Raw genomic sequence first — 57,671 nt, 5'->3', positions numbered from 1 at the left:
TACCTCGATCAATTGATGTTCTGTCATAACGCCCTGCGACAACAGAATATCACCGAGCTTCTTGCGGGAATGCCGTTGTTCCTCCAGTGCAGCTTGCAACTCCGCATCCGTTATAATCCCAGATTCTAAGAGAAGCTCGCCAAGCCTTTTTTTGAACATCTGCATCATTCACCTCTGAATCGAACGACAGATTTGCTAGATTTACGTTGAATGGAAAGTAGAATAGTAGGTCTAAAATACTATGCAAGGTAAGAAAAATGTAAAAACGAGGATGTTTGTGGAAGTTATGTTATACATTATATACCTTTTTTAGAAAAGATGCTATTATAAATGGTATATTGTTCCTATTCACTCCTCCTAGAGTCCTATTGGTGTGAAAATGGTATCTAGCAAAATCATTTCTCGCCATAAAATATCTTCCCCGTAGAAAGGGAGTAAGTAGTATGGGTATTGCCCGCAAATGCTTCATGTCTTGTCGCCGCGCACTCGTGCGCGAGGATGGACTGACTCTGGTTGAGATAGCAGCTGCACTGGTCATCCTCTCACTGATCAGCCTATACTTCCTGTCTTACTTCACGAACAGCGCCGCCCAGAGCAAGCTCAGCAACCAACAGCTGTCGGCCACTCACCTCGCTAATGCCAAGCTGCATGAAATTCAGTCCGTGGCCTTTGACCAGCTGCAGCAATATGCTAACTCCGGCAGTTCTCTGCCCGAGCAAGCTGAGGATATCTATTCCATTCAAGCCGTTGTAAGCTCTTCCCACCCTGATTATCCATTCAATCCCGACTTCCTGTACATCACAGTCACCGTATATTGGTCCAAAGATCCGGAGCATCCGGAGCAATACAGGCATCAACTCTCGCTGGTTGGCGCCGCCAGACGGGATTACCCGCAGAACGGAGGTGCCCGGACATGAGAAATCTGGCGCAACGATTCAGGGATGAGGAAGGTCTGACCCTGGTCGAACTGCTCGCCGCAATCGCCTTATCCGCACTGCTGCTCATGCTTGTCTCTACCGTGCTGACTACCTCCTTGATGGCTTATGGACGCATCAATGATGAGACCGAGCTGCGCAACCAGGCCATTACGCTAAGCTCCAGCCTCCAGGCCAAGCTGAAAAACGCAACCAGGATCATCGATGGGGACGCAGTCGGGCCGCTGGGCCAGTTTCAGGCCGAAGTGCTGACGGATGTGCTCAGCGGAAGCACTCAGCCCGTTGCCGTAAGGCTAGACGATGGAAATCTGTATGTAAATGGTTCCCGGATGAACGAGGATGGCTTATCCCTGGCCGGTTCCTTTTTTGTAAAGGATGGCTCCGGACTCCAGCTCCATTTGAAATTTCGGCATATCAACAAAGCTGATGTTGAACCCCTTTATTTATTCGTCTCGATCAAATTCATATCATGAGGTGAATGAGAACATGGATAGATTCCCACGTTCCACTGAACGCGGCTACGCTCTCGTCTCTGTGCTGCTTCTCACCGTCCTGCTGTTCCTCCTCGGAACGCTTGTCTTGAGAAGTATTGTCAATTCACAAGGCATGGTGAATATATCAGGAGATATCGTAACCGCACAGGCTGACGGAGAGACGAAGCTGATGCTGAAGCTGTCCGATCTCCGTGTACAAATTATGAATTTGCAGGATCAGGAGAATCGGGTCACTCTGGAGCATGTCCGCGAGGCGGCTGATTCCTATGTGGACTCTGACAGCGTAATGATGGACGAAGAGAGCCAGCGTTATACTGCAGTAGTGTCCGCTCAAGGCAGATCGGGCAAAATCACCCAAACTGTACAGAGAAGAGTAGAAATCACGCTAGACTACGATCCGACAGGCCCGTCAGAGGGTGAGGATAACAACGGGTATGCCGTTGTAAGTCAAGGCTCCATGGATATGAACGGCACAGTTATTGAGGGAAGTGTATATGCTGGCGGAGCCCTTGCCAACAACCAATCCACCGTTAATGGCCAGAAAGTCACGCCCGTCACTCCGCCTATGGATGGTCTGAGCTTGCCGGCGAGAATGGAGGTCGCTTCGTTAGTCTCAGAGCTTGATAAGCAATTATCCCAATCATTATCTGACTTGCTCCACCATTCCCCCACTCAACCGGTGAATTTCGAAGTCTCCCGCAATGAGCATTATCCCGGGTCAACCACCCTCAGAAGCTTGAAGCTCATGGACGGAAAGTCCCTCGAAGTCGACGGCGACTTAGTTATTCAAGGCGAATTAACGATGCAGCCCGGATCAAGCCTCTCCGCCAGCGGTCATATTTACATTAACGGGAATCTGATGCTTAATGGCAGCGCCGAAATTCATTCCGGAGCATCCATCCGCGTCAACGGATCTATAAACATGAACGGGAATGGCAGCACTCCAAATAAAGCAGTTATTGAGGGAGATCTTTATACAAATCAAATCAATATTAACGGTACACTCACAGCAGGGCGCATCTATGTGAAATCCGAGGTCAACGGCACTTTATATAACCGCAGCCAGTTCAGAATTTACGCCGCAGGCTCTGTCGCATTAAATGCCGGATCATTCAATTCCTCTTCCCTGCTCGGTTATATATACTCGAACGGCTCGATCCATCTTAATGGCAACGGAAAATTAACCATCGAAGGAACGGAGATCAACAAGCAGTCGCCGAAGCAACCCGCCGATATTGTATTTATTGAAGGGAGCTTATGATAAGCAGATAGACTAGTCTACATTACATTTATATAAAAAAGGCGGCAGCCTCTCTCATCTTTGCAAGATGATCCGAGGCTGCCGCCTTATCCTTCTATGATATTATGCTTGCACAGCATCCAATTCAACATTTTGATTGAATACGTCTTTATCGTTCTCGCCCAATACCTTACCGGTTACAACCCCGGCTACGATCGAATCGTTAACGTTCAGAGCGGTACGGCCCATGTCGATCAACGGTTCAACGGAGATCAGCAGACCCGCCAACCCTACAGGCAAGTTCATCGTTGACAATACGATCAGTGAAGCAAAGGTAGCCCCACCGCCAACGCCAGCAACACCAAACGAACTGATCACTACGACAAGAATCAAGGTAATGATGAAATCCCAGCTCATTGGGTTAATGCCTACCGTCGGTGCGATCATTACCGCCAGCATTGCCGGATAGATCCCGGCGCATCCGTTCTGCCCGATCATCGATCCGAACGAAGCCGACAAGTTGGCAACGCCCTCAGGCACGCCCAGACGCTTCGTCTGAGTCTCCACATTCAGCGGAATGGTTGCCACGCTGGAACGTGATGTGAACGCGAAGATCAGTGTCGGGAATACCTTTCTTACATACTGAATCGGATTGTATCCGAAGAAGGCCAGTATAACAAGATGGATAATGAACATGACGATCAACGCTACATAAGAAGCGCCAACGAACTTGATCAGCTTGAGAATTTCCTGCGGGTTCGTCGTCGCCACCACATTGGTGATAAGCGCCAGAATCCCGTAAGGCGTCAGCCTCAACACCAAGGTTACGATTCGCATAACGACAGCATATACAGCTTCAACGATTTTACGGAAGGTCTCCGCCTGCTCCGGCTTCTTCCGGTCTATTCCAAGTACAGCAATACCGATAAATGCCGAGAATACAACGACAGCCATCGTTGAGGAACTGCGTGAACCCGCCATATCCGCAAACGGATTTGTTGGGATGAAATCCAGGACATACTGCGGAATCGTCTTATCGGCTACATCGCCGACACGCTCTTCAAGCTTCGCTCCACGCTCCTGTTCCTTCTGACCCGCTTCAATTTGAATGGCTTTCAGATCGAAGCTCAGGCTGGTAACGATACTTACCGTCGCAGCGATCGCTGTAGTTATCAGCAATGTAGCGATGATCAGAGCAGTCATCTTGCCTAAGTTCTGCTTGCCCTTCAATTTCATAATCGCTGAAATAATCGATACCATAATCAGCGGGATAACGACCATTTGCAATAAGCCGACATAACCCCGTCCGACAAGATTGAACCAATCCGATGATTTGGCCAGCACATCAGAGCTGGACGTATAGATGGCTTGTAGTACAACCCCAAATACGAGCCCCAATCCAAGACCGGTAAATACACGCTTTGTAAAAGAAATATGCTTCTTCTGCATCCAGAGCAACAGCCCAATTAATGCAAGCATAACAACAACATTCAGAATGACTTGAATGGTTTCCACTTCTGTCTCTCCCCCTCAACTGTCATCTCATAATGACCTTGCTGAATTATTAATGTCGATATAATATCACAATCTCGACTAAATGGGTAGGATTAATTTAAGATTATTTTTGGGAACTTTGGGAACAGCCCTCTTCTTCTTTATCATCCACAAATTTCATCTCAACCATACTGTGTTAAAATGGAAATCGATATAGAACATCTTCTTTCCTAACTATATTATATTCGAATAACGGGAGAACCTTATGTTAGAAATTTATATGACTCCGCTACAGCATAATATGAATCCCCTTCACTTTGAAAACCTGCTTCGCCTGCTTCCCTTGTCCAGGCAGGACAAAATACGCAAGTTTACTCGCCGAGAGGATGCGTATCGCTCACTGACCGCGGACATTCTATCCAGGTGGCTGATATGCGATTATCTTGGATTAGCTAATGAAGAACTGCGGATTATGCAAAATGCCTATGGCAAGCCGATGCTTCCGGGGAACGAAGGGCTGTTTTTCAACCACTCCCATTCCGGACAGTGGATTGTCAGCGCCCTTTCCGATGCCCCTGTCGGTATTGATATCGAGCAGAGAAGCGACATCGATCTCAGGATTGCAGATCGCTTCTTCTCCGCACAAGAAGTTATGGATTTACGCGAGATACCGGCGGAAGTCAGATCCGACTATTTCTTTGAGCTATGGACTTTAAAGGAGAGCTATATCAAGGCGGACGGCCGCGGCCTCTCCTTGCCCTTATCCTCATTTACCATCCGCAAGCAGCGCGGCCATATTCAGCTTGATACAGAGAACAGCTTCCGATCCTGTTTTTTCAAGCAATACACTCCCGATCCGCTGTATAAAATGGCGGTTTGCGCTCTAACCTCCGATTTCCCCGAACGGCCTCGGATCATCGATTTCGATGAGCTGTACAAGCAATTTATGTGCGTTAACAAAATGGAACATGACAGAGCCTGAGCACTTTCACAAAAAACAGCCGATAAACGCTTCCCGCGCTTATCGGCTGTTCTCTTTTTTACTTGCTCATCTCAGTTACTTCGCCGAGAATTTTCTCTCCGCCCTGCTTGTTCCACTTGCTTACGAAATCGTCGAAGGAATCGATCGGAGCCGAACCCATAATAATCTTGGCAAAGGTCTCCTTCTCCAGCTTCTGCAGGTTCGCCCAGCGGGATGACATCGTATCCGTCTGGCCATAGTACAGGCTGTATACCTCTTTAATATTCGTATCGGTTGCCAGCGGTCTGTCGCCAACCATAATCGAGATCAGGCGAGGCAAGTTCGTCGTTATTAGGTCGCCGCTATCCTTCAAATCCCAATTGTTAATCGAGAAATTATCGAGCGGCTCCTTCTTCAGTTTCTTGATCGCATTCATATCGTCCTTAAGCAGCTTGTGCGTACTGAAATCGATGCTGTCGATATCCACTTCTCCCTTCAAATACTTCGAGAGAATATCATAGGACACTTCAATCTCATCCACATTATCAAATACGGTAAAGAGCGGGTATCCGCCAGATGGCCCCGGATTTTTGCCCAGGCCTGATTCTACCCATTTCGACTCATCACGCAGAAGCAGATTGATCAGCTTCAGTACAGCCTCCGGATTCTTGGCATTCTTATTGACAACCACAAACGCATTCGCTGGAGCGGCCATATGAGCATAATAATTGCCGTCATCTGCCTGCGGGTAAGCATAAGCCTGCCAGTCAGGAGTCGGGTCTTTCTTATAGGCGTCAGCAATCGTATATCCTGTCCACCAAGGTCCAAAGAAAATGCCGGCCTTGCCATCCAGAATCGGCTGCAGACTATCGTCACGAACAAGCAATTCTTTATCGATCAGCCCTTCTTTATACATATCGGCCAAGGTTTGCAGCGCTTGCTTCGTCTCCGGCTGTGTCGAGCCGTATACAACCTCGCCCTGCTCGTTCTGGAGCCAGTAGAGCGGGAAGGATTTATGGGCTGCAAATATTGGGTCCAGACCATATAAGTTGCCGTCTGTGCCGCTCAGAAAGCCGGATTTTGACGGTCCCACGATCCCCATCGTATCATTCTTGCCATTGCCATCAGGATCTTGTTCAATGAAAGCACGCGCTACCTTCTTCAGTTCCTCCAGATTCTTCGGAGGCTCCAGCCCCAGCTTATCAAGCCAGTCCTGGCGAATCCACATCTGACTCATTCCGGACGCCTTTGGCACGGTCGCAGGGATAGCCATAATCTTGCCGTCGCTCTCTACCAATTGCTTCAAGGCGTCGCCGCCGCTTTCATAGAAGCCCTTCAGCATATCGCTGGCTGTAGAGTTGAACGCATCCGTTAAATCGGCCAATTGGTCAAACTTCTGCATCGATTTGAACTGGGTCAAGTTGACAATTGCCGCATCAGGAATATTGTTGGATGAAATCGCCAGGCTAATCTTCTGATCCCAGTCCGCTGGAGCGCTGATCCAGTCATACACAATTTCAATATTCAGCTGCTTCTTGATCTCATCCAGGTACTGGTTGTCTTCGACAGATTTGCCTTCATCAAACTTCAGATTCGGGTCAAGGGAACGAACAAGGTGAAGAGTTACCGGTTCTTCATACTTCCCGAAGGGATCGAGTGCCGCCGAGGAAGCCTCGTTGTTGGCGTTCGCCGTATTTTCGGCCTTATTGCCAGCAGTATCATCGGATGGGCTATTCGCGCCTGTGTTCGCTTTATTGCCACCGCAGGCTGTCAGTGCAGCCATTAGCATGACCGTAATCAACCCGGTTAGTAGCCATCTGCGCTTTTTCATTGATTTTCCCCCTAGAAATGAATTAGATAATTTATTTCAATTGCACCCCAGGCACAATTAAAATCACTCTTTCACAGATCCAAGCGTTATCCCCGTAATGAAGTACTTCTGCAGGAACGGATAGATGACAAGGACCGGGATCATGGCGATAAATATTTTTGCAGCATTTAGCGAGCGGTTGTTCAGCTGAGAGATTTGCTTAATCTGCTCCGTATCCATCGTCGATAGATTCAAATTCACCACCAGCTGCTGGATATAGGTTTGCAGCGGATAATTGGACTGCTTGGTACTCAGCACTAATCCCGCGAAGAATTCATTCCAATAACCTACGATGGTAAAGAGAGCTATCGTCGCCACGACCGGAGCCGAGATAGGAATGAAAATCTGAATGAATGTGCGCCAAGGTCCGGCGCCATCTACATAAGCTGCCTCCTCCAAAGCCGCCGGAATATTCCTGAAGAAGTTGACGACGAGAATCACATTGAAGATCGGCAGGCTTCCTGCCAATACTAGGCCCCAGATCGAATCAATCAGACCGTAACCGCGCATAACGAGGTACCAAGGAATGGTTCCGCCATTGAACAACATGCAGAAGACGAGCACCCACATATAGATATTGCGATGGGGCAGCTGCTTCGAAGTCTTCGACAGCGGGTAGGCCATCATCAGGATCGCGGCCAGGCTCACCGCGGTACCAATCACTACCCGCTTGACCGATACCCAGAAGGAATTGAAGAAAGCCGCCTCTGACACGATCTTTTGGTAGGACAGCAGATTGAATCCGATGGGCCAGAAGGTCACCGAACCGGCATTAACGGCCGCTTTATCGCTGAGCGAGATCATCAGGATGTACCACAGCGGAGTCAGACATAGCAGAGTAATTAATATAAGCAAGGTAGCATTAATGCCATTAAACAATCTGGAACCAAACGTTTTTTGCTCGACCAAGGTTTCTCCCCCCACACATGAAGTCTTAGAATGAATGCACGATTATTAAAAGATTTTGTATCCTGTAAATTTGTCCGCTAAGGCGTAGCTGGTTACGATAAGAACAAAGCTGACAACGGACTTCAGCAATCCCACCGCAGTAGCCAGACTAAATTGCAGCTCTACTAGACCCGCGCGGTACACCCATGTATCGATGATGTCCCCGGTGGAGTATACCAGCGGATTGTACAGGTTATAAATCTGATCAAAACCTGCATTCAGTACATTCCCGAGCGAGAGAATCGCCAGGAGAATTACGGTGGTCTTAATTCCCGGCAGCGTTATATGAATCAGCCTTTTAAAGCGGCCAGCTCCATCGATAGCGGCAGCCTCATGCAAGGAGGGATCAATCGAAGTCAAGGCGGCCAAATAAATAACGGCGTTATAACCGAAGCCCTTCCAGATGTCTGATCCAATGACCAGCGGTCTGAACATATCCGCACGGCCAAAAAATACGATCGGCTCTACGCCAAATATGCCCAGCAGACTATTGATAGGTCCATCGACACCGAAAATGTTCAGCACGATGCTGCCGAGAATAACCCAGGACAAGAAGTACGGCAGATACACTAAGGTCTGAATCGGCCTGACAAGCTTCTTGATCGTCAATTCATGGAGCATGAGCGCAAAGATCAATGGAATGATCAGGTTCCCGATTAATTTCCCAACCGCTATGACAATCGTATTGATAAATACTTGGGTAATATCGTCCATGCTGAACATATAACTGAAGTTCTCAAGTCCAATCCAGGGTGATTTGAAAATTCCCAAGGCCGGATTGAAATCTTGAAATGCCATTACGATTCCGAACATGGGAACGATGCTGAATAAAGTAAGCCAAATATAACCTGGTGCCATCATAAGCCAATAGTGCTTTATATTTTTTTTACTGTACATTGTGTCTGTTCTTCCCTTCACATAATTTAATGGCGCTTTCAAGACAGTTGCTCTCGAATATATGACAGCGTTTTCTTATTACAAAACAACTATATCACCCATGTATCGCTGACCCGTATGGATGGTTGTTGTCTAGATATCATTGAATCGTCTTATTCACTAACGCTGCATTCATGCATTCCGTAGCAAGTAGCACTGCCTTCTTCAAATTACAAAACAATAATCGTGATTGAGCCGGGATGTAACCGGAAGCTGAAGCGCAGAGAAAAAAGACCGCCGTCGCAACTAACCTGAGTTAGCTGCGCAGCAGTCCTTATGCCGCGAATTTATCAAGCAGGCCTTGCTTATGCTCTCATTAAACTCTGCTTCACACCATTCTGCTTCCTGTACTCGCCAGGGGTCATGCCGGCGATTTCGCAAAATACACGGATGAAGTAATTCACATCCTCATAGCCAACCTCCTGAGCGATATCCGAGATCAGATCCTCCCTCTCGATCAGCAGCATTTGCGCCCTTCGAATACGTTCCTCGCGCACGAATTCATTGAAGGACATGCCGGTATATTTTTTGAAATTAATAGAGAAATAACTGCGACTCAGCCTGACGATCTGGGCAACCCCTTCCCCGTGCAGCTTACCACCCAAGTTCTCCCGTACGTAGATGACGGCCTTGAGAATACAAAGCTGAATATTATCGAGGCTGCTCTCCGCGGCAGCTCGCTTATACAATGCCTCCCTGAAAACGGAGAGCCAATCCATGAACTCGTCCAAATTGCTGTATTCCTGAACATTTTTCTGAACTGTTCCCACGCTCTCCTCTGCTACACTTGTTAAATGAAGCAGCACCTGCGCCGCTCGCCATACTGAAATATGGAGCGCTTTAGTCCCTTCACACAGTTCCTTGAACGTAGTGTCATCATACAGCCAGTACATTTGATTCCATTTGCCGACAAGATACTCCCATTCCTTCTCATTGCGGACTCCAAACCCTTGATGCCGGTCTTCAGAAATTATCGCCCCTCGCTGATCTTCCGACTCGCCGGATGCAGTAGCGGTAGACAATGGCTTCAATATCGTCTCCACCTTCTCGCTGATCCTGCGCAGCAGCTCATCACAATCCGTGCTCTCCATCTCCAGCTTGGATATATAATCAATCGCTCCGATCCGCAAGGCGGACTGGGCGTAATGGAATTCCTCATGAAAGGTAAGCACGATGAACAGCAGTTCAGGATACAGCTGATGGCATTTTTCCATTAAAGATATTCCGCCCATGACAGGCATATCGATATCAACAAACAATAGATCTACGGGATGATCCTGCAGAAATTCCAGCGCCTTCGTTCCGTTCTGCGCCTCCCCGGCCACGACCATGCCATACTTCTCCCACGGCATCATCGAAATAATGCCTCTTCGCGCCAGACGGTCATCGTCAACAATTAACACACGATACATCGGACATCTCCCCTTTTGATTTATGGAGTTGCTGAAAGTCTCCAAACACGCATTTACTGCTATTTCTGCATGACGCCCGGCATCGGCTTCTCGCGATCTATCGGCAACACTAGAGTCACTCGGGTCCCCCGATCCCGCTCACTATCAATGGTAATCACCGCGTTGTCCCCATAAAATGATTCCAGCATATAGCGAACATATCGCAAACCAATTCCATCAATTTTTTGTTCTTCATCAGGTCTTTGCTGGAGAACAGCACGGATACGGTCAAGCTCCTCGCCATTCAGTCCTTTGCCGTTATCCTCAAATGTAATCTCAATTGCATTGCGGCCTAAGAAAGGGGCGACAGTTATTCTTAGACATCCTTCGTCACCAAGTCCATGATGAAGTGCATTTTCGGCAATCGGCTGCAAAATCATCCGCGCAGTAGGTGTATCCAGATACACTCCTTCATCAATGTTCACATCCACTTCGAAGTCATAGCGCATCTTCTGCAACTTCAGATAAGCCTGAAGCATCCTGACCTCCGTCCGCAGCGTTGCTTGTTTATCGATCTTGTCGAGGCTGTAGGCGAGAATATAATTCAGTTCGGTAATAAAGTTCTCGATCTCGGTCTGCCCATGCATTTTCGCCAGCCAGTGAATGGAATGAAGCGAGTTCATCAGGAAATGAGGATTAATCTGATAATAGATCTTCTCAATTTCCAGCCTGTGCTTCTCCTGAGACATCCTTTCCGTATCCAGCAGCAGCCCCTGGATTTGCCGCTTCATATTGTTGAACTGCTTGAACAGCGCATCGAACTCCAGCACGCCGCTTTGCACGGACACCTCGTTCAGATCTCCTCTGCCCAGCTTCTTCATCTCCTTCGAGAAAATAGCAAGCGGTGTGTAGATCAGCCGCGATAACAAAATAAATGAGGCTATAAATACGAGCAGAGCCACTGTCAGAATCCCGGCCACATTGCGAATCCAGGCGTACAGCTCGCGATTATAATCGGCGGAGGGCAACAGCAGTACGTTATCGAATCCTAGCTCTGTGCCGAGTCTGACACCCAAATACTGCTCCGCTCGGCCGAAGTAACCAACTCCGATTTGCTCTTCATCCTTCAAGTGGAATAGCTGCCCTACCGTAAAATCATCCTTGCTGGAGAATTGAATCCGGTTATCGCTGTCCAGCTGCAGCAGAATATAATCCATATTTTGCGAATGGGACAGATTTTTAATGACGGCATCCGCCTCCAGGCGCGATTCGATATAAATAATCAGCTCGCGTTCATCCTCCAGCGTAATGCTGCGCGACACCGAGAGCACCTGGTGCTCACCCAGCTTCTTAATGCTGGATTGATGCAGGGAATGAAACGCGAATGTACCGTTCCTGCCCAGGACGTTGAAATGATCCGGAGAGAAATTCTCATAAGGCAAGAAGTCATAGAAATAGCTCTCCCCCGTCTTCGGATCAAAATAAGTTCTGCCCATGAGGTTACTGTTTGAGAAAGTGATCTTGACCAGATTATCGGAAATTTGCTGCCCCAGCTGATATTTTTCGAAATTGGAGTTTTCCTGAAAATAATCGCCTAATAAGGAACCGACCGTTCCTTCCGGTGACATCTGCTGTGTTACCTGCGACATATTTTTGTAGCTTTCCTCCATTTTGTCTGTCAATTGCTGCAGATCGATCACCATCGAGGTTTTCAATTTATTTTTCTCTATGGAATGAATCGCCTCATAAGAGACGACGGCCAGAATCATCAGGATAACGATCGTCTCTATGACAACAACAAAGATCAATCTTTGCTTTAATGCCCTGACCTTGAATAAGTCTGTAAAATAAAACCCAAGGCGCAGCTTCCTCATTTCCTCCCCTCCATTCCATGGTGGAGAGCAGTCCCTTCACTTCGATGTGAAGCGCTTTCAATGTTGTTCTGAGGCTTTTTTCTCAAGCAGCCATCTCCTTTCCCGCTCTGTTCTATATTTGTGCAAACGTTTGTAATTTATTGTATAACAAACCAATAATCTATTCCGCTTTATTTATCATACAACATATGCCTGATCCTTCAAAATCATATGTATTTAAGGTTATTCCCTGAATTCCTGGCGATTCCCAATCATTTCTCTTTCTTTCTTCAAATATCGTATTGATCCGATTCCCGGGAGGTTTCCTCATCAGATGGAGTGATATAAGTGATCCGATGCGATCAGCATAAAAAGGTCGAGCCCGGGCAGCAGCCCGAACTCGACCTTTGTTAGCATTAAACCTTCCTTCATGCTTTGCCTTCGACGTAATCCTGCAGGCTTTACCTTCTAAATCTGTACCGGCTGCCCGCCATTCAGACGGGAATGCTCCGCGGCGAAGGCGATCAGATGGCTTTGCAACGAGGCCGTCGCAGATGTCAATCCATATCCCGATCTCTGTTCGAAGGTGTGGACCTGCTTAATGAACTGACTGATCATACGCTCGTCGCCTCCGCCATGTCCATCTCCGTTCACACTGCACTCGATTTCTACCCGCTCATCGGTTGCGTAACGATATAAAGTGAACTTGCCTTCCTCCATATCCCCCATAATCTCCCCGCGGGTTCCCATGAGCTGCACTCTTCTGGTACCACTCTTCGTTAGCCCTGACATAATGAAGGAGGCGTTCGCCCCGTTTGCAAACTCCATATTGACGATCTGATGATCTACAACATTGTTATCGCAGCGATACACACAGCGTCCGAATGGGCCTTCCTTGATCGCCTTCAGAATTCCCTGCTGGGACAGATCGTCGGTCATATAACGAGCCCACGGATGCTCAGGCGGCTGAATGTACATCTTCATCGCAGAGAAGGGACATTCCTTCTCTACCGCACACAGATCGATGCAGCGCTCCGTTGACCCTTCAGGGGCATTCTCTTTTCTAAAGTGCAGCAGTGATCCATACGAGCTGACGCTGGTGCATTTCTCGTCCATCAGCCAGGAGATTAGATCCAGATCATGACAGGACTTGGCCAGAATCATCGGACTGGATTCCTCGGAATTTCTCCAGTTGCCTCGCACATAGCTATGCGCCATATGCAGATAACCTACATTCTCCGTCAGCTGTATCGTCGCTACTGTCCCCAATTCCCCGTCATCGATACAGCGCTTGATTCCTGACCAGAATGGAGCATAACGCAGCACATGGCTCACAATAAGCAGTCTTTGATATTGAAGAGAAGCTTGCTCCAGCTGAATGCACTCTTCCTTCGAAGGCGACATCGGCTTCTCTAGCAGAACATGATAACCTAGCGCCATCGCCTTCATCGCTGGCTCATAATGCTCCCGATCAAGCGTGCTGATGATCATGACATCCGCCAGCTTTCCGTGCTCAAATACCTTCTCCCAAGTATCAAATACATATGGAGGCGCAATCTGATGGAGGCCAGCGAATTGCTCCCGACGCTCAGCATTTGGTTCTGCTACCGCAACAAATTGAAGCTCATTCGGAAATTTCTCGGCATAGGGGCCGTAGATGAAGCGTCCTCTGCTCCCAGCACCCAGTAAGACAGCTGTAATTGTCTTCATATCTATTCCTCCTCAACACTTTACCGGTTACTTAATAGAGGTGGTTCAAAAAATCTGACTTTTTGAACTCGCACTTATATTGTAGTAACGGACCCGGAGGCGGATAAATAGATAAGAATAGAGATTCATATACACTTATTGACTTTGCTGCTGAATCTCCGATCCCAGCATTCTGAATTCCTGCGGGGTCATGCCACTTTGCCGTTTAAAGAAGCGTATGAAGGCCAGCGCGGAGTTGTAGCCTAACGCGGAAGCTACCTCACCTACTTTTTTAGAAGAGTTCAAGAGCATGGACTTCGCTTCCAGCGTACGATAATCGTTGATATACTTCGATAATCCCTCTCCGGTAATTTGCTTATATAGCCTTGATAAATAGGAAGGATTCAGACCAACATAATCGGCGAGCGCATTTAGTGAAGTGTCCGCGGAAATATTCCTCTCAATATAATGGTGAACCTTGGAGACTACCTCGGCAGGAATATCCTCTTCCCTGGAGGCGATCCATTCAAAGATATACTCGGCCAGCTGCCAGAAATAATGATCAAGCTCCTCCCAGGACCCTTGATGCTGCGGATGAAATAGCTGATCCAGGTCAAGCAAGGTGTTCAAATGATCGCGAACCTCCGGATGCTTGCTGAGGTAAAACAAGTAAATCGCGGAAAGAGAATGGTACAGTTCGATTTTTCGCTCATAGGCTCCGGTATCTTCCTTCCATATGGAGACGAGCTCGAGGTAAAGCTCGCTGAATTGCTCCTGATGGTTATTCTCCAGACAGGTCATCAGAAGCTGTACACGGGTATGATAGAAGGAGTCATGGCTTTGTATCTGAGTTCTCACCTCATCGTTGTCAGCTGTCACAGCAAATGCGGTCGATTCAAGATCTCTTATTCCCTCCCGCTGGGTGGCAAAATCGTATTTAAGCGTATGGAAGCACGGCGATAGTTCATTCCATGAAGTACTTCTGTTGCCAAGGACAAAAGTGGCCGATAAGCCTAATACCCGCTCACAGCTCTGCTGAATCACAGGGATGAGCTGCTTCACCTCGCGATGCGCTCTCATCCAATCCATGGAAGGCTCGGTGCCCCCGCTTATGTCTGCTCTGACCGGCTGAATCAGCCAGACGATTCTGTTCTGATCATAGCAGCAGGAGTAGCTGCGCACATGAGATGATAGATATTCATCGCTAATATTTTTGAATGCATAGATGTAGAGGGCTCTATCCTGCGCAGACAAGCCTTGCTTCCATTCCTCGATCCGGCCCAGCATCATGTACACCGGCAGCTCGGCCTCCAGCGGAATGCGTACCTCCTCAAGCCTATGGCCAAGCTGCTGCGCACTTAGCTGCTTGCCCTTCAGCAGTTCAAGCACAGCCTCTTTTTGCAGCGAAGGCATCGCCATCCTCATATTGGCCTGGGCCTTAGCCACCATCGCCTTCTCCTTCGTCTCCTCCTCCAGCTTGGCAATTGCTCGTTCTACTGAATGAATGATTTTATCATCGCTCTCGATCTTGAGGATATATTCAAATCCACCGTAAGTGATGGCGCTCCTGGCATATTGAAAGTCGTTATATGCCGATAGAAATATCACTTTGCAGGACGGCCAATGGCTTCTGATCTCCTGTAGCAGCTCAATCCCTTCAAGGCCGGGCATCTTGATATCCGAGATCACGATATCTATAGAATGCGCTTTCAAAACTTCCAGGGCCTCCTCCCCGGAATAGGCTTTGTACAGCTCAAGCTCCAGATGCTGTGTCTGCTCGAACAATTCGAGCAGGCCATCAACAATAATAGGAAGATCATCGACGATTAACAAGCGATACATGCTGTTTCCCCCTCTAGCTCATTCTTAATTGAATCGTCACCTTCAAGCCTCCAAGATCGGAACGTGAGACCGTGATTCCATACTCCTCACCGTATCGCAGCTGCAATCGGCGATGAACATTAATCAGACCGGTCGTCTCTTCAAAGGTATAGTGAGGCCGTGCCAAGCGGTCATTAAGCTGCTGAATATTTAATTCGCTTATGCTATCACCATTATCCTCAATGCAGAGAATGAATGTCTCCTCCCGCGTCTCTCCGTACACGCGAAGCATGCCATGGCTTCTCATATTTCCTAGTGCATGCACATAGGCATTCTCAATAATGGGCTGTAAAATAAGACGCGGTACCATCATATCAGGGACACGATCATCAAATTCCACTCCAATCCGGTCGCCATAGCATATACGCTGCATTTCAACATATGTCCGTGAATGATCCATCTCCATACTGAGCGGGATTTCATCCTCGGTATTACGGGTAATAAATTGAAAATACTGACCGATATAAAGGCAGAATTGATAAGCCTTCTCTTTTTGATGATCCGATTTGATCAAACGGCATAATACAAAAAAGCAATTGTACAGAAAATGCGGGTTAATCTGCGACTGCAGCCGCTTCAGCTCTGACCGTTGATTTCGGATTTGCTGCTCATAATTTTCCTCGATTAATGTTTTTAAAGAACTGACCGTGTTGTTAAAGGCATGATATAAATATCCAAATTCATCCTCGCCCCGATCGACCGCTATATACTCCAGCTTATTCTGCTGCACGCGTCGGAACGAATAGATAAGCCGCATTAAAGGGCGATAGATTAATCTCCGTAAAGAATAGGAGAAGAACAGAACGATACCGACAGCGAGAACAGCGGCGCACCAGAACCATACCTGATACTTGCGAATCGGGCCTAATATCGCCGATTCCGGTACACTCGATACTAAATACGAATTCCAAAGCTCGGAATAACGGTAGATCGTTAAATAACGTTTCCCTTCAAACTTGATCGTCTCATATCCTTCCTTCGCTTGCTGCTCCTGCTTGTCAACCGCCAGCTGCTTCATCACATCCAGAAGTCCCGTATTGCTCCCGCTTACTAATGACCACTCCTGATCCATGCGCAGCATCGCCGTCTGCCCTTCCCGCGAATTGGTAATCTGCGACAGCTTCTCGATAATTTTGCTAGTGGACAGCTCAATACTGATGGCGAAGAGAGGATCTCTAACTGTACTCCCGGGATACTGCATGCTGATGAACAAGCGATTCTGCCAATAGATGAACGGCTGATCATACATATTGGTGCTTTGGCGCATCGCTTGATACTCCTGCTCCTCAACCTTCGTCTCATAGTTGGAACTTAATATCGTTCGCTCGATCAGAGGCACATATGCTCTGGACTCCTGAATGAACGGGCTTGAGTCCTTCATCAGATGCAGGCGCTTCTGGATCTCCAGCACTTTGGCAGACCGCTCGTAGGCGCTCATCACATCGCCTGTAGAGGCCAGCTCCATCAGATCCGTATCCATCACATAATTCGGCAAATAGCGGTATATCCGGTCTACTTCCTGATCGAGAGAATCGAGGTAGAAATGGGTGGTGTTCATCATCGACTCGGAAATTTCCTTGCGGATGCTGGCAGCTCCCTGCTGGTTAATGATCCATGTGATCAGCATTAACGGCAGCAAGGCAGCCAAAAAGGCCGCCATAATCTTCTTAAATATGGAAAAGTCACGGAAATGCAGAAGTTTTCTCATAGCTAGCTCTCCTGTATAGATGAATCAGCCTATTCCCCCATGTTCAAAAAGTCAGTCGGTTCTCAACACCGGGAAGGTTAGAACTATTCTTTAACTATTCCTTAACACTCCCCATTACGATCCCCTTAATAAAGAAACGCTGCATAAACGGATAAATAATCAGAATCGGAAATGCGGCTACAAAGATCTGGGCGGCCCTACTGGTCCGGTCCGACAGCTTCAGCATCAATTCAGCATTCTCTGCCTTAATAAAGCGGAAATCCATATTAATTATAACCGTTTGCAGGAAGGTTTGGAGCGGATAATTCTCAGGATGGTTCATATAGAGCATTCCGTCGAACCAGCTGTTCCAATGGCCTACAATCGTAAATAGTCCGGTAGTCGCAAGCGCCGGCAGGGACAAAGGGGCATATATTTTCCACAATGTCTTGAAATGACCCGCCCCGTCAATACGCGAGGATTCCTCCAGCTCCTTCGGCAGATTCCGATAGAAGTTCAGCAGCAGGATAATATTGAATACCTGCACCGCTCCCGGCAGCACCAGCGCCCAGATCGAATCGATCAAGCCCAGTGATTTGACGGTTAGATACATCGGAATCAATCCGCCATTGAAGAGAATCGTGAATACGAATATCCAGGCGTACCCGGTGCGAAAACGAAAATGATGCGTGTCTTTGGACAAGGGATAGGCGGTTATGATCGTTAAGAGCATACTGAAGGCCGTTCCCAAGATCACTCTTTGAATCGATACGGCAAAAGCGCGCAAATACTCCGGTTTGCCAAACACATTCTCGTAAGCGGCAGTCGTAAATTCAACCGGCCACAAGACAACCTTACCGGCAGACGCAGCCGCTCCGGAGCTTAATGACATCGACAGAATATGGATGATCGGCATTAGGCACAACAAGGAGACCAATCCTAGAAAACAATAATTGCCGACTAGAAACACCCTTCTGCCCCATGATTTATTGTGTGTCATGATGCTGCTCCCTTCCAAGCATTCGCTAATGAACTAGAAAATTCGATAGTTGGCAACTCGATAAGCCAAAATATATGACAATGACATGAAGATAAAGGATACTACGGACTTCAGTAATCCTACCGCAGTGGCAAAGCCAAACTGCGCTTGCTGAATCCCCATACGATATACGAATGTATCGATAATGTCTGCACTTTCATACACTTGAGGACTGTACAGATTAAAGATCTGATCGAAGCCTGCATTCAGAACATTACCGATATTCAGGGTCATCATCAGTACGATAATCGGCATCATTCCGGGTAGAGTTACATACAGGGTCTGTTTGAAGCGGCCTGCGCCGTCGATCTCTGCCGCCTCGTAGAGGGAAGGATTAATACCTGTCAGCGCAGCCAAGTAGACGATGGTCCCGAACCCGAATTCCTTCCATACATCCGAGATGACCATGACGTAAGGGAACCAGGCGTTATCCCCTAAGAAGAAGATCGGTTTGGCTCCAAGCAGTCCGAGCACCTGGTTAACAATCCCGGAGGAAGGCGACAGCACGTCGATCAAAATACCGCTGAGCAGTACCCAGGATAAGAAGTGCGGCAGGTAGACCAGGGTCTGGAACGTCCTTTTTACCCATTCTCTTGCAATCTCATTGAGCAGAATCGCCATCGTGATCGGAACAACCAGGCCAGCTACAATCTTCATAAATGCAATAAATATCGTATTGAAGAAGATGCGGCCGATATCCGGGTATTCAAGCAGCAGCTGAAAGTTGGACCAGCCGATAAAAGGGGATCCGAACAAACCGCGATTCGGGATATATTTCTGGAAAGCCATCATAATTCCGGCCATTGGTATGTAGCTGAATACAATCAGCATCGCCAGTCCAGGGATCAGCATCATATGAAGCGGCCATTCTTTTCTCCAGGTCCGCGTTATAGTCTTCACTAGTATCACCTCGTTGGAATAGAAAGAGGGATTGAGTGACCCAACCCCTCTATACTGAAAGTCCTTTATTTATGATCGGCGTACCATTCGTTTACTTCTTTGGTCATTTCATCTCCGCCCAGCTTCTTCCACTCGGCAACAAATTTATCAAACTCATCGATCGAGACCTGATTCATAATAATTTTAAAGAACACTTCGTCCCTTTTCTTCTTCAGGATTTCCTCCCGATCCGCCATGGTAGGCGTTGGGGCACCGTAGAACTTATTTTGCAAGTAATGCTTCTCTTCCTGAACCTTCGGAATAATTGAAGAAGCGCCGTTAGGGCCGGAGATCAAATATTCCCACCACAAGCTGGTATCTCCATCCAGATATTGCATAGCTCTTGCATAACGAGTCCGCTGGTCCTTCGTCTCCAGAATACTCTCATCCTTGTTGGCAATCGCCTTCGGCAGGATGACACCGTTGTTGTCAGTCTGGTTGCCTACGCGAACCGGATTAAGCAGCCAGTAGTTGTTGCCCTTCTCCTTGAGATCCTTACCGTATTCATATACCTTTTGTTCGTCTGTTGGATGGTTATCAACTACAATCCACTGGTTAAGCAGCTTGATGAAGCCTTCCGGATGCTTGGATTGCTTCGCTACGACATAATACTCGTCTGCGCCCAGGCCAATCTGGCTCAGAGCTGGGTTGCTATCTGCTGAAGGAATAGGATATACACCCCACTCCTGAACAACCTTATTATCTTTGACCGCCCCTTTCACCAGCTGCGCCGGTGTCCAGGAAGCCCCGTATACGAGGCCGATTTGACCGTTATAGATTAACTCCGCTTCCTTCTCTACATCTTTAACAGCGAATTCCGGATCAATCAGACCTTTCTTGAACATATCCTGCAATGCTGCAAGAGCATTTTTCATTTCAGGCTGAATATCGCTATTTACCAGATTGCCGTTCCCATCTTCGATCCACATGTTCTCATAGGCATGGTAACCGTTCAGGAATGCTCTAAGTCCTGTCACGCCAGTATCTACATTAAAAGGATCTTTACTAATGGCGAGACCATACGACTTGCCATTTTCAGTTCTTTTCGCAAATGCTTCCGCAATCGTCTTCAGATCATCCATCGTCTTCGGTTCAGGAAGATTCATCTCTTTCAACCAGTCGGTACGCACGTACAGGAACTGAAGATAATAAGGATTGGACGATCTCGGAATTCCCATCAGCTTGCCGTCGAACATAGCAGATTTCATCTGCATGCCGCCATCCTTCTGGAAGAATTCCTTCGTCTCATCCGTTGCATACTGCTCATATACATCCGTCAAATCCATAATCATGTCTGCTTCTGTCAGCTCTTTCAATTGAGTTGCGCTGACTGGCATGAAGTCTGGCAGATCATTGGAAGCGATGGTCATCTTCACTTTCTCTTTGAATTGGCTTCCATCAGCTATCCACTTATTCACGATCTTTACGCCAATATCTTTCTCATACGCATCATAGATTGAGTTGTTATCGAACGTCTCGCCTTCATCAAACTTCAAATATTGATCGCTTTGCATTACGGTTGATACTTCGATCACTGCACTCGGATCCTCTTGCGCTGCTGAAGTTTCCGGCTTCTGCGGCTGCTCGGCCTTCTCCTCAGCCTTGCCGCACGCCGCAAGCACCAGGCTAAATACTAATGTCAAGACTAGAAGCATCTTTGCCTTTCTGTTCATATTACCCCTCCATATGACTTTTTGAGTTCACTACCGCTTTCTTAATTCAAGTATAGAAATGTAAACGCATGCATTCTATATACTTGTGTTGACATTGATATACAGATCTTGACCCCTGCTTGGTACGTCATATTTGGCGTTCTTTGCCTGACTTCGGTATACACGCTAACCCGGCTGCCTAGTCGTCGTATACACGAAACGCGGGTCATTTTTTTGAAGCGCTGCCCATTAAAGTAACGGAGGGGACCCGCTTCGGATGTAGAAGTACAGCGCTTAGCGATGAATGTAATGGAATTAGCCAATGTTATCTGACATTTGGCTCAGTTTCCGGTTGGCTAATGCGCCTGACCTTCGGGCTCAGTTTTCGGTTAGCCAATTCGCCTACCCTTGGGGGATCTAGCCTCCGTTAGACGCTTCGTCCCAACCTTGCGTCTCCAGCTTTCGGTAGCCATTACGCCCAACCTGGGGGCTCTAGCTTTCGTCAGCCAATTCGCCTACCTTGGTGCTCCTAATACAGAAGGCCGGCATCAGCGACCTATGTAACGGAAATAGGAGCCCTTATATTGACCATAATCGGCCCTTCTTAAATCTAACGGAACTGTAGGTCGCTATTTTCGCTAAATATGGGGTGACGCCCCCTTTTTTCACAGAATAAGGTCCCTCAGTTCCGTTAGATTCCAAATCAGCCTCATTTTACTCAAATAACGGATCCAGTTTCCGTTAGACGATCCGCCTGTGATTTGGGCTCAGTTTCCGGTTGGCTAATGCGCCTGACCTGGGGGCTCAGCTATCGGTTAGCCATCACACCAAACCGTGGGTCTCCAGCTTTCGGTAGCCATTACGTCCAACCTTGGTCTCTATCGTTAGCCATTACGCCCAACCTGGGGGCTCTAGCTTTCGTCAGCCAATTCGCCTACCTTGGTGCTCCTAATACAGAAGGCCGGAGCATCAGCGACCTATGTAACGGAAATAGGAGCCCTTATATTGACCATAATCGGCCCTTCTTAAATCTAACGGAACTGTAGGTCGCTATTTCCGCCAAATATGGGGTGACGCCCCCTTTTTTCACAGAATAAGGTCCCTCAGTTCCGTTAGATTCCAAATCAGCCTCATTTTACTCAAATAACGGATCCAGTTTCCGTTAGACGATTCGCCTGAAATTTGGGATCAGCTTCCAGTTAGCTATTGGGCCTACCTTTGGGACTCTAACCTCCGTTAGCCATTACGCCCAACTTGGGACTCTGGCCCCCGGTGCCATGCGCCCCCCTTCGGGATTTAGCTTCCGGTTAGCTAATCGCCTACTCTTAACTCTTAGGCTCTAACTTCCGTTAACCTCAGGGATCAAGCATCCGTTAGCCAATGCGCCTACCCTTCGGTATATAGTCTTCGTTGACCAATTCACCTGCCTTGCGACCCTGGCTTCGGTTAGTCAACACGCCCACTCTTGAGACTCTAGTCTTCCTTGGCAATGGTCCGGCAATTTTGTGCCGTCATACTCCCTATGTTACTTCGTTCTCGAAGTGGCGCTCAGGGATCCCCGAATCTCACCAGAGTGGCACACTGTAAGGTTTTAACGCTTGCCCAGAATCATTTGTTACAACACATGGATTCCCTTCCATAAGCAAAAAAAGGCTGCCCTGCGCCGTTCAGTAACGACAAGGACAGCTATATATAAAGGGTGTGGACACATAGTTAAAAAATCACAATTGCAGCAATTCGGGGGCAGGGGAGATTTGGACAACCTTGCCTCCGGCCCGGATGGACTCTGTCGCAGCACAGCCCACGGCGACGCTCATTCTTCCCGCGATCGGTGTGGCTACCGGTTGCTTGCCATCAAGAATCATATCGATGAAGTCCTTGCAAATATTCGGATCTGCGCCACCATGGGAGCCTTCGGCTTCCTTGATATGATAGACGCGATCGGAGAGCTCCCTGTCATTGTTCGAACGTCTCGTCTTCACATACACCTTATTCTCAGGTTCGCTATTCTCCATCCGGCCTTCTGTGCCAATGAATACATAATTGCGCTGATAATCCGGCGTAAAATGGCATTGGAGGTACGAGGCTTTAATGCCGCCTTCAAGCTCCATGATGACCATATTGTTGTCCTCGACGTTCACCTCTTCGCGGAAAGCGCATTGAATAAGCCGTCCCGGACTTGCTTCCGTGCAAGTCTCACGCTCACTGCAGGTTGGGCAAGTCAGATCATTAGGCTTATCTCCGCCATAAAAATCCAGGCTGCCGAACGCGCTAACCTTCGTGGCATATCGGCCAGTGATCCAGTGAATCACATCCAGATCATGCGATCCCTTCTGCAGCAGCAGCCCGGTCGTATTCTTGGAATTTGCATGCCAGTCATGATAATAATAATAGCCTCCAAGTCCGACGAAGTGACGCACCCATACGGCCTTGATCTCCCCGATCACACCTGAATCAACGATCTCCTTCATCGTGCGGTACATATTCATATAACGCATGTTGAAGCCGACCATCAGCTGCTTGCCGGATTCCTTCCATGCTCTCAATATATTGTCACAGCCATCCACTGTGATCGCAAGCGGCTTCTCACAAAACACATGCTTGCCCGCCTTCAAGGCTGCTATCGCATGCTCCTCGTGACAATAATCCGGCGACATGACAGCAATGGCATCGATATCCTCACGGGCAATAAGCTCGCGATAATCGGTCGTTACGAATGCATCCGGATTAACATCCTCTTTGAATTCCTCCAGTTTCTTGGGATCGACGTCAGCCGCACCAACAACCACTGAACGCCCCTCCGGATTATGCCAATACTTTGCAATCATGCCTCTTCCTCTTGCTCCAATGATCCCTAACCTGACTTGCTCCATACGTACGCTGCCTCCCCTATGCAATAATAAAATGTAAGTTTGCTGGCAGAGATGTCGTCCCGCAAATCAGTACAATTCGCTATGACCTCAGCGCAATAAGCGATGATGCAGCATTAATAAAACTAATGCAAATTCTGTGCAAAAAGTGCGCAAATAACGAATGGGTTAACGATATGAGTCGTCCTTCTCTGCTAATGTAACATACGCCACGGGAAAAGTAACATCTCCAGATATATTGCAAGATTACGAATAAAAATAATAATTGAACAGCATTACCTCGCCATCCATCATAACGCTTACATCATACATCCGTCGATTTAATGAGTCAATACATTTGCGCAAATTTATTATTATCAACTATAATTTGGGGCAAATATACTTACAAAAAAAGAACCTGAATTTCGACAAAACCACGTCGATCTTCACGGTCCTCTTAATTCATGGGATGAACGGATTGCCGCTTTTTAAGCTGAACAGGAACTTGCATCCGAAATGGAAATGGATAGGCCTCATCCATGCTGTCCACCATAATTTTGGCTGCTGCATAGCCCATTTCGTATTTTGGAACATGCACTGTCGTTAATGGCGGTGCAGTATACCTGGAAAATTCAATATCGTCTATCCCAACAAAAGACATGTCCAAAGGCAGGCTCATTCCTGCTTCGACGGCTGCCCTCATCGCTCCAATAGCCAGCATATCGCTGGCGCTGAACATCGCTGTCGGCCGTTCGGCCAGCTCAAGCAGCTCCTTCATCCTCTGATAGCTCTCATCTGCATCCCAATTTGTATTAATTACCCACTCGTCCCGGCATTCCAAACCGTGCTCCTCAAGCGTTTTGCGATAGCCAGCATACCGCTTCTCCCGATCCAGGCTGCCCGATAAGCCGATCCCGCCGATGAACCCGATTCTTGTATGGCCACGCTCGATCAAATGTCTGACTGCCATTTGGGCCGCCGCGACCCGATCATAAGTGACAACCGGAATATCCGGGTCATTTACATCGATGCCTACGAGCAGCGGAACCCGTCCTTTAAGCCGCTTATAGAGATCCTTGCTTAACCCCTCGATGCAAATAATGCCCTGGAGATTCGTCACTTCCAGCATGGATTCCACTACGGCTTCATTATGCAGTTCGGCTTGCGTATGCAAAAAGGCCATAGATAAGCCTCTTTCCAGCAGTTTCGCTTCGATCCCCTGAATAATCGGGGAGAAATACGGATGATTGTATTTGTTATCCTGCAGCGCTAATATGCATCCGATAGCGGGTCTGTTCAATGAGGCATCCTTGCCCTGCTTCGTCTTGGCAGACTTTGCCCTGCGGGTTGAGCTATAGTTCATTTCCTTAGCAGCCTTCCATATCTTCTGCTTCGTCTCTTCACTAATCCTTCTGCTATCATTTTGATTAATGACCCGCGACACAGTCGAGATGGAGACACCTACCCGTTCTGCAATTTCCTTCAGTGTAGTCATGTGCCCCTCCGATCCTATTTCCAGGCTTGTACGCTCATCGTCGTTGGTAACTCCCATTATAACGAGCAATATAATTTAGTAAAATAGGCAGTTCGAAAATGGGGAGCTGAATCTCTCTTGTGCAAAGGTTTGAACAATGCTATAATCCAGTCGAACAAATCATTTTTTGTTACATAAGCGACCCTTGTAGAGGGCGTACAATTGGAAGGCACTGTTATCGCAAGATACATCCTCGGCCCTAATTTTTTTGGCTCTGGAGTATCTTTTTTTGTTTTTTTCACAACCTATCATAACAGAATCAGGAGGATTACTTATGTTGCTTGAAGCCGTTTATCATCGTCCTAAGCTCAACTGGTCCTACGCTTATGATCAAGAGACGATTCATCTCCGCCTTCGTGCCAAGAAGGGGGATCTATTGCAGGCTTTCGCTTTTGCCGGCGATAAATATATGTGGGATGAGAGCAAGGAACTGGTTCCTATGCGGAAGCTGATTAGCGATGAAATGTTTGACTATTGGGAGTGTGCGATCAAACCCACCTATCGCAGACTAAAATATGGATTCCTGCTTAAAAGCGCGGATCTTGAAATGTGGATGACAGAGGATAATTTTTCCCCTGAACGACCCGAGAATCCGGATCGGCTATTCGAATATCCCTTCCTTAATCCAGCGGATATATTCACTGTTCCGAAATGGGTTAAGGATGCTGTATTTTATCAGATCTTTCCGGAACGCTTCGCCAATGGCAACCGGGACAATGACCCGGAAGATGTGCTCCCTTGGGGCGGAAAGCCGGAACGCCACAATTTCTTTGGCGGCGATTTGCAAGGGGTTATCGATCATCTGGATCACCTGAGCGAGCTCGGCATTAATGCCATCTATTTTACACCGGTATTTGAAGCCACAACCAACCATAAGTACGATACGACCGACTATATGAAGATCGATCCGCATTTCGGCGATGTGGATACGATGAAAAAGCTGGTCAAGGCTTGCCATGAGCGGGAAATCCGGGTAGTGCTCGATGCGGTATTCAATCATTCCGGACAAGCTTTTGCCCCATTCCTTGATGTGCTGGAAAAAGGCGAAAAGTCCCGCTACAAGGACTGGTTCCATATTCATCAATTCCCGCTGGATAAGGCCCGCGGCCTGCCGACCTACGACACCTTTGCGTTCGAGCCGATTATGCCTAAGCTTAACACCAGCAACCCGGAGACGAAGCAATATTTGCTGAATGTTGCTGAATTCTGGATCAAGGAAGTGGGCATTGACGGCTGGAGGCTTGATGTAGCGAATGAAGTAGACCACCAGTTCTGGCGCGAATTCCGCAAAGTGGTTAAGAAGACTAATCCGGAAGCGTATATTCTCGGCGAGATTTGGCATGAATCTTCCCCTTGGCTACAAGGCGACCAGTTCGATGCCGTAATGAACTATCCGTTCACCAATGCGGTAATTGATTTTGTCATCCGGCAAAAGATGGACGCTCAAAGCTTCGCCAATGTCATCGGTCAGCAAATTTCCCGTTATCCGCAACAAGCGAGCGAGGTGGCCTTCAATCTGTTGGATAGCCATGACACTCCGCGCTTGTTGACCCTGTGCAATGATAACAAGGATCGGATGAAGCTGGCGGCATTTTTCCAATTTACTTATATGGGCACGCCTTGTATTTACTATGGAGATGAAGTCGGCCTGGACGGCGGACCCGATCCGGATTGCCGCAAATGTATGGAATGGCGCCCTGAGCATCAGGATCAGGACCTGTTCGACTTCTATCGCAAGCTGATCGCCCTGCGCAAGGAACTGGCTCCGCTGCGCACCGGTACAATCCGCTTCCTCGAAGCCGAGAAGGGCGGCTCAAAGCTCGCCTATGAGCGTAAGCTTGGCGGAGATTTAGCCGTTGTATTGCTTAACAATTACGACGCCGGCCAGACCTTTGAGATCGATTCGGCAGATAAGCTATGGTTGGACAAGATCAGCGGCAAGGGTTATACAGCAGCTGACGGCAAGCTGACGGTAAGGCTGCCGGCTTATGGATGCGCCATTTTAACATCGGAACGATAATCAGGCACTCACGCCCTCTCCCCTATTAACAGCCAAAAGGAGGGGGCTTTATTTTAAGGAGAAAATTCTCTTGAGGCATTAAACATTTATGAGCGATGTTTGAAATGGCAAGCAATGAATATTGCGCAAACGATACCACCAATCCTATTTACATTCCATTCCATATCGATTAATATTACTGTGTAAAGCAAACGGTTCCACAAAGGAGAGTATTTCAATGGCCGTTACGATTAAGGACGTCGCCAAAAAAGCAGGAGTATCGCCCTCCACCGTGTCCCGGGTGCTATCCAATCATCCCAGAATAAGCGCAGAAACCTCAAGAAGAGTAAAAGAAATTATGGAAGAGCTCGGCTATCATCCGAATATTATGGCTAAGAGCCTCGTATCCCGGACGACCAACAGCATCTGTATTATGCTGCCGAAATCTGCCGAGGAGCTGTTCTCCAATTTCTTCTTCATGGAGTTGATCCGTGGTATCGTTACCCAAGCTAACCGTCAAGGTTTTGATGTGCTGCTGAGTTCCGGAGCCAATGAGAAAGATGAGGTTGAAGGGGTAGCCAGGCTTTTGAACGGGCACCGGGTAGATGGGGTGATCTTGCTCTATTCAAGAACTGATGATCCTGTTGTCGATTTTCTATACCAAAATAACCATAAATTCGTCCTGATAGGGCGCAGCGAGCAATACGCCGACATATTATCGGTTGATACAGATAATGTACAAGCCTCCTACGATGCTACGAAGCATTTGATCTCGCTTGGACATGAGCGGATCGGATTTGTCAGCGGTCCTCCTGAGCTTGTCGTATCCAAGGATCGTTTGCAGGGCTACCTGCAGGCATTAAGCGATGCCGGGCTGGAATCGAAGCCGGAGTGGATTGTCGAAGTCGAATTTTTACAGGAGAGCGGATATCGGGCCATCTCTTTCTTCATGAATCTTCCCGACCGCCCTACCGCGATCGTCCTGGTCGACGACGTCATTTCCTTTGGCGTGTTGCGGGGATTGCATGAGCTTAACTACAAGGTTCCTAACGATTTGTGCTTGGTAAGCTTCAACAATATTCCGCTGGCGGAGATGTCTACACCCCCGCTGAGCAGTGTCGATATCGGAATTTATAATATGGGATATACCGCTTCCCAGATGCTGATTCAAGCGATTCAGCACAAAGACAACGATCCAATAAGTCCAGCAAGATATGTTATTCCACATCGCCTGGTCGTTCGTGAGTCTTCTATATTCTCCGCTAAGGCTTGATGTCCGGATTGACCTCACCCTATAAAAATAATGGAAGCATTCGGCTTCTTTTATTTTTTGATATTTATTCAAACGTTTGCGCAAATTTGTAATTCGCTGTTTATACGGTTTTTACCTTTTACCTTTTACCTTTTACCTTTTACCTTTTACCTTTTACCTTTTACCTTTTACTTTTTACCTTTTACCTTTTACTTTTTACTTTTTACTTTTTACTTTTCGCTTTACACTTTTCTCTTTTCACCAATTGCTATTCAACTATTTACTACCCACTACCCATTATTCACTATTCATTGCAGGAGGAGATAAGATGAATCACATTCAAGCCTGTCTGTTCGACCTGGACGGCGTTCTCGTCGACACCGCCAAATATCACTATTTAGCCTGGAAGCGGCTGGCCAATGAGCTGGGCTTCGATTTTACGGAGCAGGACAACGAACGATTAAAAGGTGTGAGCCGCATGGCCTCGCTTGACATTTTGCTAAGTATTGGGAAGCTCACATTGGAGGATGCTAAGAAGCAGGAGCTGGCCGCACGCAAGAACGATTGGTATGTTGAATCGATATCCCGGATGGATCATACGGAAATCCTCCCAGGAGCGATGGAGTATCTGCAAGCCTGTCGGGAGAACGGACTTAAGACCGCTTTGGGTTCAGCCAGTAAAAATGCAATGATCATCCTGAACAATACAGGGCTGACCCCTTATTTCGATGCCATCATCGATGGCACACGCACCTCAAATGCGAAACCTGATCCTGAAGTGTTCTTGCTGGGAGCTCAGGAGCTTGGCATATCCCCAGATAACTGCGTCGTTTTCGAAGACGCCGAAGCCGGGATTGAAGCAGCGCGCCGCGCTGGCATGAATTGCATTGGCATCGGATCACCAGCGACGCTTAATCAGGCTGACTTCGTGATCGCTTCCCTTGCCGAGATGACCGTGGAGCGTTTGGATCAGCTAGAACAAGCTGTAGGAACCCAGGAGTAGGAGCATGGGCGAGCTTAAGCGCTACTTGATATCATGCATAGCTTTGTTCACCACTCATTAAACATATAAATGACTGTTATGAAAAGGAGAAGATCACCGTGAAGCAATATTTAAAATTAGATGAATGGTCCATTATCGAAGAGTCCTTCGATCCGCAAAACCACGAAATATCCGAGAGTATCTTCAGCATCGGTAACGGATATATGGGACAACGTGCCAATTTCGAAGAACAATACAGCGGCGCAAGCCTGCAGGGTAGTTACATGGCAGGTGTGTATTATCCGGACAAAACCCGCGTGGGCTGGTGGAAGAACGGGTACCCGGAGTATTTTGCCAAAGTATTGAACAGTACGAACTGGATCGGAATCCATGTCATGATCAATGGCGTTGAGCTGGATCTGGCGGAGTGCGAGGTCAAGGAATTCGTACGTGAACTGAACATGAAGGAAGGTTATCTGTCCCGCCGTTTTACAGCTGTACTGAAGGACGGCAAAGAAGTAGCGGTAGAAGCGGTTCGCTTTGTCAGTGTCAAACGCCATGAGATCGGGGCGATTCGCTATACGGTAACACCGCTCAATTTTAACGGAACAATTATGCTAGAACCTTATCTTGACGGGGATGTGCAAAATAAGGACTCCAACTATGAGGAGAAATTCTGGCTGGAGGTTGAGAGAGCTGCCGAGCCTGAGCTTTATTATCTGACGGTGAAGACGAAAAAGCTGGACTTCCATGTGACCTCGGTGATGTCTTTTGACATTTTCAAGAATGGTTCCAGGTTGGATATCCAGGCCGCCGTTAGCGAGAAGGAAAAATATGTGGCCGGTGAAGTCAGCGTTGAGGCGCATGCCAATGAGCCGATTACCTTATTCAAGTATGTAGCTAATGTGACCTCTCGTGATCATGGGCTTGGCGATTTGGTTGCGGCCGGCAAAGACCTGCTCACGGCAGCCAAACAAGCCGGTTTCGATACCCTGCTCAGCGAACAGGCTGACGGATGGGCGGATAAATGGAGAGACAGCGATATTATTATCGAAGGCGATGTCTCGGCGCAGCAGGCGATCCGCTTTAATATTTTCCAGTTGAATCAGACCTATAGCGGTGAAGATGACCGTCTCAACATCGGCCCGAAAGGCTTCACTGGTGAAAAGTACGGCGGAAGCACTTATTGGGATACAGAAGCATACTGCATTCCTTTCTATCTAAGTACCGCGGATTCCCATATCGCCCGCAATCTCTTGATCTATCGCTACAAGCATCTGGAGAAGGCCAAAGAGAATGCGAAGAAGCTTGGCTTCACCAAAGGCGCCCTCTACCCGATGGTCACGATGAACGGCGAGGAGTGCCATAACGAATGGGAGATTACTTTTGAGGAAATTCACCGGAATGGGGCGATTGCCTATGCGATCTATAACTATGTGAATTACACCGGAGACTTTACCTATCTGGGCCAATACGGGCTTGAAGTGCTGGCTGAAATATCCCGCTTCTGGGAGCAGCGCGTGAACTTCTCCAAGGCCAAGAACAAATATGTCATGCTCGGCGTTACCGGACCAAACGAATACGAGAACAACGTCAACAACAACTGGTATACAAATCGGATTGCCGTCTGGACGCTCGAATATACGCTGGAGGTCCTTGAATACCTGAAGGCGAATGAGCCGGACAGATATCAGGCTCTGATCGCCAAGCTTGATTTGCAGGAAGAAGAGACGAAGCAATGGCAGCATATCATCGACAATATGTACTATCCTTACGATGAAGAACGTCGTGTATTCCTGCAGCAAGACGGCTTCCTGGATAAAGAGCTGATCGCTGTGAAGGACCTTCCGGCCGGAAATCTGCCGATCAACCAGAACTGGTCCTGGGACCGTATTTTGCGCTCCTGCTTCATTAAGCAGGCGGACGTGCTGCAGGGCTTGTATTTCCTTGGCGACCGTTATGATCTCGATACGAAAAAACGCAACTTCGATTTCTACGAGCCGATGACGGTGCATGAGTCCTCCCTGTCCCCTTGCGTGCATTCTATTATCGCCTGCGAGCTCGGCTACCAGGAAAAGGCCTACGAGATGTATCTGCGCACGGCCAGACTTGATCTGGACAACTATAATAATGATACCGAAGACGGCTGTCATACGACCAGCATGGCAGGCACCTGGATGTCCATTGTCCAAGGCTTCGGCGGGCTACGTGTCGTTGATGGTGAATTGATGCTGCGTCCTTTTGTACCTTCCCATTGGGATAATTTCTCGTTCAAAGTGATGTTCCGTAATTCACGCTTGAAGGTGAACGTAACCGGAGACAGCATTCATGTCGTTAATGAGACTGATGTTCCTGCGGCAATCTGCGTGTATGACACTAGCTACACCGTAGACGGACATGGCGAAATCAAGCATCAGAACGCTTCGGCCAACTTATAAAGATAAACTTAAAGGGTCATTCCTGAATCTTGCCTTCAGGAATGACCCTTTTTTACTCATCATGCCTATTCAAAAACCGACCTCTGTATACGCAAGCGCCCGGCCTTAAATGACCGCGAGCGCTGTTCTCATCAAAGGTGGACTTCTGTACAATCTCTAGTACTAATCATGGACGGCAAGTACAACCATACCTGCTCCATGAACTTGAATCCGCCGCTGCTTCAAGGAAATGACAAGCTCATTGCCGAAATGCACTTCCCAATCCCCAAGCTCTGGAAGCTCAAGTGTAGCCGGTTCTGGATTCGCATTGTACAGAACATATAAATGACGATCCGGATCACCGCCAGCATGATTGCGCAAGGTATACGCGATGGCATGCTCCGGCGCTTGTTCGAAATGGAGATGCCTTCTGATCTCGCGTGCCGTTCTCAAGCGGAAGGCCGGGTGCGACTGACGCAGCTTAATCAGGCTGCACATATACAGGACATCGCTCTGGCGTTCAGCACAGCGCTGCCAATCCATCCGATTGATCTCAATCGGGGATTTGTAGCTGTTCTCTACCCCTTGCTTCGTACGCATGAACTCCTGGCCAGCGTGGATAAACGGAATGCCTTGGCTCGTTAAGACTATCGCCGAAGCGAGCCGGTGCATGCTGCGACGCTCCTCATCCGTATATCCATCCGTAGACAGCACTAGCTTATCCCATAATGTATGGTTATCATGGCATTCTACATAATTGACTGTCTGATCCGGCTCAATAGCATACTGCAAAATTGCACCTTCGTACTTGATTCCGCCGACAATCCCCCGCTTCACCTTCTCCTCAAAGCCGCGACCCAGACTAACAAATCCCTCCAGGCCATATACAAAAATATCGCCCTTCACCGCATCCCGAAAGCCATCATTAAACTGGCCAATCCGCGGGAGAAGCGCGGCATGGCTCTGATTGGCACGCTGAGCCTCCGGCAGTACCGTATCCATCCCCCAGCCTTCTCCGATCATCATAATCGAAGGATCGATTTCATCGAGGCGACGCCTGATCTCATTCATCGTAGCGATATCCATTAGCCCCATCAGATCAAAGCGGAAGCCGTCCATATGATACTCCTGCGCCCAATATACGACCGAATCGACGATGAACTTAGACATCATTTTTCGTTCCGAAGCGCATTCATTTCCACAGAAGCTGCCGTTAGAAAAAGTCCCATCCTCTTTATAACGCAAATAATAACCGGGAACGAGCTTGCTGAAGTTGACCAAGTATCCGTCATAAACGTGATTGTACACAACATCCATAATGACCCGGATTTCGCGATCATGCAGCGCCTGAATCATCTGCTTCAGCTCTCTGATTCTGAGATCCGGGGAATAAGGGTCTGTAGCATAAGATCCTTCCGGGACATTATAATTTTTCGGATCATACCCCCAATTATATTGCGGAAGCTCCGGCTTCGTCTCATCTACGCTCTCCGTTGCGTAATCATATACCGGCAGCAACTGCACATGGGTTACACCCAGTCCAGAAATATAATCAAGCCCTGTGGGTATTCCATCCGGTCCCGTCGTCCCCCTCTCCGCCAAACCAAGGTACTTTCCGGGATAGCTGCTTCCGCTCTGCGGGTGAATCGATAAGTCCTTAACATGAAGCTCATAGATCACCGCATCAACCGGCGCCGCCAACGGAGGCCTATCTTCCGTCCAGCGCCGCGGCTGCGTACTGCCCGGATCGAGCACTACCCCGCGATCTCCATTGACGCCAACCGCTTTGGCATAGGGATCCACCGCTTCATTCCACTGACTGCCGACCTGCACGCCGTACGTATAATACCAGTGATTGCAATTCCCATTCACCGTAAGGACCCAGGTCCCACGAACGTCACGAACCATTGGCTTGCGCTCGATAAGCGCTCCATCCCAGCTATCATAGATCATCACGCTTGCCTCAGAGGCAGTGGGGGCCCACAATCCGAACGTCGTCTGCTCCGGTGTGTAGGTAACCCCAAGATCATCGCCATCATAGTAGAACATCTCGTCAAATTTAGGATCAAACACAGAAATCCCATTCGTTACAGCTAGATCCCCATAATCCGCAACTATGTCCATTTCCTTCTGTACCGACACTGGCTTCACTCCTATCTCATGAAAGTGTGAAAGTGCGAGAAAATCGAGAAAGGTATATCAGATGCCAATGTATCATATGGCAACAAATCCCTAAAACGTTCCGCCACCTTCACGGCCTGTCCGGCAAGGAATCGGCTGCACCTCATAGTTACCTGACAGGTTGTCCAAAAGACTGTATATCATGCATTCTAGCATCGTTTCACACTTTGAGCAATCGTTTGCACAAATATGTTGTTAAACCGCCGCATCCCCATCGGCTTTGCCTTGCTTCCGTTGCTAATCGCCAGTGTAGTTAGCATGTTCAGCTATGCAAATTTATATAAGTCTTTAAGCGGAAGATCAAGCAGGGCCAACAATTTGACAGGATGGACATCCCTGGCGACCGCTCCACGGAGCTTTGCTGAGATCAACCTTTCATCGCCTGAATTCAGTTTATTGTTTTTCAGTATGCAAAAAGGACCCCCTTCACCTGCTTCCCAGTGAATGACGGTCCTTAAAAAGTTGGATTGTCACTTCGGCCAGACTAGTTCAGCTTCTCCATCATATTACGGGCGATCCAAACCCCGGCAGCCCCGGCCTGCGCCAGGCCACGGGTAATTCCAGCCCCATCCCCGCCGCAGAACAAGCCGCTGATCTCCGTCTCCAGCCCCTCCGAGAGCTTCGGACGCGCGGAATAGAATTTCGCTTCAACTCCGTAGAACAACGTATGCTCTGAAGCGATCCCCGGCGTTACTTTATCCAGTGCCTCAACCATTTCGATCAAGCTCTTCATCGTATTATATGGCAGGACAAGCCCCAGATCGCCGGCCACTGCCTCTTTCAATGTCGGCTCCAGGAAGCCTTCCGCGATCCTTCCGGCCGTCGATCTTCTTCCGCGCAGAATATCGCCATATTTCTGAACGATTACTCCCCCGTTGGACAGGTCATTTGCTCTCTTGCAAATCTCGCGCGCATATTCATTCGGTTTGTCAAACGGATCGGTGAACTTATGGGAGACCAGCAAGGCGAAATTGGTGTTCGCCGAGCCCAATGCCGGATCTTTATATGAATGGCCGTTTGCCGCCATCACTCCCGTATGATTCTCGACCACCACATGCCCGGAAGGGTTGCTGCAGAAGGTACGAACTCGGGTCCCTACCGAGGTGTTAAAAATAAACTTTCCTTCATAGAGGTGTTCATTAATTTCCCGCATGACAATGTCTGAGGTCTCCACACGCACCCCGACATCCACTTGATTATTTGTCATTTTTAATCTGCGCTTCTTCAATATTTCCGACAACCACACCGAGCCGTCCCGCCCCGGGGCGATCATCACCTGCTCTGCCTCGTACACCTCGCCGTTCTTCAAAACAATGCCCTGTACCTGATGTTGCCCGTCCTGTTTGACAGTAACTATATCCTCAACTTCCGCTTTGAATAGCATATCGATCCGGGATTGCAAATATTCATAAATGGACTTCAATATTTCCAGATTCTGCTCTGTCCCCAAATGGCGTACCTGGGCGCGAAGCAGCTTCAATCCGGCAGCATATCCGCGCCGTTCAATGCTACGGATAGCATCAGTTGTCGGATCCGTGATCGTCGTGGTCGCCCCGTGATCCAGATTGATCTGATCCACATATTTAATCAGCTCAAGCACTTTGGACTGGGGTAAATAATCGTTTAACCATCCGCCAAATTCGGTCGTAATATTGAACTTGCCGTCACTATAAGCCCCTGCTCCACCAAACCCGGCGGTAATCGAACACGCAGGCAAGCAGCCAGCATATTCCTTACGTCCAGCTGCTGGCGGACATAGCGTAATCTTCTCCTCAAGAATCGGACAGCGGCGGCGATAAATGTCATGCCCCTTGTCTACCAGCAGCACCTTCCAATGCGGTGCCTTTCTTGTAAGCTCATAGCAGGCAAAAATACCGGCTGGTCCTGCCCCAACGACGATCACATCATATTTACTCATATATGTCCCTCCTGAAGTCGGAAAAATAGCAAAAAATCCTGTGTCTATGAATAGGTATACGAAACATACCTATCGTAGCCAGGATTTTACGGTTCCTTGTAGAGACCCTCAAACCATATTATTGAGGATATACGAAATCATGTGCCAAGCATTCGGATTTTCATCAACAACTACAGCTTACCAAATCACGCGAATAAGTCAATAAGAAATTTGTCATAACATTCGTATTTTGACACATAATCTATATTTAAATCTGCATAATCGCTTTTTTACAAACCAAAACACGAACATTAATCAATGGCCAATCCATAATCTATCATGTTAATTCGCAAAATATTGAACGATATTATATAATATTATTGATATTCATTTTTATCATTTTATAAATAAAAGGAGTAGATGTAGAGAATGGACAGTGACAGGCTATTGGGTTTAAATTTGGTTATGGTGGCGATTCTGATCGCATTAACGGCGTTCTTCGTTGCGGTGGAATTCGCGATCGTCCGTGTAAGAGAGAGTAGAGTAGATCAGATGATTCTGGAAGGGAATAAGAAGGCACTTGGTGTCAAACAGATCATAACTCATCTGGACGACTATCTATCTGCTTGTCAGCTTGGAATTACGATCACAGCTCTCGGACTCGGTTGGCTAGGGGAACCCACGGTGGAAAGAATTTTGCACCCTCTATTCCACAGCCTCCAAATACCTGATGCAATTAGCAAGGTGCTTTCATTCATCATCGCATTTGTTGTCGTCACTTATTTGCATGTTGTCGTCGGGGAGCTTGCCCCTAAGACAATCGCAATCCGCAAGGCGGAGACCGTAGCTATGCTAACGGCTAAACCGCTTATCTGGTTCAATAAGATCATGCGCCCTTTTATCTGGACCTTGAACGGATCAGCGAATCAGCTCGTTAAATTGGTTGGCATTAAACCAGCCTCGGAGCATGAAGAAGCCCACTCTGAGGAAGAATTGCAGATTATTATTAACGAGAGTTTCGAGAGCGGCAAGATCAATCAAAGCGAATACGGCTATGTAAACCGAATATTTGCTTTCGATAATTTATTAGCCAAAGAAATAATGGTGCCACGTACCGATATGGTGTGTTTATATACAGAGAAAACCCGCCGGGAGAATCTGGACATTATCAAGGAACAGCAATATACGCGTTTTCCGGTCGTACGAGAGAATAAGGATAACATTATCGGATTTATTAATACGAAGCAATTCTTCCTTGCCTCCGAGGATAACCCTGATCTGGACATCGCCTCGATTCTGCAGCCTGCTATGGCTGTATCGGAAGTAACTCCGGTGAATGAATTGCTGCAGAGAATGCAGCGCGAGGGTACCCATATGGCGATTTTGATCGATGAATACGGGGGAACCGCCGGACTCGTAACGATCGAGGACATCCTCGAAGAGATCGTCGGCGAAATTCGCGACGAATTCGATAAGGAAGAAGAACAACCGCTCGTAATGGTCAATGAGAACCATGTTATCGTCGATGGCAAGGTGACAATTAATCATATTAATGATCTATTCATGGCCGATATTAGCACCGAGGACGTCGATACGATTGGCGGCTGGCTGTTCGGAACGAATCCCGAGATGAAGGTTGGCGAGACCCTTGAGCATGAAGAACTGACCTTCAAGCTGCTTGAGAAAGAGCCAAACCGCTTCCGTAAACTGGAGATCATTAGGCTGGTTCCCGAGCAATCGGGAGTCTGACCGGGTATACTAAGAAATTCATTATCTATTTGGGCCGGCCCCCTGTCTCATAAGCAGGGGGTCGGCCTTTTGGTTATGGCCCCGCCAAACCTGAAGCGGGGCATATCCCCCAAAGACTCTAGCCCCTCTTCCCTCGGGCTATGTGCAATACTGTTTATAATTACCATCATTTGGAACCACAACTATCCCCATCCGCTTTCGTCCAATTAAGTAACAACTAACAACAAGGTGATGAATAACATGACAACACAAAAAGGCGTATTCTATCTTCTGCTGGCCGCGGCCCTGCTCTATTCGACTCCCGTGCATGCCGAATCCTCCAACACGGCCCCAACGGTTGCAACCAGCCCTGGGAACGATCCATCGGCCAGGCCTGCAACCGGTTCGGCTTCCAGTCCAGTATCGGTTTACCTGGACGGGCAACAACTACAGCTCGAGATCGAACCGATCCTGGTCCGCGGAACCGTACTCGTTCCCATGCGCGGACTGTTTGAAGCCCAAGGCGCTAAGCTGGCCTGGGAAGGAAGCAGCAAGACAGTTACCGCCACCAAAGACGAGACCAAGCTGACTTACCGCATCGGAGATTCGGTCGCACAGCTGAACGGACAAGCTATAAATCTGACGGCCCCGGGGCAGATCGAACGAGGATATTCGCTAGTACCTTTGCGCTTCGTTAGCGAAGCGCTCGGCAGCTCGGTGAAATGGGAGGCGGATACCAAAACCGTTATAATCACTTCTGCTCCGCCGATCAATTACGAAACCAGTATCCTGTGGGGCGTCAATCTGCGCACTGCACCAAATGCGGACAGCCAGGCTGCCGGGGACTTGCTGCCCGCCGGGAACAAGGTCCACGTCGTTCGCGAAGCCTCCCCATTCTGGATTGAGGTACGCACGACCGATAACCGGACCGGGTATATTTCGGCCAAGCCCAAATATACCGACTACTCAAGTCCTGCCCTGCGGGAAGAACAGGCGAACGAGCTGCTCGCCTATGGCATGAAGTATCTGGGCACCCCTTATGAATTTGGCGCCTCGTCAGAGCAGACACAAACATTCGACTGCTCGTCGTTCGTCAAGCATGTTTTTGCTGATATCCTATCGATCGATCTGCCGCGAGTTTCTTATGAACAAGCCAAGGAAGGCAGGGAAGTTGGCCTGAATGAGCTCCGCAAAGGGGATTTGCTGTTCTTCGAATCACGGGGGTTGGACATCGGCCATGTAGCCATCTATGCCGGCGACGGCCAACTGCTCCACACCTACTCCGTCAAATACGGTGTTCGTTTAGAGGATTTCTCCGATTCCTGGAAGAAGCGGTTTGTTACCGCACGAAGAGTATTTTAGAATAAGATCAAAATTGTATCGGAAGCGTTGCCTTCCTAATAAGAAATCAAGAAAACACCGGAGGCAAAGCCTCCGGTTGTTTTTGCTTTGGGCCCATATAGAAAATACATGTTACACGTTCTATGCCAAATACAACATTGCAAATAGATAAGAAGCGCCGATCCCCTCGCAAGTACAAATAAAAGGATCTCCTAGCTGTTCAACTGCTTCAGCAAATCATGCAGCTGTTCCTCCGTAAACTTGCCGCCGCTGAAGGAGACCAGGCCGCGCAGCGGCATAAACTCCATGAATGCCTTCAACATTTCTGAATGAGACGGATCCATCGCGGACGCAAACGGAAGCATACTCATAAACTTCTTGATGAACACGGCGCCCGGCTCGCTCGTCATCATATCGGCCACCGTGGAGTTGCGATGGAATCTTGAACTGCGCTCCGTTGTCGACTGTACTTCAACCGTCTCCGAGAGCACAATATCGCGAGAGGATTTGCCGACCAGAATTTCAAAGGTACCGGTCTCCACCGCCCAATCCTTGATCTCTATATCATAATAGGCAAAACTGCGGCGATCGAGTTCAAAAGTGACCGTCTTCTTCTCACCAGCTGCCAATTCCACCTTGTCGAAGCCTTTAAGCTCCTTATCCGGTCTGATGACGCTGCTGTCGGGATCGCGAATATAGAGCTGCACAATTTCACTTCCGGCAAGGAAACCGGTATTCTCGATGTCCACCGATACGCGAAGCTGGTCGGAATCCAACAAATTCTTCTTATCCACAGTTAGATTCGAATACTCAAAGCTCGTATAGCTGAGCCCATACCCAAAAGGAAACAACGGTTCCAACTGCTTCTTATCGTAATATCGATAGCCAACAAACAAGCCTTCCCGATACTCCACCCGGTCGCCTTCACCCGGAAAGAATAAATACGACGGGTTATCGCTCAGCTGAACCGGGAAAGTCTCAGCCAGCTTGCCGGAAGGATTGGCTTCCCCGAACAGCAGGTCGGCAATCGCACCGCCAAACGCCTGGCCGCCCAGATAAGCTTCCAGCACTCCTTTGGCTTGATAGAGCCAAGGCATTTCGACAGGAGAACCGTTACTCAGCACCACCACCAGATTTTTCTGTATCCCGGCCACCGCTTCGATCAGCGCTACTTGGTTCGGAGGTATCCGCAGATGTTCGCGATCAAAACCTTCGGACTCGTATCGACTCGGCAATCCGGCAAATACCACCGCTACCGTGGCCTCGGAGGCTGCACTCAGCGCCTCTTGCAGCAGGGAAGAGTTGCTCTCCTCCTCCTTCAAATCGTATCCCTTCGCATAGATAAGTGCCGCAGCCCCGGCCAGCTTGCTCATTTCTTCAATGGGATTATCCAGACGGGTCGGCCTGATTTGCGAACTGCCGCTGCCCTGATAGCGCGGCTCCTCTGCGAAAGCGCCGATTATGGCGATCTTGCCGCTCCGCTTCAGAGGCAAGATGTCGTCTTCGTTCTTCAACAGCACCATGCTTTCCCGTGCGACTTCCCGGGCCAAATGATGATGTTCCTCCGGCTGGAAGGCTGCATCCGGCCTCCTTTGGTTCACAGCCTTGAAAATGACGTTAAGCAGTCGCTCTACGGCATCATCCAGCGTGGCCTCGGGCAATTGTCCGCTTTTCACTGCTTCCACAATTTGCGTCGTCCCCTCGCCGTTGCTGGAGGGCATCTCCAGCTCCAATCCGGCGACCAGGCCCTTAACTCGCTCGTTCACCGCGCCCCAATCCGACACGACAAAACCTTGATGCCCCCACTCGTCTTTTAAAATATCGGTCAGCAATTCCTGATTCTCTGCGGCAAATTCCCCGTTCACTTGGTTGTAAGCGCACATGACGGTCCACGGTTGAGCTTGCTTGACCGCCCCTTCAAAGCTGGCCAGGTAAATTTCGCGCAATGTCCGTTCATCTACCACGGAATTGGAAGTCATCCGACGGTGTTCCTGATTGTTAGCAGCAAAATGTTTAAGCGAAGTGCCTACCCCTAGGCTTTGTACGCCCTGAATATGGTGAGCCGCCATTTCCGCGGATAAGTACGGGTCTTCCGAGAAGTATTCAAAATTCCGTCCGCAGAGCGGCGAACGTTTAATATTGACACCAGGCCCCAGCAAAATAGCGACATTCTCCGCCTGGCACTCCCTGCCCAGTGCTTCTCCCATTTTGCCGATTAAATCCCGATTCCAGGAGCTCGCTAACCCCGCCGCTGAAGGGAAACAAGTAGAAGGCACGCTGTCGAACAGGCCAAGGTGGTCGGAAGAGCCCCTTTGTTTACGCAGACCATGCGGACCATCTGTAACCATCACGGATGGAATCCCCAGCCGCTCGATCCCCTGAGTGTGCCATGTATCTTGCCCGGAGCAGAGGCTGGCCTTCTCCTCCAGTGTCATTTGTGCGATCAATGATTTCAGATTACGCTGCTTCCCCATCTTCAGACCCCTTTCTGGTGAATTGAATGCAAAGCTTCAAGCTCTTTCAGCCGCTCTTGATACTGAGCCTGCAGCTGGTGTAAAGCACGATGACTTGTAACTAAACCGCCTTCCCGGTTCCGGATAAGCCATAGCCGGTCAAATTCCGCAATCGTTAGCTCCAGCAGCTTCGCCAGCGCCCTCAGGTGCTCGATTTCGGCCTTTGAATCTGGAAGGTCAATTCGGTGTGTATAACGGTGAAGCCCTATCCCTTGTTCGATGATTCGCAATGTATTCATCCATTCATCAAGCACGAGATTCGCCTCGGTCATCCGGAGCCGGAGTCTTGCCAGCTGCTTCTTCCTTTGAACAAGCCATTCCAGCATTTCATGATGCCGATAATCCAGCCTAAATTCGCCGCCAGGTCCGCCCAGATCCGCGAAAATACGAATGAAGCTGTTCAGCTCTGCCGCAAATTGCTCCGGCGTTTTAAGGCCACGAAGCAGCAAATGCATTGTATAAGTGGAATTATCAACTGTACTGTTCTCCAAATGATAATATCGGCCCAGTTCGAGCATCAGATGCCCGGCTTCGCCGCTTTCGTCCCTAAATACCGCTTCCGTCAAGTAATCTTCAATCAGCCCGGTCTGTTTCAAATGATGCTGCGCATGCCAGCTGACACCGGCCGCATAGGTAATACCCGGGTAGCTGATCGCAGGAACCTGCCAATGCCCGTTATCTCCCCAGTCCGCTACAATCAGGCCGCCGGCCCCATATGTAAGGCCCTGGATTGCCGCATCAGAGATGTTATCCAGCATATTGTCGGTTCTTCCGGAAATGGAGGACCAGGAGCTCGTTCCCGGGCACACATAGAACGGAATCTGCCGCTCCGCCAACACACGGCAATGACCCTCAAAGGAAACGCTGCTCTCATAATTCCAGTCGAGAATTGTCACATCCTCCGGAATCTGCTCCATGACCTCGGGATGTGAAGCAAGCACGTCGCCCCACATTAACACCTTCTTGCCATGGCTGCGGACAAGATCAAACACCTGCTCCGCATACTCCATATAAAGCCGTCCTGCGCCGATTTCATCGCACCGCTCCTTGCTCTGCCCGGCGCCCAAGCCGTAAGGCTCATCCATGTTGATATTGACATAAGAAGATGAAAATTGCGGCAGCAGGGCATCAAATAAATTTCGGACCAATGCGATCGAACGCGAATCAACCGGGTTCAGCGTGGTCGGCAGAAACGTAATCCCCTGGGGCAACGGCAAGCCATCCGGATGCTCGGCAAGCTCGCGGAATTCCGGCTTGTTCAGCCATTCTCCCATATGTCCCAGGCAGTTCTGGTTTGGCACCAGATCAATAAACCGCTCCACAGCATAAGCATCCAGCTCGCGGAGTTCCTCTGCCGTGATTGGCGTGCTCCCCGGGAAGGCGTCCTTGTATGCCTCCATCTCAAAGCAGTAACCCTCCATATACAGCTGCAAATGATTCAGCTTCAATTCCGCCAGCTGGTCAACCAACTTATAAAGTTCGCCAAGCTTCGGAATTTTGTTCCGTCCGATATCCAGCATAAAACCGCGCACCGGAAAGTCGGGTTCATCCTCGATCCGGAAACATCTCCAGTTCTTACCTTCGCGGGAAACCAACTGCTCCACGGTAACTAGCGCATAAAACAACCCCGCATCGCCGCCATACTCCATCAGAAGGCCTGCCTCATCCCATTGCAGCACATATCCCTGCGGATGAAGCTCCTCTCTGCTGCGCACCCGGATCAAGGTCATCGCCTGCCCGGCTGCAGCAGGATCGTCCCCGGAGCCAGCGAACGCTTCCTGCAAGCGGGAGGCAAGCTTCACGCGTTCAGCCGCCTCGTCGGCTTCGCCCTGCGTATCCAGAACGATGCTGGAGGTCCACTTCTTCTCCCCTTCCAGCCATTGCAGCCCTCTCGGCTGCGGATACAATCGCAAAGACTGCTCTTGTGTCATAAGCCAGCTTCCCCTCCACGTTCACTTACTTGTGTGTCCGATTTATCGGCCACGAGCAATTCAAACTCGGCAGCCTCCAATACGTCCCGGCTGCTGGACCCGATATAAGCCTTGAATAGACCCGGTTCAGCCATATATCCAGCTTCCGGCGTCCAATAAGTTAACGCCTCCTCCGTAATCCGGAAGCTAACTTCCCGGCTCTCTCCCGGCGCCAGGACCACTTTGCTAAAGCCTTTCAACTCCTTGACCGGGCGGACAATGCTGCCGCAGCAATCCTGAATGTACAGCTGAATGATCTCTTCCCCAGCCGTGGCCCCCGTATTCGTCACCTTCACCGAGGCCAGAATCGTCTCATCTTCCTTCATATGATTGCGGTCCAGCTTCATATCCGAATAAGCAAAGGTCGTATAGCTTAGACCAAACCCAAAAGGATATAACGGCTCGTTCGGGCCGTCCAAATATTTGGAGATGTATTTCTGATTATAGTTGGCTTCCGTCAACGGGCGTCCGGTATTAAAGTGGTTATAATACACCGGAACCTGGCCGATCCGCGCCGGGAAGCTCATAGTCAGTTTACCGGAGGGGTTGCAATCCCCCGTCAAAACAGCGGCAATCGCATGGCCAGCCTGAGAACCGAGGTACCAGGTTTCCACGATGGCGTCGACATGCTGCTCGAACCAGCTCAGCACGAGCGGTCGGCCATTGGTCAGGACCAGGACAACCGGCTTGCCTGTCGCCACAACCGCTTCAGCCAACCGCTGCTGCGGCTCCGGCAAGACGATATCCATACGAGAAGCCGCCTCGCCGGACATTTCACTGCTTTCGCCCAACGCCAGAATAACCACATCGGCTTCACGGGCCTGTAATACGGCGGCTTCAATCCCTCCCTCTAGCGGCTCGTTTACTCCGCTGCCTTGGGCGAACAGGAGACGTTCCTCCGAAATTCCTTTCCCGGCCATTCCCTCATACAAGGAGACGGTTTCATGGCCATACCGGGAGAACTGCCATGGTCCGAGCAAATCCTTGCTGCCCGCAAACGGCCCGATCAACGCAATCTTGCCGGCATGCTTGGCAAGCGGCAGCACGCCTTTATTTTTTAGCAATACAATTGATTTACGCGCCAGCTCCAGACTGGCCTGCAGATGCGCTTCGTTGAAGTGGTACTCCATTTCTTTCTCCGGGCGAATGTAGCGGAACGGATCATCCATCAGGCCTGTCTTGTATTTCAAATACAAAATGCGGCGGACAGCATCGTCGATTTGCTGCTCGGAGAGCTTTCCTTCACGAACCAGTTGGGGCAAGCGATCGTAGGAGCGTGTCACCATCTCGATATCCATCGTCGCTTGCACCGCTTTATACGCAGCTTCCTGCTCATCCTTCGCATGCCCGTGCACCCGGATTTCGTCCACTGAGCCGTAATCGGAGATCAGAACGCCGTCAAAGCCAAGTTCCTCCCGCAGAAGTTCCTTTAGCAGGAAGCGATTGGCGGCGACAGGAACGCCCTGGTAAATGTTAAACGCGTTCATCACCGAGCTTGCTCCCGCCTCCAAAGCAGCTTGAAACGGCGGCAAGTACACATTGCGCAACGTCGACTCCGAAATATCCACGCTATTGTAATCCCGTCCGGCTTCAGCTGCGCCGTATGCAATAAAGTGTTTAAGGCAGGCAATCAGCGTTTCTTCGCTAAACAGAGTGTCGCCCTGATACCCTTCCACCTGGGCTTTGGCAATCAAGCAGCCCAGATAAGGATCTTCTCCCGCCCCTTCGGAAACCCGGCCCCAGCGGGCATCACGCGCGATATCAATCATAGGGCTATGATTGTATACCGTACCTGAAGCGCTCGCTTCCCTGGCTGCAATAGCACAGGCTTGTTTAATCGCCTCCATATCCCAACTGCAGGACCAAGCCAGCGGAATAGGAAACGCTGTCTGCGAGCCATGGATGATATCCGCATGGAAGAGCAGCGGAATCTTGTGCGGCGATTGCTCGACGGCTATTCTTTGCAGCTCGAATACCCTGGTAATATCGAAAGCGCCCAGTACCGACCCTGCCCTGCCTTCAGCGACCAGCTTCTCCGGCGGATCCGATACGATATCGCTGCCAAAGGAGAAGTTCGAAGCTTGGCATTGACACATTTGGCCAACCTTATCTTCAAGCGACATCGCCCCCAGCAGTTGGTCGATCGCTTCATGGATTTCCCTGTCGCTTCGCTCCTTAACATGGCTCTTTCGGTAGGGTGCCACTTCATTAATTAAATTTAGGGCCATATAAGGGCCCCTTCCCCGCGATCCCTGGAGGGGAATTGTCCCGAAAGAAGGAATATGAATCCGACCCGTGAAGGAATCCTCTTGAAAATCCAGCTCAACCACCAGCTCGTCGTCCGGATTCCAGAACACTTTGCCGGTTCCTCGAATATGGTTGCCCCGCGCGGTCACGCTAGTAAAATTAAGCGGTGCCGGTAATGGCTCCATTACTGCATCCAGCGTAAACGAACCCTTTTTCTCGATTTTAAATTGCAGCTTCATGCGCGGTTGATCCACTAAAGCATGCCAAAGCCCTATCATGCCGTCACACTCCTCTAATTTGCCTAGTAGAAACGTATTTCTTTGGAATTAGCCTTTTACAGCCCCGATGGTCATCCCTTTGACAAAATACTTCTGGAAGAACGGATAAGCGATCAAAATCGGAATGACGCCGATCACCGCTACCGCCATCCGAAAGGTTTCCGTCGGCAGCTGCTCCAGTGCTGCGCCCGTATTCATTTGACTGTTGCGGGTCAGATACTGGATATCGTTCATGATCCGATTGAGCAAATTTTGCAAACTGAACAGCTTCGGGTCAGTTACGAAAATGAGCCCGTTATTCCAATCATTCCAATAGGCGAGTCCCTGGAACATCCCAACCGTGGCCAGAATAGGCAGCGACAGCGGCAGGATGATCTTATAGTACATTTTGAATTCCCCGGCACCGTCCATGCTGGCCGATTCGATAATCGCTGCCGGGATCGTTGTGGTGAAGAAGGTCCGCATCAGCATCACGTTGAACCCGTTCATCAGGAGCCAAGGAATTAACAAAGCGAACAGCGTATTTTTAATTTCAAAGATTTGCGTATATACCAAATAAGTCGGTACCAATCCGCCGTTGAACAGCAGGGTAAAGAACACGAAGAACGCTATTGCCGTTCCGCCTGGCAGGTCCTTTCGGGATAACGGATATGCAAGCAGTGAGGTGATCAGCAAGCTGGCCGTTGTCCCGACGACTGTAATCAAAATCGTAATGCCATAGGCATGGAAAATCTGCGCCGACTCTCGCCATAAATACTCATAAGCGCTCAAGCTGAACTTTGATGGAAAAAAAGAATAGCCTTCTACGGCAATGGTGTGGTCATCCGTCACCGAAGCAATAAACAGCAGGACAAACGGAAGAATGCACGCCAGCGAAAATAACGTCAAAACTGTATGACCGGCCCATTGCAAGCCTCTGGATTCATTTTTCATAGTAATCACTCACTCCTTAGAACAACGCATTGTCTTTATCGATTTTGCGGACGATGTAGTTAGAGCCCAGCACCAGCACAAAACCTACTAAAGACTGATAGAAGCCGGCTGCCGAAGACATGCCGATGTCACCCAGCTGCATGAGCCCGCGGAAGACATACGTATCAATGACATTGGTCGTTGAATACAATGCGCCGGAGTTCATCGGTACTTGATAGAACAAACCGAAGTCGGAATAGAAGATCCGGCCAATCCCGAGCAATGTCAGAATCATGATGACCGGCATAATCATCGGAAGCGTAATCTTGCGGATTTGCACCCATTTGGAGGCCCCGTCCAGCTTGGCCGCTTCATAATACTCCGGATCGATGCCGATAATGGCAGCCAGGTACACGATGCAGGAGTAACCGGCCCCTTTCCAAACATGAACGAAGGTCAAAATAAACGGCCAATACTTCGGCTCGGAGTACCATGAAATCGGATCCAGGCCCAGCGCCGGCAGAATTGTATTATTCACCATCCCCGTATTTACGCTGAACATGGCATACACCAGATAGCTGACAATGATGATGGAGATCAGGTAGGGTAGAATAATTACACTTTGATAGAAACGCGCAAAAAACTTATTCCGGATCTCATTCAGTAAAATAGCTATGCCGATCGATACAATCAGACCGAGAATGATAAACACCGTGTTGTACAGAAGCGTGTTTCTGGTAATCATCCAGGCATCCGATGTTTTAAACAGATATTCGAAGTTTCGGAAACCGATCCAATCGCTGTTCCAAATCCCCTTCCGGTAGTCAACATCCTTAAAAGCAATACTCAGCCCGAACAGCGGCAGATAATTGTTGATGATCAGGTAGACTAACCCCGGCAACATCATGATGTACAGCGGAGTATACTTAAGAATGCCTCTCCGCCCCTTACGGTGTGTTTGTTTGGTTATGGCCACCGCACTTCCCCCTTCTAAGGCTATATGCCGAATATATCGTTAATTCTACGGAATCCAACTTTCGGCAACTACCGCTCAAGCGACTTCCTGCTTGATCTTTCCCGACATGATCCGCAGCGACAAAAAAGGGCTATCTTGGAAGTGATAATCACTTTAAGATAGCCCTCTCCATAGAGGTCATTTATCGTGCGATCAGTTGACGCCGTTGGCTTGCGCCCACTCGTCCAATTGCTTTTGTTTCTCTGCAATAATCTTGTCGATCCCGGCCGATTTCAGCTTGGAAATGAACTCCGGCAAAATCTTGGCAGGATCCACGCTGCCCGTCTCCAACGGAATTTTATATTGCGTAATTACGTTCGTCACCGCTGCATACTCCGTCTTCACCGGCGTGGCATCAAACAGGAAGCCCAGTGCCTTGGAACGGCCAGCGCCATCGTTGAACGCCTTCATCTTGGTCCAGACTTCCGGGTCATTCCCTTGTTGAACATAGGACAGGAATTGATTACCGAACATCCAACCCATTGGCATGCTGTAACCAAGGTCGGCTTTGTCCACGCCCTCCGGATAAGCGATGACGTTATCCATGCCATCCACCTTCACATAGTGCGTGCCTTCGATCCCCCAATCATAAAGGTTGACAACATCCTTATCGGAGTACATCAAATTCAGGAAATCCATCGCTTTATCCGGGATCGTGGAATTAACCGGAATGGCCCACATCGAACCGGTGACGGAGCTGGTAGTTGCTACAGCGGGATAGATTTCGGCCGGCTCCATTTCCTGGCCAACCAGCGCCGTCTCCGTTACCTTCGAAACCGGATTCAGCTTGGCCGAATAAGCAAACGCCTTATTCGCTTTGATCAAATCAACCCGGGAGGTCTGGCTTGTGGCGACATCCTTGGGAATCAAACCGTCCATAAACCAGCCGCGAATTTTGTTCAGGAAGTCCGCATATTCTTGAGATTCGTAGTAGTTCACAACCTTCAGACCATTATCATAGTTCGGGAGTACCCCGATCGAGTCGCTCAAAGCATCGAAATTGTTCAGATCATCCAGAAAGGTACGGCCGTTCGCACCCGGTACCAGCGGGTACATTTCAGGCCCTTCACCTTCTTTTACCGTACGGAGCACTTGCTCAAGGTCGTCCAGCGATTTAATGCCATTCACATCGATCCGGTACTTGTCGACGAGCGCTTTATTCATATTTACACCGGTCGAAGAGGCAAAATCGCGCACTGTCGGAACGGCATACGTCTTGCCTCCGATCTTCGTGGCACCCAGATAACTTTGGTCGATGGCCGCAGTGATTCCCTGCCCGTGATCCGCAAAAAGATCATCCATCGCTTGCAGTTGGCCTTTGGCCACAAGATTCGTGTAGTTGCTGCCCGAGATCCAGATTAAGTCCATTTTTTCATTGCCGGCATACATCAGATTTGTCTGCTGTTCCCAGTCCCCAAAGGAGATATGCAGGAACTTTACCTTCGCGTGAATCTTCTCCATGGCTATTGTATTAATCGCATCTTCCACCATTTGCAAATCCTTTGAAATCGTTCCTGCCACAGGAAGAACAACCGTCAATTCCTCAAGTTTAGCACTTTTGTCAGCGCCTTCATTTCCGCCGTTGCTGCTGTTCGAGCGGTTCGAAGGGCCGCCGCAAGCCGACAGTACTACCATACAGACCAGAAGTAGCGAGATAATCTTTAGAGATGACCTTTTCATCTGTAACCCCCACTTATCAGTTATTTTGAAGCTCGATCTTTATTGTACGAGGCTCCGGAAGTTACTTCTGCTCAAATGACGACTTTCCATTGTCACTTTGACGACTTCCCCGCCTGGGAGTTCCCCTGCTGGCCCGAGTTTTCCTGCCTGTACTCCAGAGGACTTTTGTCATAATACTTCTTGAACATGCGGGAAAAATGCGAGAAATTGGCATACCCGATCTGCGCGGCGATCGAACTGACGGAGAGGCCGGTGTTGGCCAGCAAGCTTGCAGCGATATTCAGCCGCTGCTGTAATAAATAATCCGAGATCGACATCCCGGTCTCTTTCTTGAAAATTCGGGTTAAATAATCCGGATTTAAATAGACCTGACTGGCGATATCTTCTCTCGATAAATCCTCGGATAGATGCTGCTGGATATACTCTTTAACTTTCTCTACGACGCTGGGGGAATGCTCCATGGAGGAAGTGAAATCGGCCGCCTTCCCGATTAAATGCTGCATCCACGCCAGGGAATTGGTCGCTGACTGGACCGATCTGGCATACAGGTCCAGGGATTCCGGATCTCCAAACAATCGGTGCGCCTGAATTCCCTTGATTTGCAAAACGTAATAGACCATCTGCTGAAAATCCTGAATGAATTGATAGAGCAGGCTTGAGGTTAACTGATTGTCCTGGACCTGGGCTTCAATGTAGGCCTTGGCCGCTGCCAAAACCCGCTCATAGGCTCCTTCTTTAAGCAAAACCGCCCACAGGCTCATATCCGGAAGCAGGTGCTGATTGGCGGGAGGCGAGAGCTCTTCATCCAGTAAAAAGACATCCTGATCATAGGCCACATTATTCTCATTCATTTTGGATAACCGTAAATACATGAATGCAATTTGGTCCCCATGCACCGCTTTGCCGATATAGCTGGATACACTGGCATAGAAATATCGCCTGCAGGCATCGATATAAGCTTCACAGCGCTTCTTCAGACCTCGGGCGCTCTTTGCGCTGTAATCGTCTCCATTTAGCAAAAGCAGCAGCCGCCCGGGTTCAACGGATACGAGAATGCATTGGCCCCCCTGTTCCTGAAGGAGCTCCTCCGCCGACTTGCGAATGGCATATTCTACGATCTTCTCGTCCCTTAGCGTCACCGGCCTCTCCCATCTTCTTATCTGTATCAGCAAAGGCAGAAAGCTCATTTCGTCCGAATAAGGAATATTGCGTTCTTCCGCTGCTTTGCGAATGGCCAGCGAATGACTCGGGATCGACTGATTAAGAATATCGAGCCAGAACCGCTCAACCAGCAATGGCTGATGCTGCACCCAATACTTTCCGAACCGGCTGAATTCATTTAACTTGCTTTCCTGTTCAAGCTTCTCAATCGCCTTTCCTACAACCGCCTCCAACTCGGAAAACGGAACCGGCTTAAGCAAATAATCGAAGCTTCCCAGCTGAATGGCCTGCTTGGCATATTGAAAGTCCGCATGACAGGTCAGAAAAATAGCCTCGATCGCCGGATTGTAATTGCGCACCCATTTAAGCAGATCCAGTCCGCTGCCCTGCGGCATCTCGATATCGCAAACCAACAGGTCTATAGCTTCATGACGTATGACCTCCTGGGCCGACTGGGCATTGCACGCGGTAAACACTTGGGAAATTCCCAATGTCGACCAGTTCACTCCCGATTTTAGGCTCTCTACGGCAATCGCTTCGTCATCCACAATCAATAATTGATGCATGCCTATGGCAACTCCTTTCCGTCCCGATCCGGTCTCAAGGGAATAATCAGCTCTACCACCGCACCTTGCGGATCATCGTTATAGCATTCTATGGCAGCTCTATCGCCATACTGCAAACGCAGCCTTTCACGTACGTTCCAGAGGCCAACGTGGTCCTTGCCGCCCATCCAGCTCTTGCCTATGCGGATTTCTTCCAGCACTTCATCGGGAAATCCTTTGCCGGTATCCCGGATTGTCATGCACACCATCGGTTCCTCGGCAAGGTCATCCAGCACCGCCTCGATAACGAGCAAAGTGGGCTCCTCCGCGCGAACCGCATGCTTGATTGTATTTTCGACAAAGGTTTGCAGCATCAGCGGCGGAACAGCCGTATCCAGCAAATAATCGGGCACCTGTATTTCACTTTTAAATTGACCCGGCAGACGAAGCTCCTGAATGTGCAAATAGTTCCGGATATGCTGCAATTCGTCCCTCAGCATGACCAAAGGCTGGTTGTTGCTCTGAAACAGATACCGGAAATAATGAACCAGACAAAGCGTCATTTCCTGAATGAGCCCATACTGCTTGACCTGCGCCAAATGATATAAAATATTTAAAGAATTCATAAAGAAATGCGGGTTTATCTGAAGCTGAAGCTGCTTCAATTCGCTCCTTTGTTTGCTTATCTGCTCTTCATAGACATGAATTTTCAGCTCTTCGATCCGCGAAATCATCTGGTCGAAGGTAGAGTATACGAGCTGGAATTCTTCCGAGGCGGACGGAACGCTCTCCATTCGCAAGTTGAAATTCCCCTCGGCGATCCGGCGCATTAATCGAACCATTTTTTGGAGCGGCAAGAGCAGAACTTTCCTCAGAAACCACAAGCTTACCGGAAGAAGCAGAAGCGCAAAGGCAGAGAACCAGCCTACCATCTTCTTCAGATAAGGCATGTTCTGCAGCGTCAATTTGTCAGGGATAACGGCAGCCATACTTAAATTGATCTTTCCTGAGGTTTCTCCGACCACAAGATAGTTTTTGTTTTCACCAGACATATAATAGGTTTGGAATCCCTGCGTGAAATCGAGGTGCTTATCCTGCAAAGTCTGGGTGGTGTACAGCGGATTCCCCCGCTCATCCACAAACAGCATCGCGCCCGTGTCACCGGTATCCAACATCGATAAGGGCGACATCAAGGTCTTCAAAGAAACCCATGAACCCAGGCATAGATTGCCATCACGAAGGATTTGAACCGCGTAGTAGGAGCCCTGGATTTCTTGTAGCTGCCACTCGGGATTAAAGACAAAGGAACGGCCCTCCTGCCCGATTTTCTCCTGCAGATTCTGCCTCATCTCCATCAAGCTTGCATATGTAAATAATCCCTTGGCATCCTTATAGGCTTCAACAAATTCCTGATGCGGAAGGGAATAGACGAAAAGACCGTCAATATAAGGGTAGACGGCCAAATCGGAGGTCAGCTTGCGGAATACATCACTTTTGGCCATCATGTATTCGTTGTCCGGCACGGCATCTTTCAGCTTCAGCACGCCGACTTCCGAACTGGCCAGGCTCACCAGATGGCGCTCGATTTCCGATAGCTGGCTGTCAATCTGCCGCATTTGGATGGAAATCAGATTCTTATTCGACACTGCCACCTGATTATGAATGACATTCACGCTGTAATAGCTCATATAAATCAGCAGTGACATTAATGGAACCGCAACGCCCAAAAGGCCAAGTACCAGCTTAACGCGGATGGAGTTCCAGTGAATTGCAGCTAGACGACGGATCATGGTGTGGGCTCCTCTCCTCGGAAGTGACTATTTCAAATCATACTCGTACAGAACAAGAACGCAACCCGTCACTTCGAGGCTCCTTTGCTTGATACCTATAGCCTACCCTTTATTTTTTAGCGGGAGCCAGGTCAGCACATCTTGAATTTTAGCATCCCAGTAAGCCCAATCGTGCGAGCCCGGGCTTTCTTCATACGTCAACGGGAGCCCGGCAGTGAGGCAAGCATCGCGAAAGAGCAGATTGTCGGGATGAAGGAAATCTTCGGTACCGCAGCATTGATAGAGATGAGGCATTGGCTCCTCCCGATGCTCCAGCTCTTCGAGCAGCGCCAGCAGATCATTGTGTGTCCCCTTGGGGCCATCCGGACCAAAAATCCGCCGAAACAAAGCCACCGCCTGTGCCTCTCCGGCCCCTTCTTCAAAAAAGTTGCGGGCAACGTTTAATGCCCCCGACAGGCTGGCCGCCGCACAGAATTGATCGGGTTTGCGCATAGCAAGCTTAAAGGCTCCGTAACCTCCCATCGATAACCCCGCTGCAAAGGTATCCTCCCGCCGGTTCGAAATCGGAAAGAAAGAGCGGCAAACCTGCGGCAGCTCCTCGCTGATAAAGGTCCAGTAACGAGGGCCTTCGGCCATATCCGTATAGAAGCTCAAACCCGCCTGCGGCATAACAACGATCAGCCCCATCGAGGATGCATACCGTTCGATCGATGTGTGGCGCACCCAAGTGCTGTCATCATCCGACATGCCATGAAGCAAATATAACACCGGGTAAAGTACGGTCTGGGCAGTTTCCGCCCTGCCTGTCTGGGAAAACCCGGGTTCAGGCAAAATAACCGACATCGACGTCGTGATTCCCAGCACCTCCGAAAAAAATCGGCATTGAAGATAAGCCATAAAAATCCCTCCTTAAAATTATCAGTGAATCGATCAACACAAACCGGCTTGGCGCAGCCCTCCGCTGTTATACCAATTCACCTGCACCTGGCTGTCCAGACATGCTGAATCTGTGCACGCGGTGCAGCGCCCGCTTGTTCCTTTGTACAAGCTTAGGGAAGTGCCCTTTAATGTCCTTGATTGAGGGCAAGCGAAGTGGGGTTTGCACCTTCCGGCTTAATCCTTCAAATGCTCCGCCAGAAAGGAGAGCGTCAGATCAAAGCATTCCCGGGCCTCTGCAGAGTCCAGCTTAAATTGATATTCATGGGAAACCGCCCCATGATCTAATGAATAAAACAGGGATGTCACGGGAACTCCCTGCAACTTCAGCTTCTGTTCCAACTCCCGGCCATGCTTCTCGAAAGAACCTGTATTTCCGTCCGTAATAAAGGTGGGCGGATAGTCGCGCGTCACATAATTCACTGTGGACGCTTGCTCGGCTTTTGCTCCCTCTCTCCAATTCCGCTCGCCGATATAAGCCCACCCGATTTGCTTGAGAAAGAAGTTCTCCAGTCTTCCTGTCACATCCGCTAATCTCTTCACATTATAAGGACCGCAATAGAGCACGGCCGCCTTAAGCTGATCCTTGGCAATAACCGGCGTTATACCCATGCTTTTTGCTAACTTGGGATGGGTCTGTACAGCCAAAAACTGGGAGGCTATTTGGGCTCCGGCGGAATCCCCACCTATGACCAGGCGATCCAGGTCCAAGGCAGATAATTGCGGGGCAATCGCATTCAGGTATTCATATACCTCGCCGAATTGAATGATGGGAGCAGGATATTTCACTTCGGGGGCCACTTCGTAGTTGATGCTAACCACGGTATATCCCTGGCTCGCCATCATAGTGCACCAATATGCCGTTCCCGACTTGTCCCCAGTCACGAACGCACCGCCGTGAGCCCATAAGAGGGTTGGATTTTTCCCCTTGCTCTCCTTGGGATAGTAAATATCCAGCGTATTGGACTTGAATTTTGAGGGATATGTCAAATCGCTTTGTACTTCGACCCGCGCTTCATATTCTTCGTAATTGTCGGGTGCAATGGCCGGCCCCGGGTCCGGTTGATGACGAAACCAATAAATAAATGGAGCGGGAGAAATATTGAGGAGGAGAAAAATTCCAAGTAATAGCACAACAAGAGCGAGAACGCCCCACCTGACCAGTTTCATCTCTTGCTTCCCTCCTGCTTGTTCATAGTGTCCATATTTTATGCTTTTAGGGCAAGGATGTCTGCTATTTATCCGACCCAATCCTTGTCGTTTTACGACTTTATAGAATTTCCACACAAAAAAGGCGATCTCTTCGTCCCAGCATGAACGAACAAATCGCCTCTCTCCTATTCCCGTAGGCCGTAGCGCCTCCCAGGTTTTATCCTCATAAATTCAGCATCCGTTTTATATCGGCCACTTCTCGATCATCAGGCTCCTGCCCACCGTACCTGACCCGGTAATAAAGCGTGACTAACGGCTCTACAGCGAACTTGTGAGTCGCCTGCTGCCCAGGCTTCCCTCGTTGATCCTTCTTCTCATTATCATGATGGCGCAGCATATCCCGAGCCATTTCCAGCGGAGTAAGCCCAGGCTTTAATTCGCAGCCTTCGCTGCGCCTGGCTAAGAGGTAACGCCGATACAAGAAACGTACTCTCTCCTGATTGCTATGCATATCCTCATAACGCTCCTGACGTCGTCCGAACCGGGACAAGGCCGTCCGCCAATTGCCCAATCTCTGCTTTCTCTCTTCCCAGGAGAAGATCGAGGTCTCCTCGTCACGGTATCCCTTTTTCTCCCCGCTCAGGTCCTGTCTGCGCAACAAGGCAAGTATGCGGTCGATGCTGCGCTTCCAGAAACCTCCGGCGTTTTTATATAACCAGTAGAGCGCAAAGCCAATTATAGCTGCGATCACGGCTCCGCCGATTACATAGAAAAGGATATCCAGAATCTGGGATAGCAAACCCGGTTTCTGCACTTCCCCCGGGAAGAACATCGCCGGCGGCTCGTGAACCTCCTCCGGTTCCAGCTCCTTTGGCTCTCCGGGTGAGCGCGTGAGCCAAGCGACAATATATCTTACGAGGTTCAATAGCAGATTACCGATCCAACGCCCGGCTCCCGCAGCCAGCAAGACGACAAGTCCGAGGATAATAACTATAAAAAGCCTATTATGTCGACGCAAGCCCCTTGGCAGTGGAGAATGGTCGGACAACGTTGTATAACGCAAGTATTCATGATTGGTAATGAACAATGCAATCGCCAGGCAGCCTACCCCAAACCAAGTGATCAGGCCAAGCTCTCCGCGCAGCAGAGCGAGGCGGGAATAGGCGATCCCGGCTACAAAATACAGCGCAACCCCATACCAGTACAGCTTGGCCAAACCGGCTCGAGCGGTGGCGGTCATACCTTGCAACGCAAATAGCGCCGCACAGAACCCGACCAAGGGAGAGAAGACCGCTGTCCCATTTAATAAAAAGACAGCCGCACCAAGCGCGCCGATCAGAATAGCGGCTCCAAGCTTTTTCCACAATACAGGGACATAGCTGCGAACCGCTGCCCCGAGAAAAGAAACAAACGGCAGGATCACCAGCCAGCCTAAGGGCAGATACTGCGGACTTAATACAATAATTCCGGCAAGGTAGATCGGCATTAGCACGACCATCTCACCCAGGCAGGACAAGCATAATTTCAATGTTTTTGTAATGTAAGCGTTACCCGTGTTTTGCATTTAGAAATGCCCTCCATCGTCATTGCCATCCTATTGGCGTCAAATGGGTTCTTCAAGCTAAATCATAGCACAGCTATGGACTTCCAAACAATGACATAGGGCTCTGCCTCATATGAGGAAGAGCCCCGGATACTAAATCGCTGTAATTTTACTATAATCCTGAAGACTCGGCGCAAATGGCTGCCCTCTCTTCTTCCTGGTCCCATACTCATGCACGGTCATGGCCCGCAGCCCCTCTTCCAGTGAGTACGACGGGGACCAGCCAAGCAGGTTCCTGGCCTTCTCATTACTCAGTATACTGCGATCGATATCCCCCGACTTCTGAGGCATAAATTGAACGGAAAGGCTATGCTCGCATAGCTGCTGCAAGATTCCACTTAGCTCCAGCAGGGAAAGCCCTACCCCACTGCTTATGTTGAAAATCTGTTGTGAACCAGCGCCCAGCGCTAGTGTATTCGCAAAGGCTACATCCCGAACATAGACGAAATCCCGGGTCTGGTGCCCATCACCATATATAATCATCGGCATTCCTCCGGCCATCCGCTCAATAAAAGCCGTCACCACACCGTCCTGACCGGTTCGATGCTCACGCACTCCATATACATTCGCATAGCGAAGAATAGTATAATCAAGATGATACTGCTCCGAAAATGAACGGATATAACTCTCTGCTGCATATTTCGACAACCCATAGAAAGATTGCGGGTTAAGATCACATT

General features: G+C 49.1%; 39 protein-coding genes and 1 riboswitch (2 of these 40 running past the window's edge). Of the genes, 10 read left to right on the top strand and 29 right to left on the bottom strand.

The features are described 5' to 3' along the window. Nucleotides 1-165 carry the 5' portion of a GspE/PulE family protein gene (locus tag BN1360_RS08665; protein ID WP_068779462.1) on the bottom strand. It extends 1,527 nt beyond the left edge of the window, so 165 of the gene's 1,692 nt are visible here — the first part of the coding sequence; it begins with the start codon at nucleotides 163-165; the stop codon falls past the left edge of the window. A gap of 278 nt (nucleotides 166-443) precedes the next feature. On the opposite strand from BN1360_RS08665, the gene BN1360_RS08660 reads away from it, so the two are divergent. Genes BN1360_RS08660 through BN1360_RS08650 form a run of 3 tightly spaced genes read left to right on the top strand, consistent with a single transcriptional unit; the run spans nucleotide 444 to nucleotide 2,690 of the window. After that, the gene (locus tag BN1360_RS08660) at nucleotides 444-917 is read left to right on the top strand and encodes a type IV pilus modification PilV family protein (protein ID WP_068779461.1); all 474 of its coding nucleotides are present in this window, start codon (nucleotides 444-446) and stop codon (nucleotides 915-917) included. Then, on the top strand, nucleotides 914-1,408 hold the full coding sequence (locus BN1360_RS08655) for a hypothetical protein (RefSeq protein ID WP_068779460.1): 495 nt from the start codon (nucleotides 914-916) through the stop codon (nucleotides 1,406-1,408). Before BN1360_RS08660 ends, BN1360_RS08655 begins: the two co-directional genes overlap by 4 nt. 13 nt (nucleotides 1,409-1,421) lie before the next feature. After that, entirely contained in the window at nucleotides 1,422-2,690 is a 1,269-nt protein-coding gene (locus BN1360_RS08650) for a hypothetical protein (RefSeq protein WP_068779459.1), read from the top strand. 102 nt (nucleotides 2,691-2,792) lie between these two features. Here BN1360_RS08650 and BN1360_RS08645 read toward each other — a convergent pair whose 3' ends face one another. Then, nucleotides 2,793-4,184, bottom strand: a complete 1,392-nt coding sequence (locus BN1360_RS08645; protein WP_068779458.1) for an L-cystine transporter — start codon at nucleotides 4,182-4,184, stop codon at nucleotides 2,793-2,795. A gap of 244 nt (nucleotides 4,185-4,428) precedes the next feature. Here BN1360_RS08645 and BN1360_RS08640 point away from each other — a divergent pair, with 244 nt between their 5' ends. Then, complete coding sequence (locus BN1360_RS08640) at nucleotides 4,429-5,145, top strand: 4'-phosphopantetheinyl transferase family protein (protein WP_082789984.1); 717 nt, start codon at nucleotides 4,429-4,431, stop codon at nucleotides 5,143-5,145. A gap of 58 nt (nucleotides 5,146-5,203) precedes the next feature. Here the strand turns inward: BN1360_RS08640 and BN1360_RS08635 are convergent, their stop codons facing one another. From BN1360_RS08635 to BN1360_RS08575, 13 genes are all read right to left on the bottom strand, one after another. Next, on the bottom strand, nucleotides 5,204-6,955 hold the full coding sequence (locus BN1360_RS08635) for an extracellular solute-binding protein (protein WP_068779457.1): 1,752 nt from the start codon (nucleotides 6,953-6,955) through the stop codon (nucleotides 5,204-5,206). 63 nt (nucleotides 6,956-7,018) lie between these two features. Further along, complete coding sequence (locus tag BN1360_RS08630) at nucleotides 7,019-7,903, bottom strand: carbohydrate ABC transporter permease (protein ID WP_068779456.1); 885 nt, start codon at nucleotides 7,901-7,903, stop codon at nucleotides 7,019-7,021. Between the two features lie 45 nt (nucleotides 7,904-7,948). After that, on the bottom strand, nucleotides 7,949-8,839 hold the full coding sequence (locus tag BN1360_RS08625) for an ABC transporter permease (RefSeq protein ID WP_068779455.1): 891 nt from the start codon (nucleotides 8,837-8,839) through the stop codon (nucleotides 7,949-7,951). A 344-nt stretch (nucleotides 8,840-9,183) separates the two neighbouring features. Beyond that, the gene (locus BN1360_RS08620; RefSeq protein WP_068779454.1) at nucleotides 9,184-10,290 is read right to left on the bottom strand and encodes a response regulator transcription factor; all 1,107 of its coding nucleotides are present in this window, start codon (nucleotides 10,288-10,290) and stop codon (nucleotides 9,184-9,186) included. Nucleotides 10,291-10,349: 59 nt separating this feature from the next. After that, complete coding sequence (locus tag BN1360_RS08615; protein ID WP_068779453.1) at nucleotides 10,350-12,143, bottom strand: sensor histidine kinase; 1,794 nt, start codon at nucleotides 12,141-12,143, stop codon at nucleotides 10,350-10,352. Between the two features lie 447 nt (nucleotides 12,144-12,590). Further along, a complete protein-coding gene (locus tag BN1360_RS08610; protein ID WP_068779452.1) occupies nucleotides 12,591-13,832 on the bottom strand; it encodes a Gfo/Idh/MocA family protein in 1,242 nt (413 codons plus the stop codon). A 135-nt stretch (nucleotides 13,833-13,967) separates the two neighbouring features. After that, nucleotides 13,968-15,653 carry a response regulator gene (locus BN1360_RS08605; RefSeq protein WP_068779451.1) on the bottom strand — a complete coding sequence of 562 codons (1,686 nt, stop codon included), beginning with the start codon at nucleotides 15,651-15,653 and terminating at the stop codon, nucleotides 13,968-13,970. Between the two features lie 13 nt (nucleotides 15,654-15,666). Next, nucleotides 15,667-17,400: a sensor histidine kinase gene (locus BN1360_RS08600; RefSeq protein ID WP_068779450.1), complete on the bottom strand. Its 1,734-nt coding sequence runs from the start codon at nucleotides 17,398-17,400 to the stop codon at nucleotides 15,667-15,669. A 94-nt stretch (nucleotides 17,401-17,494) separates the two neighbouring features. Next, entirely contained in the window at nucleotides 17,495-18,379 is an 885-nt protein-coding gene (locus tag BN1360_RS08595; RefSeq protein ID WP_068779449.1) for a carbohydrate ABC transporter permease, read from the bottom strand. A gap of 33 nt (nucleotides 18,380-18,412) precedes the next feature. Beyond that, nucleotides 18,413-19,273, bottom strand: coding sequence for an ABC transporter permease (locus BN1360_RS08590; protein WP_068779488.1), 861 nt, complete (start codon nucleotides 19,271-19,273; stop codon nucleotides 18,413-18,415). Nucleotides 19,274-19,383: 110 nt separating this feature from the next. Further along, nucleotides 19,384-21,030, bottom strand: a complete 1,647-nt coding sequence (locus BN1360_RS08585) for an extracellular solute-binding protein (RefSeq protein ID WP_068779448.1) — start codon at nucleotides 21,028-21,030, stop codon at nucleotides 19,384-19,386. Between the two features lie 1,700 nt (nucleotides 21,031-22,730). After that, the gene (locus BN1360_RS08580; protein ID WP_068779447.1) at nucleotides 22,731-23,882 is read right to left on the bottom strand and encodes a Gfo/Idh/MocA family protein; all 1,152 of its coding nucleotides are present in this window, start codon (nucleotides 23,880-23,882) and stop codon (nucleotides 22,731-22,733) included. A gap of 433 nt (nucleotides 23,883-24,315) precedes the next feature. After that, on the bottom strand, nucleotides 24,316-25,353 hold the full coding sequence (locus tag BN1360_RS08575) for a LacI family DNA-binding transcriptional regulator (protein ID WP_068779446.1): 1,038 nt from the start codon (nucleotides 25,351-25,353) through the stop codon (nucleotides 24,316-24,318). Nucleotides 25,354-25,666: 313 nt separating this feature from the next. On the opposite strand from BN1360_RS08575, the gene BN1360_RS08570 reads away from it, so the two are divergent. From BN1360_RS08570 to BN1360_RS08555, 4 genes are all read left to right on the top strand, one after another. Beyond that, nucleotides 25,667-27,412 carry an alpha-glycosidase gene (locus BN1360_RS08570; RefSeq protein ID WP_068779445.1) on the top strand — a complete coding sequence of 582 codons (1,746 nt, stop codon included), beginning with the start codon at nucleotides 25,667-25,669 and terminating at the stop codon, nucleotides 27,410-27,412. A 217-nt stretch (nucleotides 27,413-27,629) separates the two neighbouring features. Continuing rightward, a complete protein-coding gene (locus BN1360_RS08565; protein ID WP_068779444.1) occupies nucleotides 27,630-28,664 on the top strand; it encodes a LacI family DNA-binding transcriptional regulator in 1,035 nt (344 codons plus the stop codon). A gap of 307 nt (nucleotides 28,665-28,971) precedes the next feature. Then, complete coding sequence (pgmB, locus tag BN1360_RS08560) at nucleotides 28,972-29,646, top strand: beta-phosphoglucomutase (protein WP_068779443.1); 675 nt, start codon at nucleotides 28,972-28,974, stop codon at nucleotides 29,644-29,646. Between the two features lie 98 nt (nucleotides 29,647-29,744). Next, entirely contained in the window at nucleotides 29,745-32,063 is a 2,319-nt protein-coding gene (locus tag BN1360_RS08555; protein ID WP_068779442.1) for a glycoside hydrolase family 65 protein, read from the top strand. Nucleotides 32,064-32,225: 162 nt separating this feature from the next. Here the strand turns inward: BN1360_RS08555 and pulA are convergent, their stop codons facing one another. After that, nucleotides 32,226-34,184 (bottom strand): type I pullulanase, encoded by a 1,959-nt coding sequence (gene pulA, locus BN1360_RS08550; RefSeq protein ID WP_068779441.1) that lies wholly within the window; start codon nucleotides 34,182-34,184, stop codon nucleotides 32,226-32,228. A gap of 523 nt (nucleotides 34,185-34,707) precedes the next feature. Beyond that, nucleotides 34,708-36,141, bottom strand: a complete 1,434-nt coding sequence (locus BN1360_RS08545) for an NAD(P)/FAD-dependent oxidoreductase (protein WP_068779440.1) — start codon at nucleotides 36,139-36,141, stop codon at nucleotides 34,708-34,710. 55 nt (nucleotides 36,142-36,196) lie between these two features. Next, nucleotides 36,197-36,296, bottom strand: a riboswitch (purine riboswitch). A gap of 253 nt (nucleotides 36,297-36,549) precedes the next feature. Between BN1360_RS08545 and BN1360_RS08540 the strand changes: the two genes are divergently transcribed. Continuing rightward, complete coding sequence (locus BN1360_RS08540) at nucleotides 36,550-37,869, top strand: hemolysin family protein (RefSeq protein ID WP_068779439.1); 1,320 nt, start codon at nucleotides 36,550-36,552, stop codon at nucleotides 37,867-37,869. Between the two features lie 240 nt (nucleotides 37,870-38,109). Then, nucleotides 38,110-39,210 carry a C40 family peptidase gene (locus BN1360_RS08535; RefSeq protein ID WP_068779438.1) on the top strand — a complete coding sequence of 367 codons (1,101 nt, stop codon included), beginning with the start codon at nucleotides 38,110-38,112 and terminating at the stop codon, nucleotides 39,208-39,210. 191 nt (nucleotides 39,211-39,401) lie between these two features. On the opposite strand, the gene BN1360_RS08530 is transcribed toward BN1360_RS08535, so the two are convergent. The 12 genes from BN1360_RS08530 to BN1360_RS08475 form a co-directional block, all read right to left on the bottom strand. Continuing rightward, nucleotides 39,402-41,663 carry a beta-glucosidase gene (locus BN1360_RS08530; RefSeq protein WP_068779437.1) on the bottom strand — a complete coding sequence of 754 codons (2,262 nt, stop codon included), beginning with the start codon at nucleotides 41,661-41,663 and terminating at the stop codon, nucleotides 39,402-39,404. A gap of 2 nt (nucleotides 41,664-41,665) precedes the next feature. Further along, complete coding sequence (locus BN1360_RS08525) at nucleotides 41,666-43,633, bottom strand: beta-N-acetylhexosaminidase (RefSeq protein ID WP_068779436.1); 1,968 nt, start codon at nucleotides 43,631-43,633, stop codon at nucleotides 41,666-41,668. Beyond that, nucleotides 43,630-46,197, bottom strand: a complete 2,568-nt coding sequence (locus tag BN1360_RS08520) for a glycoside hydrolase family 3 N-terminal domain-containing protein (RefSeq protein ID WP_068779435.1) — start codon at nucleotides 46,195-46,197, stop codon at nucleotides 43,630-43,632. Before BN1360_RS08520 ends, BN1360_RS08525 begins: the two co-directional genes overlap by 4 nt. A 48-nt stretch (nucleotides 46,198-46,245) precedes the next feature. After that, the gene (locus BN1360_RS08515; RefSeq protein WP_068779434.1) at nucleotides 46,246-47,130 is read right to left on the bottom strand and encodes a carbohydrate ABC transporter permease; all 885 of its coding nucleotides are present in this window, start codon (nucleotides 47,128-47,130) and stop codon (nucleotides 46,246-46,248) included. Nucleotides 47,131-47,146: 16 nt separating this feature from the next. Further along, nucleotides 47,147-48,079, bottom strand: a complete 933-nt coding sequence (locus tag BN1360_RS08510; RefSeq protein ID WP_082789994.1) for an ABC transporter permease — start codon at nucleotides 48,077-48,079, stop codon at nucleotides 47,147-47,149. Between the two features lie 198 nt (nucleotides 48,080-48,277). Next, a complete protein-coding gene (locus tag BN1360_RS08505; protein ID WP_068779433.1) occupies nucleotides 48,278-49,804 on the bottom strand; it encodes an ABC transporter substrate-binding protein in 1,527 nt (508 codons plus the stop codon). A 92-nt stretch (nucleotides 49,805-49,896) separates the two neighbouring features. Then, nucleotides 49,897-51,531 (bottom strand): response regulator, encoded by a 1,635-nt coding sequence (locus BN1360_RS08500; RefSeq protein WP_068779432.1) that lies wholly within the window; start codon nucleotides 51,529-51,531, stop codon nucleotides 49,897-49,899. A gap of 2 nt (nucleotides 51,532-51,533) precedes the next feature. Continuing rightward, nucleotides 51,534-53,300 carry a cache domain-containing sensor histidine kinase gene (locus BN1360_RS08495; RefSeq protein WP_068779431.1) on the bottom strand — a complete coding sequence of 589 codons (1,767 nt, stop codon included), beginning with the start codon at nucleotides 53,298-53,300 and terminating at the stop codon, nucleotides 51,534-51,536. A gap of 102 nt (nucleotides 53,301-53,402) precedes the next feature. Next, the gene (locus BN1360_RS08490; protein WP_068779430.1) at nucleotides 53,403-54,197 is read right to left on the bottom strand and encodes an alpha/beta hydrolase; all 795 of its coding nucleotides are present in this window, start codon (nucleotides 54,195-54,197) and stop codon (nucleotides 53,403-53,405) included. A 216-nt stretch (nucleotides 54,198-54,413) separates the two neighbouring features. Continuing rightward, the gene (locus BN1360_RS08485; protein ID WP_068779429.1) at nucleotides 54,414-55,406 is read right to left on the bottom strand and encodes an alpha/beta hydrolase; all 993 of its coding nucleotides are present in this window, start codon (nucleotides 55,404-55,406) and stop codon (nucleotides 54,414-54,416) included. Nucleotides 55,407-55,611: 205 nt separating this feature from the next. Further along, nucleotides 55,612-56,952: a DUF4129 domain-containing protein gene (locus BN1360_RS08480; protein WP_068779428.1), complete on the bottom strand. Its 1,341-nt coding sequence runs from the start codon at nucleotides 56,950-56,952 to the stop codon at nucleotides 55,612-55,614. A 132-nt stretch (nucleotides 56,953-57,084) separates the two neighbouring features. Continuing rightward, nucleotides 57,085-57,671, bottom strand: partial view of an NAD-dependent epimerase/dehydratase family protein gene (locus BN1360_RS08475; RefSeq protein ID WP_069188310.1) — the 3' portion only. It continues 391 nt past the right edge of the window; 587 of the gene's 978 nt are visible here — the last part of the coding sequence; its start codon lies off the right edge, out of view; it ends in the stop codon at nucleotides 57,085-57,087.

Source organism: Paenibacillus sp. GM2, from assembly GCF_900069005.2.
GTDB lineage: Bacteria > Bacillota > Bacilli > Paenibacillales > Paenibacillaceae > Fontibacillus.
The sequence above is the reverse complement of the archived record's forward strand: the minus strand, read 5'-3'. Positions and strand labels throughout refer to the sequence as shown.

Bases quoted from the DNA above. Each gene is read 5' to 3' on its own strand.
- BN1360_RS08660 (WP_068779461.1), top strand. From the start codon at position 444: ATGGGTATTGCCCGCAAATGCTTCATGTCTTGTCGCCGCGCACTCGTG.
- BN1360_RS08655 (WP_068779460.1), top strand. From the start codon at position 914: ATGAGAAATCTGGCGCAACGATTCAGGGATGAGGAAGGTCTGACCCTG.
- BN1360_RS08650 (WP_068779459.1), top strand. From the start codon at position 1,422: ATGGATAGATTCCCACGTTCCACTGAACGCGGCTACGCTCTCGTCTCT.
- BN1360_RS08640 (WP_082789984.1), top strand. From the start codon at position 4,429: ATGTTAGAAATTTATATGACTCCGCTACAGCATAATATGAATCCCCTT.
- BN1360_RS08635 (WP_068779457.1), bottom strand. From the start codon at position 6,955: ATGAAAAAGCGCAGATGGCTACTAACCGGGTTGATTACGGTCATGCTA.
- BN1360_RS08625 (WP_068779455.1), bottom strand. From the start codon at position 8,839: ATGTACAGTAAAAAAAATATAAAGCACTATTGGCTTATGATGGCACCA.
- BN1360_RS08620 (WP_068779454.1), bottom strand. From the start codon at position 10,290: ATGTATCGTGTGTTAATTGTTGACGATGACCGTCTGGCGCGAAGAGGC.
- BN1360_RS08615 (WP_068779453.1), bottom strand. From the start codon at position 12,143: ATGAGGAAGCTGCGCCTTGGGTTTTATTTTACAGACTTATTCAAGGTC.
- BN1360_RS08610 (WP_068779452.1), bottom strand. From the start codon at position 13,832: ATGAAGACAATTACAGCTGTCTTACTGGGTGCTGGGAGCAGAGGACGC.
- BN1360_RS08605 (WP_068779451.1), bottom strand. From the start codon at position 15,653: ATGTATCGCTTGTTAATCGTCGATGATCTTCCTATTATTGTTGATGGC.
- BN1360_RS08600 (WP_068779450.1), bottom strand. From the start codon at position 17,400: ATGAGAAAACTTCTGCATTTCCGTGACTTTTCCATATTTAAGAAGATT.
- BN1360_RS08595 (WP_068779449.1), bottom strand. From the start codon at position 18,379: ATGACACACAATAAATCATGGGGCAGAAGGGTGTTTCTAGTCGGCAAT.
- BN1360_RS08590 (WP_068779488.1), bottom strand. From the start codon at position 19,273: ATGATGCTGATCCCTGGACTGGCGATGCTGATTGTATTCAGCTACATA.
- BN1360_RS08585 (WP_068779448.1), bottom strand. From the start codon at position 21,030: ATGAACAGAAAGGCAAAGATGCTTCTAGTCTTGACATTAGTATTTAGC.
- BN1360_RS08580 (WP_068779447.1), bottom strand. From the start codon at position 23,882: ATGGAGCAAGTCAGGTTAGGGATCATTGGAGCAAGAGGAAGAGGCATG.
- BN1360_RS08575 (WP_068779446.1), bottom strand. From the start codon at position 25,353: ATGACTACACTGAAGGAAATTGCAGAACGGGTAGGTGTCTCCATCTCG.
- BN1360_RS08570 (WP_068779445.1), top strand. From the start codon at position 25,667: ATGTTGCTTGAAGCCGTTTATCATCGTCCTAAGCTCAACTGGTCCTAC.
- BN1360_RS08565 (WP_068779444.1), top strand. From the start codon at position 27,630: ATGGCCGTTACGATTAAGGACGTCGCCAAAAAAGCAGGAGTATCGCCC.
- pgmB (WP_068779443.1), top strand. From the start codon at position 28,972: ATGAATCACATTCAAGCCTGTCTGTTCGACCTGGACGGCGTTCTCGTC.
- BN1360_RS08545 (WP_068779440.1), bottom strand. From the start codon at position 36,141: ATGAGTAAATATGATGTGATCGTCGTTGGGGCAGGACCAGCCGGTATT.
- BN1360_RS08540 (WP_068779439.1), top strand. From the start codon at position 36,550: ATGGACAGTGACAGGCTATTGGGTTTAAATTTGGTTATGGTGGCGATT.
- BN1360_RS08535 (WP_068779438.1), top strand. From the start codon at position 38,110: ATGACAACACAAAAAGGCGTATTCTATCTTCTGCTGGCCGCGGCCCTG.
- BN1360_RS08530 (WP_068779437.1), bottom strand. From the start codon at position 41,663: ATGGGGAAGCAGCGTAATCTGAAATCATTGATCGCACAAATGACACTG.
- BN1360_RS08525 (WP_068779436.1), bottom strand. From the start codon at position 43,633: ATGACACAAGAGCAGTCTTTGCGATTGTATCCGCAGCCGAGAGGGCTG.
- BN1360_RS08520 (WP_068779435.1), bottom strand. From the start codon at position 46,197: ATGATAGGGCTTTGGCATGCTTTAGTGGATCAACCGCGCATGAAGCTG.
- BN1360_RS08515 (WP_068779434.1), bottom strand. From the start codon at position 47,130: ATGAAAAATGAATCCAGAGGCTTGCAATGGGCCGGTCATACAGTTTTG.
- BN1360_RS08505 (WP_068779433.1), bottom strand. From the start codon at position 49,804: ATGAAAAGGTCATCTCTAAAGATTATCTCGCTACTTCTGGTCTGTATG.
- BN1360_RS08500 (WP_068779432.1), bottom strand. From the start codon at position 51,531: ATGCATCAATTATTGATTGTGGATGACGAAGCGATTGCCGTAGAGAGC.
- BN1360_RS08495 (WP_068779431.1), bottom strand. From the start codon at position 53,300: ATGATCCGTCGTCTAGCTGCAATTCACTGGAACTCCATCCGCGTTAAG.
- BN1360_RS08490 (WP_068779430.1), bottom strand. From the start codon at position 54,197: ATGGCTTATCTTCAATGCCGATTTTTTTCGGAGGTGCTGGGAATCACG.
- BN1360_RS08485 (WP_068779429.1), bottom strand. From the start codon at position 55,406: ATGAAACTGGTCAGGTGGGGCGTTCTCGCTCTTGTTGTGCTATTACTT.
- BN1360_RS08480 (WP_068779428.1), bottom strand. From the start codon at position 56,952: ATGCAAAACACGGGTAACGCTTACATTACAAAAACATTGAAATTATGC.